58 protein-coding genes and 1 riboswitch (2 of these 59 only partly in view) are annotated in these 54,832 nt (G+C 74.6%); of the genes, 19 read left to right on the forward strand and 39 right to left on the reverse strand.

Annotated elements, in window-relative coordinates; genetic code table 11:
* Positions 1 to 1,218 carry the 3' portion of a glutamate-1-semialdehyde 2,1-aminomutase gene (hemL, locus tag KKR89_RS17040; RefSeq protein ID WP_208196509.1) on the forward strand. 153 nt of this gene lie to the left of the window's left edge, so 1,218 of the gene's 1,371 nt are visible here — the last part of the coding sequence; its start codon lies beyond the left edge, outside the window; its stop codon occupies positions 1,216 to 1,218.
* Between the two features lie 109 nt (positions 1,219 to 1,327).
* Here hemL and KKR89_RS17045 read toward each other — a convergent pair whose 3' ends face one another.
* Both KKR89_RS17045 and KKR89_RS17050 read right to left on the reverse strand, forming a co-directional pair.
* Entirely contained in the window at positions 1,328 to 2,308 is a 981-nt protein-coding gene (locus KKR89_RS17045; RefSeq protein ID WP_208196510.1) for a sulfite exporter TauE/SafE family protein, read from the reverse strand.
* A 178-nt stretch (positions 2,309 to 2,486) separates the two neighbouring features.
* Complete coding sequence (locus KKR89_RS17050; protein ID WP_208196511.1) at positions 2,487 to 2,945, reverse strand: RrF2 family transcriptional regulator; 459 nt, start codon at positions 2,943 to 2,945, stop codon at positions 2,487 to 2,489.
* 95 nt (positions 2,946 to 3,040) lie between these two features.
* On the opposite strand from KKR89_RS17050, the gene KKR89_RS17055 reads away from it, so the two are divergent.
* The 5 genes from KKR89_RS17055 to KKR89_RS17075 all read left to right on the forward strand — a co-directional run bounded on the left by KKR89_RS17055 (position 3,041) and on the right by KKR89_RS17075 (position 7,594).
* Positions 3,041 to 3,400: a metal-sensitive transcriptional regulator gene (locus KKR89_RS17055; protein ID WP_372438577.1), complete on the forward strand. Its 360-nt coding sequence runs from the start codon at positions 3,041 to 3,043 to the stop codon at positions 3,398 to 3,400.
* A 123-nt stretch (positions 3,401 to 3,523) separates the two neighbouring features.
* The gene (locus tag KKR89_RS17060) at positions 3,524 to 3,754 is read left to right on the forward strand and encodes a heavy-metal-associated domain-containing protein (RefSeq protein WP_208196512.1); all 231 of its coding nucleotides are present in this window, start codon (positions 3,524 to 3,526) and stop codon (positions 3,752 to 3,754) included.
* Complete coding sequence (locus KKR89_RS17065) at positions 3,751 to 6,297, forward strand: heavy metal translocating P-type ATPase (RefSeq protein WP_256443221.1); 2,547 nt, start codon at positions 3,751 to 3,753, stop codon at positions 6,295 to 6,297. Before KKR89_RS17060 ends, KKR89_RS17065 begins: the two co-directional genes overlap by 4 nt.
* An 83-nt stretch (positions 6,298 to 6,380) precedes the next feature.
* Positions 6,381 to 7,340 (forward strand): SPFH domain-containing protein, encoded by a 960-nt coding sequence (locus tag KKR89_RS17070; protein WP_208196513.1) that lies wholly within the window; start codon positions 6,381 to 6,383, stop codon positions 7,338 to 7,340.
* Complete coding sequence (locus tag KKR89_RS17075; RefSeq protein ID WP_243883225.1) at positions 7,337 to 7,594, forward strand: hypothetical protein; 258 nt, start codon at positions 7,337 to 7,339, stop codon at positions 7,592 to 7,594. Before KKR89_RS17070 ends, KKR89_RS17075 begins: the two co-directional genes overlap by 4 nt.
* A gap of 85 nt (positions 7,595 to 7,679) precedes the next feature.
* On the opposite strand, the gene KKR89_RS17080 is transcribed toward KKR89_RS17075, so the two are convergent.
* The 4 genes from KKR89_RS17080 to KKR89_RS17095 are packed head-to-tail and all read right to left on the reverse strand — an operon-like array spanning position 7,680 to position 10,418.
* Complete coding sequence (locus KKR89_RS17080; protein ID WP_208196514.1) at positions 7,680 to 8,477, reverse strand: ABC transporter permease; 798 nt, start codon at positions 8,475 to 8,477, stop codon at positions 7,680 to 7,682.
* A complete protein-coding gene (locus KKR89_RS17085; protein WP_208196515.1) occupies positions 8,474 to 9,454 on the reverse strand; it encodes an ABC transporter ATP-binding protein in 981 nt (326 codons plus the stop codon). The genes KKR89_RS17080 and KKR89_RS17085 overlap by 4 nt, the downstream gene beginning before the upstream one ends.
* Positions 9,451 to 9,756, reverse strand: coding sequence for a transcriptional regulator (locus KKR89_RS17090; protein WP_191781539.1), 306 nt, complete (start codon positions 9,754 to 9,756; stop codon positions 9,451 to 9,453). Before KKR89_RS17090 ends, KKR89_RS17085 begins: the two co-directional genes overlap by 4 nt.
* On the reverse strand, positions 9,753 to 10,418 hold the full coding sequence (locus KKR89_RS17095; protein ID WP_208196516.1) for a hypothetical protein: 666 nt from the start codon (positions 10,416 to 10,418) through the stop codon (positions 9,753 to 9,755). Before KKR89_RS17095 ends, KKR89_RS17090 begins: the two co-directional genes overlap by 4 nt.
* Before the next feature lie 124 nt (positions 10,419 to 10,542).
* Here KKR89_RS17095 and KKR89_RS17100 point away from each other — a divergent pair, with 124 nt between their 5' ends.
* Positions 10,543 to 11,385 carry a CPBP family intramembrane glutamic endopeptidase gene (locus KKR89_RS17100; protein ID WP_208196517.1) on the forward strand — a complete coding sequence of 281 codons (843 nt, stop codon included), beginning with the start codon at positions 10,543 to 10,545 and terminating at the stop codon, positions 11,383 to 11,385.
* 6 nt (positions 11,386 to 11,391) lie between these two features.
* Here KKR89_RS17100 and KKR89_RS17105 read toward each other — a convergent pair whose 3' ends face one another.
* Both KKR89_RS17105 and KKR89_RS17110 read right to left on the reverse strand, forming a co-directional pair.
* Positions 11,392 to 11,976 (reverse strand): HdeD family acid-resistance protein, encoded by a 585-nt coding sequence (locus tag KKR89_RS17105; protein WP_243882961.1) that lies wholly within the window; start codon positions 11,974 to 11,976, stop codon positions 11,392 to 11,394.
* A 174-nt stretch (positions 11,977 to 12,150) separates the two neighbouring features.
* Positions 12,151 to 12,384: a hypothetical protein gene (locus KKR89_RS17110; RefSeq protein ID WP_243882962.1), complete on the reverse strand. Its 234-nt coding sequence runs from the start codon at positions 12,382 to 12,384 to the stop codon at positions 12,151 to 12,153.
* Positions 12,385 to 12,538: 154 nt separating this feature from the next.
* On the opposite strand from KKR89_RS17110, the gene KKR89_RS17115 reads away from it, so the two are divergent.
* Entirely contained in the window at positions 12,539 to 15,115 is a 2,577-nt protein-coding gene (locus KKR89_RS17115) for a lysylphosphatidylglycerol synthase domain-containing protein (RefSeq protein WP_208196518.1), read from the forward strand.
* A 144-nt stretch (positions 15,116 to 15,259) separates the two neighbouring features.
* On the opposite strand, the gene KKR89_RS17120 is transcribed toward KKR89_RS17115, so the two are convergent.
* The 6 genes from KKR89_RS17120 to KKR89_RS17145 all read right to left on the reverse strand — a co-directional run bounded on the left by KKR89_RS17120 (position 15,260) and on the right by KKR89_RS17145 (position 21,973).
* Positions 15,260 to 15,397 carry a hypothetical protein gene (locus tag KKR89_RS17120; protein ID WP_191781529.1) on the reverse strand — a complete coding sequence of 46 codons (138 nt, stop codon included), beginning with the start codon at positions 15,395 to 15,397 and terminating at the stop codon, positions 15,260 to 15,262.
* Positions 15,398 to 15,411: 14 nt separating this feature from the next.
* Positions 15,412 to 15,486: riboswitch (cyclic di-GMP riboswitch) on the reverse strand.
* Positions 15,487 to 15,739: 253 nt separating this feature from the next.
* Positions 15,740 to 15,910, reverse strand: coding sequence for a CsbD family protein (locus KKR89_RS17125; RefSeq protein ID WP_208196519.1), 171 nt, complete (start codon positions 15,908 to 15,910; stop codon positions 15,740 to 15,742).
* Between the two features lie 32 nt (positions 15,911 to 15,942).
* On the reverse strand, positions 15,943 to 16,542 hold the full coding sequence (locus KKR89_RS17130) for a 1-acyl-sn-glycerol-3-phosphate acyltransferase (protein WP_208196520.1): 600 nt from the start codon (positions 16,540 to 16,542) through the stop codon (positions 15,943 to 15,945).
* Positions 16,539 to 18,860: a SpoIIE family protein phosphatase gene (locus KKR89_RS17135; RefSeq protein ID WP_208196521.1), complete on the reverse strand. Its 2,322-nt coding sequence runs from the start codon at positions 18,858 to 18,860 to the stop codon at positions 16,539 to 16,541. The genes KKR89_RS17130 and KKR89_RS17135 overlap by 4 nt, the downstream gene beginning before the upstream one ends.
* Positions 18,861 to 18,963: 103 nt before the next feature.
* Complete coding sequence (locus tag KKR89_RS17140) at positions 18,964 to 19,941, reverse strand: aldo/keto reductase (protein ID WP_208196522.1); 978 nt, start codon at positions 19,939 to 19,941, stop codon at positions 18,964 to 18,966.
* A 43-nt stretch (positions 19,942 to 19,984) separates the two neighbouring features.
* Positions 19,985 to 21,973, reverse strand: a complete 1,989-nt coding sequence (locus tag KKR89_RS17145; protein ID WP_251140937.1) for a penicillin-binding transpeptidase domain-containing protein — start codon at positions 21,971 to 21,973, stop codon at positions 19,985 to 19,987.
* A gap of 257 nt (positions 21,974 to 22,230) precedes the next feature.
* On the opposite strand from KKR89_RS17145, the gene KKR89_RS17150 reads away from it, so the two are divergent.
* Positions 22,231 to 22,893: a GNAT family N-acetyltransferase gene (locus tag KKR89_RS17150; protein ID WP_208196524.1), complete on the forward strand. Its 663-nt coding sequence runs from the start codon at positions 22,231 to 22,233 to the stop codon at positions 22,891 to 22,893.
* Positions 22,894 to 22,928: 35 nt separating this feature from the next.
* Here the strand turns inward: KKR89_RS17150 and KKR89_RS17155 are convergent, their stop codons facing one another.
* Complete coding sequence (locus KKR89_RS17155) at positions 22,929 to 23,774, reverse strand: LLM class flavin-dependent oxidoreductase (protein WP_208196525.1); 846 nt, start codon at positions 23,772 to 23,774, stop codon at positions 22,929 to 22,931.
* Positions 23,775 to 24,071: 297 nt separating this feature from the next.
* On the opposite strand from KKR89_RS17155, the gene KKR89_RS17160 reads away from it, so the two are divergent.
* Positions 24,072 to 24,629: an ATP-binding protein gene (locus tag KKR89_RS17160; protein ID WP_208196526.1), complete on the forward strand. Its 558-nt coding sequence runs from the start codon at positions 24,072 to 24,074 to the stop codon at positions 24,627 to 24,629.
* A 59-nt stretch (positions 24,630 to 24,688) separates the two neighbouring features.
* Positions 24,689 to 25,489 carry a type I 3-dehydroquinate dehydratase gene (aroD, locus tag KKR89_RS17165; RefSeq protein ID WP_208196527.1) on the forward strand — a complete coding sequence of 267 codons (801 nt, stop codon included), beginning with the start codon at positions 24,689 to 24,691 and terminating at the stop codon, positions 25,487 to 25,489.
* Between the two features lie 18 nt (positions 25,490 to 25,507).
* Here aroD and KKR89_RS17170 read toward each other — a convergent pair whose 3' ends face one another.
* The 10 genes from KKR89_RS17170 to KKR89_RS17215 form a co-directional block, all read right to left on the reverse strand.
* Positions 25,508 to 26,221 carry a PadR family transcriptional regulator gene (locus tag KKR89_RS17170; protein WP_208196528.1) on the reverse strand — a complete coding sequence of 238 codons (714 nt, stop codon included), beginning with the start codon at positions 26,219 to 26,221 and terminating at the stop codon, positions 25,508 to 25,510.
* A gap of 104 nt (positions 26,222 to 26,325) precedes the next feature.
* On the reverse strand, positions 26,326 to 26,943 hold the full coding sequence (locus tag KKR89_RS17175; protein ID WP_208196529.1) for a winged helix-turn-helix domain-containing protein: 618 nt from the start codon (positions 26,941 to 26,943) through the stop codon (positions 26,326 to 26,328).
* A 22-nt stretch (positions 26,944 to 26,965) separates the two neighbouring features.
* Positions 26,966 to 27,106 (reverse strand): hypothetical protein, encoded by a 141-nt coding sequence (locus KKR89_RS17180; protein WP_208196530.1) that lies wholly within the window; start codon positions 27,104 to 27,106, stop codon positions 26,966 to 26,968.
* 96 nt (positions 27,107 to 27,202) lie between these two features.
* The gene (locus KKR89_RS17185; protein ID WP_251140938.1) at positions 27,203 to 28,513 is read right to left on the reverse strand and encodes an AI-2E family transporter; all 1,311 of its coding nucleotides are present in this window, start codon (positions 28,511 to 28,513) and stop codon (positions 27,203 to 27,205) included.
* Positions 28,514 to 28,621: 108 nt separating this feature from the next.
* A complete protein-coding gene (gene narI / locus KKR89_RS17190) occupies positions 28,622 to 29,380 on the reverse strand; it encodes a respiratory nitrate reductase subunit gamma (protein WP_372438578.1) in 759 nt (252 codons plus the stop codon).
* Positions 29,377 to 30,054, reverse strand: coding sequence for a nitrate reductase molybdenum cofactor assembly chaperone (narJ, locus tag KKR89_RS17195; RefSeq protein WP_251140939.1), 678 nt, complete (start codon positions 30,052 to 30,054; stop codon positions 29,377 to 29,379). The genes narI and narJ overlap by 4 nt, the downstream gene beginning before the upstream one ends.
* The gene (gene narH / locus KKR89_RS17200) at positions 30,051 to 31,895 is read right to left on the reverse strand and encodes a nitrate reductase subunit beta (protein WP_208287274.1); all 1,845 of its coding nucleotides are present in this window, start codon (positions 31,893 to 31,895) and stop codon (positions 30,051 to 30,053) included. The genes narJ and narH overlap by 4 nt, the downstream gene beginning before the upstream one ends.
* Before the next feature lie 52 nt (positions 31,896 to 31,947).
* A complete protein-coding gene (locus tag KKR89_RS17205; RefSeq protein WP_251140940.1) occupies positions 31,948 to 35,691 on the reverse strand; it encodes a nitrate reductase subunit alpha in 3,744 nt (1,247 codons plus the stop codon).
* Between the two features lie 51 nt (positions 35,692 to 35,742).
* Positions 35,743 to 37,008, reverse strand: a complete 1,266-nt coding sequence (locus KKR89_RS17210) for an MFS transporter (protein WP_208196531.1) — start codon at positions 37,006 to 37,008, stop codon at positions 35,743 to 35,745.
* Positions 37,009 to 37,221: 213 nt separating this feature from the next.
* Positions 37,222 to 38,184 (reverse strand): DMT family transporter, encoded by a 963-nt coding sequence (locus KKR89_RS17215; RefSeq protein ID WP_208196532.1) that lies wholly within the window; start codon positions 38,182 to 38,184, stop codon positions 37,222 to 37,224.
* A gap of 73 nt (positions 38,185 to 38,257) precedes the next feature.
* On the opposite strand from KKR89_RS17215, the gene KKR89_RS17220 reads away from it, so the two are divergent.
* Entirely contained in the window at positions 38,258 to 39,319 is a 1,062-nt protein-coding gene (locus KKR89_RS17220; RefSeq protein ID WP_208196533.1) for a serine hydrolase domain-containing protein, read from the forward strand.
* 9 nt (positions 39,320 to 39,328) lie between these two features.
* Positions 39,329 to 39,829, forward strand: a complete 501-nt coding sequence (locus tag KKR89_RS17225; protein ID WP_208196534.1) for a DUF3995 domain-containing protein — start codon at positions 39,329 to 39,331, stop codon at positions 39,827 to 39,829.
* 7 nt (positions 39,830 to 39,836) lie between these two features.
* Here the strand turns inward: KKR89_RS17225 and KKR89_RS17230 are convergent, their stop codons facing one another.
* Together KKR89_RS17230 and KKR89_RS17235 are read right to left on the reverse strand one after the other, a co-directional pair.
* On the reverse strand, positions 39,837 to 40,241 hold the full coding sequence (locus KKR89_RS17230; protein ID WP_208196535.1) for an ArsR/SmtB family transcription factor: 405 nt from the start codon (positions 40,239 to 40,241) through the stop codon (positions 39,837 to 39,839).
* Positions 40,238 to 40,885 carry an SRPBCC family protein gene (locus KKR89_RS17235; protein ID WP_208196536.1) on the reverse strand — a complete coding sequence of 216 codons (648 nt, stop codon included), beginning with the start codon at positions 40,883 to 40,885 and terminating at the stop codon, positions 40,238 to 40,240. Before KKR89_RS17235 ends, KKR89_RS17230 begins: the two co-directional genes overlap by 4 nt.
* 107 nt (positions 40,886 to 40,992) lie before the next feature.
* Here KKR89_RS17235 and KKR89_RS17240 point away from each other — a divergent pair, with 107 nt between their 5' ends.
* Positions 40,993 to 41,652 (forward strand): hypothetical protein, encoded by a 660-nt coding sequence (locus KKR89_RS17240; RefSeq protein WP_208196537.1) that lies wholly within the window; start codon positions 40,993 to 40,995, stop codon positions 41,650 to 41,652.
* Positions 41,653 to 41,760: 108 nt separating this feature from the next.
* Here the strand turns inward: KKR89_RS17240 and KKR89_RS17245 are convergent, their stop codons facing one another.
* A complete protein-coding gene (locus tag KKR89_RS17245; RefSeq protein ID WP_208196538.1) occupies positions 41,761 to 42,243 on the reverse strand; it encodes a GNAT family N-acetyltransferase in 483 nt (160 codons plus the stop codon).
* A gap of 32 nt (positions 42,244 to 42,275) precedes the next feature.
* Here KKR89_RS17245 and KKR89_RS17250 point away from each other — a divergent pair, with 32 nt between their 5' ends.
* From KKR89_RS17250 to KKR89_RS17265, 4 genes are all read left to right on the forward strand, one after another.
* On the forward strand, positions 42,276 to 42,611 hold the full coding sequence (locus tag KKR89_RS17250; protein WP_208196539.1) for a YnfA family protein: 336 nt from the start codon (positions 42,276 to 42,278) through the stop codon (positions 42,609 to 42,611).
* Positions 42,612 to 42,736: 125 nt separating this feature from the next.
* On the forward strand, positions 42,737 to 43,873 hold the full coding sequence (locus tag KKR89_RS17255) for a 6-phosphofructokinase (protein ID WP_208196540.1): 1,137 nt from the start codon (positions 42,737 to 42,739) through the stop codon (positions 43,871 to 43,873).
* Between the two features lie 107 nt (positions 43,874 to 43,980).
* Positions 43,981 to 44,811, forward strand: a complete 831-nt coding sequence (locus tag KKR89_RS17260; RefSeq protein WP_208196541.1) for a class II glutamine amidotransferase — start codon at positions 43,981 to 43,983, stop codon at positions 44,809 to 44,811.
* Between the two features lie 64 nt (positions 44,812 to 44,875).
* Complete coding sequence (locus tag KKR89_RS17265) at positions 44,876 to 46,117, forward strand: alpha-amylase family protein (protein ID WP_208196542.1); 1,242 nt, start codon at positions 44,876 to 44,878, stop codon at positions 46,115 to 46,117.
* Here the strand turns inward: KKR89_RS17265 and KKR89_RS17270 are convergent.
* The 9 genes from KKR89_RS17270 to KKR89_RS17310 all read right to left on the reverse strand — a co-directional run bounded on the left by KKR89_RS17270 (position 46,107) and on the right by KKR89_RS17310 (position 52,159).
* Positions 46,107 to 46,343, reverse strand: coding sequence for a helix-turn-helix domain-containing protein (locus KKR89_RS17270; RefSeq protein WP_208196543.1), 237 nt, complete (start codon positions 46,341 to 46,343; stop codon positions 46,107 to 46,109). The genes KKR89_RS17265 and KKR89_RS17270 overlap by 11 nt on opposite strands.
* Entirely contained in the window at positions 46,343 to 46,837 is a 495-nt protein-coding gene (locus KKR89_RS17275) for a DUF2975 domain-containing protein (protein ID WP_208196544.1), read from the reverse strand. The genes KKR89_RS17270 and KKR89_RS17275 overlap by 1 nt, the downstream gene beginning before the upstream one ends.
* Positions 46,838 to 46,927: 90 nt before the next feature.
* Positions 46,928 to 47,851: an NADP-dependent oxidoreductase gene (locus tag KKR89_RS17280; RefSeq protein WP_208196545.1), complete on the reverse strand. Its 924-nt coding sequence runs from the start codon at positions 47,849 to 47,851 to the stop codon at positions 46,928 to 46,930.
* Positions 47,852 to 47,904: 53 nt separating this feature from the next.
* Positions 47,905 to 48,117 (reverse strand): VOC family protein, encoded by a 213-nt coding sequence (locus KKR89_RS17285; RefSeq protein ID WP_243882963.1) that lies wholly within the window; start codon positions 48,115 to 48,117, stop codon positions 47,905 to 47,907.
* Between the two features lie 62 nt (positions 48,118 to 48,179).
* Positions 48,180 to 48,491 carry a hypothetical protein gene (locus KKR89_RS17290; RefSeq protein ID WP_208196546.1) on the reverse strand — a complete coding sequence of 104 codons (312 nt, stop codon included), beginning with the start codon at positions 48,489 to 48,491 and terminating at the stop codon, positions 48,180 to 48,182.
* 528 nt (positions 48,492 to 49,019) lie between these two features.
* A complete protein-coding gene (locus tag KKR89_RS17295) occupies positions 49,020 to 49,607 on the reverse strand; it encodes a TetR/AcrR family transcriptional regulator (protein ID WP_208196547.1) in 588 nt (195 codons plus the stop codon).
* 15 nt (positions 49,608 to 49,622) lie between these two features.
* Positions 49,623 to 50,306, reverse strand: a complete 684-nt coding sequence (locus KKR89_RS17300) for an ABC transporter ATP-binding protein (RefSeq protein ID WP_208196548.1) — start codon at positions 50,304 to 50,306, stop codon at positions 49,623 to 49,625.
* Positions 50,303 to 51,433: an FtsX-like permease family protein gene (locus tag KKR89_RS17305; protein WP_208196549.1), complete on the reverse strand. Its 1,131-nt coding sequence runs from the start codon at positions 51,431 to 51,433 to the stop codon at positions 50,303 to 50,305. Before KKR89_RS17305 ends, KKR89_RS17300 begins: the two co-directional genes overlap by 4 nt.
* Before the next feature lie 81 nt (positions 51,434 to 51,514).
* The gene (locus KKR89_RS17310) at positions 51,515 to 52,159 is read right to left on the reverse strand and encodes a LysE/ArgO family amino acid transporter (RefSeq protein ID WP_208196550.1); all 645 of its coding nucleotides are present in this window, start codon (positions 52,157 to 52,159) and stop codon (positions 51,515 to 51,517) included.
* Between the two features lie 70 nt (positions 52,160 to 52,229).
* On the opposite strand from KKR89_RS17310, the gene KKR89_RS17315 reads away from it, so the two are divergent.
* Positions 52,230 to 53,129: a LysR family transcriptional regulator ArgP gene (locus tag KKR89_RS17315; protein ID WP_208196551.1), complete on the forward strand. Its 900-nt coding sequence runs from the start codon at positions 52,230 to 52,232 to the stop codon at positions 53,127 to 53,129.
* Here the strand turns inward: KKR89_RS17315 and KKR89_RS17320 are convergent.
* Entirely contained in the window at positions 53,117 to 54,694 is a 1,578-nt protein-coding gene (locus tag KKR89_RS17320) for a DUF4153 domain-containing protein (RefSeq protein ID WP_208196552.1), read from the reverse strand. The two genes, KKR89_RS17315 and KKR89_RS17320, sit on opposite strands and share 13 nt — an antisense overlap.
* 101 nt (positions 54,695 to 54,795) lie before the next feature.
* Positions 54,796 to 54,832 carry the final stretch of a helix-turn-helix transcriptional regulator gene (locus tag KKR89_RS17325; protein WP_243882964.1) on the reverse strand. 1,160 nt of this gene lie beyond the right edge of the window, so the window shows 37 of its 1,197 coding nt (coding positions 1,161-1,197); its start codon lies off the right edge, out of view — the gene reads right to left on this strand; the stop codon is at positions 54,796 to 54,798.

Raw genomic sequence — 54,832 nt, forward strand, 5'->3', positions numbered from 1 at the left:
TTCCTCGCCTCCGCGCTCGGTGCGTACGTCCGCGACGTCGAGGGCCGCGACTACGTCGACCTCGTCGGGTCGTGGGGTCCGGCGCTGGTCGGGCACGCGCACCCGCAGGTCGTCGAGGCGGTGCAGCAGGCGGCCGCACGCGGGCTGGGCTTCGGCGCGCCGACGACGACCGAGGTCGAGCTCGTCGACGAGATCCGCGACCGTGTGCCCGTCGCCGAGCGCGTGCGCCTGGTCTCGACGGGCACCGAGGCCGTGATGACCGCGCTGCGGCTGGCCCGCGCGTGGACCGGTCGCGACAAGATCGTGAAGTTCGCCGGCTGCTACCACGGGCACGTCGACTCCCTGCTGGCGCAGGCGGGGTCGGGCGTCGCGACGCTCGCCCTGCCCGGGTCGGCCGGGGTCACCGCGGCCGTCGCCGCCGAGACCATCGTCGTGCCGTACAACGACGTCGAGGCGCTGCAGGCCGCGTTCGACGAGCACGGCTCGACCATCGCCGCCGTCATCACCGAGGCGGCGCCCGCCAACATGGGCGTCGTGCCGCCGCTGCCGGGCTTCAACCGCGAGCTGCGTCGCATCACGCAGCACCACGACGCCGTGCTCATCCAGGACGAGGTGCTCACGGGCTTCCGCGTCGGCCGCGCCGGCTGGTGGGGCCTGGAGGGCGCGTCGGAGCAGTGGGCCCCCGACCTGCTGACGTTCGGCAAGGTCATCGGCGGCGGGCTGCCCGTGGCCGCGGTCGCGGGGCGCGCGGACATCATGGAGCAGCTCGCACCGCTGGGGCCCGTCTACCAGGCGGGCACGCTGTCGGGGAACCCGGTGGCCACGGCCGCGGGCCTGGCGACGCTGCGGCTCGCGGACGCCGAGGCCTACGCGCGGGTGGACGCCGCGGCGATGCACCTGCGACGCGCGGTGAGCGGTGCGCTCGCGGACGCGGGCGTGCCGCACGCGGTGCAGTGGGCGGGGAGCCTGTTCAGCGTCATGTTCGGCGAGCACGCGGCGTCGGAGGGGGCGCGGGACTACGCGGCCGTGCAGGCCTCGGAGCACTGGCGGTACGCGCCGTTCTTCCACGCGCTGCTCGACGCGGGGGTGCTCGCGCCGCCGTCGCCGTTCGAGGCCTGGTTCGTCTCCGCCGCGCACGACGAGGCCGTGCTCGACCGCGTCATCGAGGCACTGCCGGCCGCGGCCCAGGCCGCAGCACAGGCCCGCCCCCCGGAGTGACCCGCGGCTGACCGCACGAGACCGGGCCGGGTCGTCGTCCCACGGTGGGACGACGACCCGGCCCGGTCTCGATGTGCGTCCGTCCAGGGGACGGACGGATGGCGGTGCGTCAGCGGGTCGGCGGGACCGGGGTCACGTCGGCCAGCGCCGCGGCGTCGTCGGACGTCCCGGCGGGCTCGGCCGGGCCGTGCCCCACGGCGGCGACGTCACCGCGGCCGGCGGCCAGGTCGTTGCGGTAGGCGCGGACGGACCACGTGATCGCGGCGATCCAGACGAGGGCGATGGCACCCAGGACGAGGCCCTCGGTGGGCGTGTCGCCGACGCCGACCCAGTCGGAGCGCAGGATCGTGCGGGCGTTGGTCAGGACGATGACGCCGCCGACGGCCGAGCCGAGCACGCGGCCCGGGACCTTGCGGACGAGCCACGCGGCGAGAGGGGCTGCGATGAGGCCACCGATCAGCAGGGCGAGCACCCAGGTGAAGTCGATGCCCTGCGACCCGATCGCGAACAGGAAGCCGAGGCTCGCGGCGATCGCGACGAGGAACTCGGAGGTGTCGATCGACCCGACGACCTTGCGCGGCTCGAGCCGGCCGCTCGCGAGCAGCGCGGGCGTGCCCACGGGGCCCCAGCCGCCGCCGCCGGTCGCGTCGACGAAGCCGGCGACCAGGCCGAGGGGCGTGAGGAACCGCTTGCGCAGCGGCAGGCCCTGCCGGTCGGTGCGCAGGCCCTTGAGCGTGAAGCGGATCAGCAGGTAGAGGCCGAGCGCCAGCAGGATCAGCGACATGACGGGCTTGGCCGCGTCGGTCGACAGGTTCGACAGGAACGTCGCACCGGCGAACGCGCCGATGGCCCCCGGGACGCCGACCCGCAGGACGACCTTCCAGTCGACGTTGCCGAACTTCCAGTGCGAGACGCCCGACGCGAGCGTCGTGCCGATCTCGGCGAGGTGGACGGTGGCGGACGCGGCAGCCGGGTTGGTGCCGATCGCCAGCAGCAGCGTCGACGAGGTCACGCCGTAGGCCATGCCCAGGCTTCCGTCGACGAGCTGGGCGGCGAGCCCGACGAGGGCGAGCAGGACGATCGTGGGCACGTGGACCACCTCGGGAGGGCCCGGCACGGGGCCGGGGGTCGGATGTCGAGCGCGCACGGACGGATATCCGTACCACGCTGATAATTCCGATCCGAGTGCTCGGGTTACAAGACCTTCCCGCATCGTGAGACGCCGTCTCGCACGTCGAGAGGCTGCTGGAGCGTCGACCCCGCCCCGGTCACGGGTTCTCCCACGCGTCCTCCCGCGCGGCCAGCACGTGCACCGACTCGGGGAGGTCCCGGGCCACGACGTCGGCGAGCGTCACGACGTCGAGCACGTCGCGCACCGCCGTCCGCAGCGCGACCCACACCTCGAGCAGGGCGGTCGCCGAGCCCTCGTACGTCAGGCCCGGCGGGCGCACGTCCCGCACGGTCACCAGCGGCCCGTCGACCGCGCGGATCACGTCGGCGAGCGTGATCTCGTCCGCCCCACGGGCCAGGAGGTAGCCGCCGGAGCGGCCGCGCACGCTGGTCACGACGCCGCCGCGCCGCAGGTCGCCCATGATCCGCTCGAGGAAGCTGGTCGGGATGCCCTGGCCGGCGGCCAGCACGTCGCTCGGGACGGACTCACCGCCCGGCCTGCTCGCCAGCTCGGCGCACGCCCGCACCGCATAGTCCGCTTTCGCCGAGACACGCATGGTCCTGATTCTCCCCTGCGCCGCGTGCTGCCACGTGCAGGCGGGGGACGCCGGACGGGTGAGGTCGGAATACCCCGGGGGGGTACCCTGTTCACATGAGCGTGATGCCTGCAGCCCCGCAGCCCGCCACCGACGTCCACGCGCACGCGACGGGCGCGGCACCCGACGCCGCCGCGCCCGGCTACTCCACCGCCAAGGACGAGTACCTGCGCCGGCTGCGTCGCGTCGAGGGCCAGGTCCGCGGCATCGCCCGCATGGTCGACGAGGACGTCTACTGCATCGACGTCCTCACCCAGATCGCGGCCGTGACCAAGGCCCTGCAGGCCGTCGGCATCGGCCTCGTGGAGGAGCACCTCGGGCACTGCGTCGTCGACGCGGCCCGGCAGTCCCCCGAGGCCGGCGCCGAGAAGGTCCGCGAGGCGTCCGCCGCGATCGCGCGACTCGTCCGGAGCTGACCCCGGGCGGCTCCCACCCCCACGAGGAGAGCCGCCCCCACCCCTCCCGGCCGCACCGGCCGCCCGCCGCGCACCGCGGGGGCCCCCGCCGCACCGGACCACCGAGAACCCGAGGAGCACCCCATGAGCACCACCACCTTCCGTGTCGACGGCATGACCTGCGGCCACTGCGTCCAGGCGGTCACCGAGGAGCTGTCCGCGCTGCCCGGCGTGTCCCACGTCGCCGTCGAGCTCGTCGCCGGTGGGTCGTCACCCGTGACCGTGACCTCCGACGCCCCGCTCGACGCGGCCGCCGTCGGTGCAGCCGTCACCGAGGCGGGGTACGCGGTGACCCCGGGAAGGTCGCTCCTGTGAGCGCCGACGCCGCCCGTCGAGCCCCCGACGGCGTGACCGCCGCGGGCATCGACCTGGCCATCGAGGGCATGACCTGCGCGTCGTGCGTCGCGCGCGTCGAGAAGCGGCTCAACCGCGTCCCGGGCGCCCGGGCGACCGTGAACCTCGCGCTCGAGACCGCGCACGTCGACGTCACCGCGACGGACGACGCGCCCGCGCCCACCGCCGAGGCGCTGGTCGCCGCCGTGCAGGCCGCGGGGTACGACGCCCACCCGCTCACGCGTCCCGGTGCCCACGCGCCGGCGGCGCACGACCCCCACGCGCACCCGGGCACGGACGGCCACGCCGGCGAGCACGGTGCGGACCACGGCGGGCACGACGACCTCGCGCACGCGCTGTCCGGCATGCAGCACGCCGGCATGGAGCACGACCCCGAGGACGACACGTCGGCACCCGACGACACGCGCGGCACCGACCTGCGTCGGCGCCTGCGCGTCGCCGCCGTGCTGACCGTGCCGGTGCTCGTGCTCAGCATGGTCCCGGCGACGCAGTTCCGCGGCTGGCAGTGGCTGGTCGCGGCTCTCGCCCTGCCCGTCGCGACGTGGGCCGCGTGGCCCTTCCACCGTGCCGCCTACCGCGCGGCACGGCACGGCGCGTCGACCATGGACACGCTCGTCTCGATCGGCGTCGTCGCGGCGACCGCCTGGTCGCTGTGGGCGCTGCTGCTGGGCGGTGCGGGCGAGCTCGGCATGCGCATGACGCCGACGCTCTTCCCCGCCGCGGGCGCCGGCCACGGCACGGCCATGCCGGAGCTGTACTTCGAGGTCGCGGCCGTCGTGACGACGTTCCTGCTGGCCGGCCGGTACGCCGAGCACCGCTCGCGCCGCCGCGCCGGTGACGCCCTGCGCGCGCTGCTCGACCTGGGCGCCAAGGACGTCGCGCTGCTCGTGACCGGCCCCGACGGGCGCCGCGTCGAGCGGCGCGTGCCGGTGGGCCGGCTCGCGGTGGGCGACGAGTTCGCCGTGCGGCCGGGCGAGAAGATCGCCACCGACGGGGTCGTGGTGTCCGGCACGAGCGCCGTCGACACCTCGCTGCTGACCGGTGAGCCGGTCCCCGTGGACGTCGGGCCCGGGGACGAGGTCACGGGAGCGACGCTCAACACGGGCGGCCATCTCGTCGTGCGCGCGTCGCGCGTCGGCGAGGAGACGCGCCTGGCGCAGATCGGCCGGCTCGTCGCCCGCGCGCAGACCGGCAAGGCGCCCGTGCAGCGGCTCGCCGACCGGATCTCCGCGGTCTTCGTGCCCGTCGTGCTGGTGATCGCGCTCGGCACGCTCGTCGTGTGGCTCGCCACGGGCGGCGGCGTGCAGGCGGCGTTCACGGCGGCCGTCGCGGTGCTGATCATCGCGTGCCCCTGCGCGCTGGGCCTGGCCACGCCGACCGCGCTGCTCGTCGGCACGGGACGCGGCGCCCAGCTCGGCATCCTCATCAAGGGTCCCGAGATCCTGGAGCAGACGCGGCGCGTCGACACCGTCGTGCTCGACAAGACCGGGACGGTCACGGCCGGGCGCATGGCGCTCGTCGACGTCGTCCCCGCCGCCGGTGAGGACGCGCACGAGGTGCACCGCCTCGCCGCGGCCGTCGAGCAGCTCTCGGAGCACCCGGTCGCCCGCGCCATCGCGGCCACCCCCACCCCCCCGACGTCCGCGAGAGCGCAATCCAGTTCGCGCGCTGGGGAGGCTGCGGTCACGTCCGACGTGGCCGTCGGCGCCGACGGCGTCGCGATCGGGGCCGACGAGGTGCGGGAGTTCCGTGCCGACGCCGGCCGCGGGGTCAGCGGCGTGGTCCGCACCGCGCACAGCGGGCTCGCGCTCGCGCGCCGCGTGCTCGTCGGGCGGCTCGGCTGGCTCGACGAGCAGGGTGTGCGGACCGACGACGTCGCCGACGCTGTCGCCGCGGCGGAGGCGGACGGTGCGACGGCCGTCGTCGCCGCGTGGGACGGCCGCGCGCGCGGCGTCCTCGTGCTGCGGGACCCGGTGAAGCCGACGTCGACCGGGGCGATCGCCGAGCTGCGCGCGCTCGGGCTGCGGCCGGTGCTGCTCACGGGCGACAACCGGGGCGCCGCGCTCGCGACGGCCCGCACGGTGGGCATCGCGGAGGAGGACGTGGTCGCGCAGGTCATGCCGGACGAGAAGGTCGCGGTCGTCGAGCGGCTGCAGGCCGGCGGCGCGCGCGTCGCGATGGTCGGTGACGGCGTCAACGACGCCGCGGCGCTCGCGACCGCGGACCTGGGCCTGGCGATGGGCACGGGCACGGACGTCGCGATCGAGGCGGCGGACCTGACCCTCGTCCGTGGCGACCTCGCGTCGGCGCCGCAGGCGATCCGGCTGTCGGGACGCACGCTGCGGATCATCCGGCAGAACCTGTTCTGGGCGTTCGCGTACAACGTCGCGGCCATCCCGCTGGCGGCCCTGGGCCTGCTGAACCCGATGATCGCGGGTGCGGCGATGGCGTTCTCGTCGGTCCTGGTGGTGACCAACAGCCTGCGCCTGCGCCGCTTCACCTGACCGCCACGCGCTCGGCGACGGGGACGGTGGTAATGTGCTATCACATTGATAGCGCGCGAGCGCTCGACCACCGGAGGCTCACCATGCCCGACACCGTCCCACCGCAGGAGTCCGTCGGCGGCGACCCGAGCGGACGTCCCGTCGGGCACGCCGGCGCGCGCGTCGACGTCGCCGAGCGCGACGCCTGGGCCGTCGGCGCCGGGCCGGGCCTCGTCGTCCTGCTCCTCGCGCTGGGGGCGCTGGGCAGTGCGATCCCGCTGTTCATCCACGCCGACGCCACCGGCGCCGACGCGTGGGGCGTCCTCGGCGTGGGCCTGATCGTGCTGGGCATCGTGCTGTTCACCGGGATCGCCGTCATCAGCCCCGGCCAGACGCGCGTCGTGCAGTTCTTCGGCCGCTACATCGGCACCATCCGCCGCACCGGCCTGGTCCTGACGGTCCCGCTCACCACGCGCAAGAACGTCTCGGTGCGCGTGCGCAACTTCGAGACCAGCGAGCTCAAGGTCAACGACGCCGACGGCAACCCCGTCAACATCGCGTCGATCATCGTGTGGCAGGTCGCGGACACCGCCATGGCCACGTTCGCGGTCGAGGACTACGCCGACTTCGTGCGCGTGCAGTCCGAGTCGGCGCTGCGGCACGTCGCGATGTCGCACCCCTACGACCACGCCGACGCGGGCGAGAACTCGCTGCGCGGCGCCACCGACGTCGTGTCGGGGGAGATCGCGGCCGAGGTCGCCGCACGCGTCGTCATCGCCGGCATCGAGGTCATCGAGGCCCGCATCTCCAACCTCGCGTACGCACCCGAGATCGCCCAGGCGATGCTGCAGCGCCAGCAGGCGGGCGCGATCATCGCGGCCCGCGAGCTGATCGTCGAAGGTGCGGTGTCGATGGTCGAGAGCGCGCTGGGCCGGCTCGAGGCCGACGGCGTCGTCACGCTGGACGACGAGCGTCGCGCCGCGATGGTGTCGAACCTGCTCGTCGTGCTCTGCGGGGAGTCCCGCGCGACACCCGTCATCAACACGGGCAGCCTGTACGCGTGAACGAGGACGGGCCCGTGGGGGGTGCGGGTGCGGCGTCGGGTGACGCCGCACCCGCGCGGCGCGAGCGGCGGCAGGTGCTGCTGCGGCTCGACCCCGCGGTGCACGACGCGCTCGCCCGGTGGGCGGCCGACGACCTGCGCAGCGTCAACGCCCAGATCGACCTGCTGCTGCGCCGCGCGCTCAAGGACGCGGGCCGCATGCCGTCGACGGCGGCCGCCCCACCCCCCCGCGGCCGCCCCCGCTCCACCCCCTGACCCCTCCCCACGCCGCCGCGCCCGGGGAGAGGGGCGGTGCGGCGGGCGGGGGTGGCAGGCCGGGGTGGCGGGGTGGGACGAGGGGTCAGCGGAAGCGGCGACCCTCGTCGCGGCGGACGGCGGCGACCGCCAGTGCCGCGAGGACGGCGGTCCACGCGAGCAGGACCGGCAGGGCGAACGCGCTGCCCTCGACGCCCGTCGTCACCTGGACGACGAGGTCGCGCGCGGCCCGCGACGGCAGGCCCTGCGAGATCGCGTCGAGCCAGCCGGGGAAGACCTCGGGGGGCATGAACAGCCCGCCCGCGAACGCGAGCGGGAACAGCACGCACTGCACGACCGCGAGCGCCGCCTTGGTCGACATCGAGTAGCCGATGGTCAGGCCGAGCAGCGTGAACGGCACGGCGACCGCGACGACCATGGCGGCGGCGCCCAGCGCACGCAGCGGCGACAGCGTCGCGGCGGTCAGCAGGGCGCCGATGACCACGAGCGGGACCAGCGCGATGTACGACCACAGCAGGCCATTGAGGACGCGGCCGGCGAGCCGCGGGCCGGGCCGCGCGGGCAGCGTGCGGACGAACGCGTCGAACGGCTGGGCACGGTCCTCGGCGACGCCCGCACCGTGCGTGAACAGGCACGCCGACATGATGGCGAACGTGCCGAGCTGCGCGATCGCGGCCGTCGAGGCCAGCGGGTGCGACGTGATCGCGTCCTGCGGGATGACGAAGAACACCAGCGCGAGACCGGGGAACAGCAGGTTGCCGATGACGGCGATCGGGACGCGCACGGTCTCGAGGAACTGGTAGCGCGTGTGCAGCCGGGCGAGCGACGCCCAGGGACGCAGCGTCGCGCGGGGCGTGGCGCGGGGGGCGGCGGTGGCGGTCATCGGGTCACCTCGGGTGCGGGCTGGGTGGTGCGGGCGGACGGCTCGGCGGGCTCGGTGCCGGCGTCCTCGACGTGCGACGTGAGCGACAGGAACGCCTCCTCGAGCGAGGCCCCGCGCACCTCCAGGTCGGCGAACGGCACGGACCGCTCGACGAGCGCGCGGACGAGCACGTCGGCGTCGGACGCGACCAGGGTGACCCGCGTTCCGCCGGGCACGGCGGTGCCGTCGGTGACGTCCTGCAGCCCCGGCAGGCCCGCCAGGTCGCCGCCGCCCCCGGACGCGAGCGTGAGCGAGACGCGGCGCACGGCGACGAGGTCGAGCACGCGCGCGAGGCTGTCGTCGGCCAGGACGCGCCCCTCGCCGACCACGACGACGCGCTCGGCGAGCGCCTCGATCTCCTCGAGGTAGTGGCTGGTCACGATGACCGTGGCGCCGTCCGCGTGGTAGTCGCGCAGCGCCTGCCACAGCACGTGCCGCGCCTCGACGTCGAGGCCGGTGGTCGGCTCGTCGAGCAGCACGAGCCGCGGACGCCCGACCAGGGACAGCGCGACCGCGAGGCGGCGCTTCTGCCCGCCGGACAGGGCTCCGGTCTGCCGCTCGGCCATGTCGGTCAGGCCGAACCGCGCGAGCACCTCGCCCCGCGGCATGGGGTCGGCGTAGTGCCCGGCGACGAAGTCGACGACCTCGCGCACCTTGAGGGTGTCCGGCAGGCCGGTCTCCTGCGGTGTCGTGCCGAGCGACGTGCGCGACGCGGGGTCGCGGGGGTCGCCGCCGAAGACCCGGACGGTGCCCGCGTCGGGCGTGCGCAGGCCGGTGACCAGCGACAGCAGGGTCGTCTTGCCGGCCCCGTTGGGGCCGAGGAGGCCGACGATCTCGCCCGCGTCGACACGCAGGCTGACGTCGTCGAGAGCCGTGACGGCGCCGAAGCGGCGCGTGACGTGCTCGACGAGCACGGGAGGTGCGGTCGCGGTGGTCATTCCTGCGCTCCCTTGAGCAGCTGGGTCAGCGTGTGGGTGTAGCGCTCGAACGCGAGGCGCCCGGCGGTGCTGAGCTCGACGTACGTCGCGGGCGTGCGCCCGACGTGCGTCTTGGTCTGCGTGACGTACCCGGCCTCCTCGAGGCGACGCAGGTGCGTGGACAGGTTGCCGGCCGTCATGTCGAGCAGCTTCTGCAACCGGGGGAAGGAGACGCGGTCGCCGCGCTCGAGGGCGGCGAGGGTGGCGACGACCCGCAGCCGGGACGCCGAGTGGATGACCGGGTCGAGGTCGACCTCGCTCACGCGCGCCGCCGGTGCAGCGCGGCGAGCACGGCGGCGACGAGCATGCCGCCGCCTCCCGCGAGGGACATGACGAGGTACCCGGTGGGCATCGCGACGAGGCTCGCGGCCGCGGCGGTCGCGATCATCCACGCGCCGATGAGGTACAGCGACAGCTGCTGCCAGAGCGCGCCCCCGGCCATGTACAGCAGGCCGACCACGAGGCAGGCGGCGCCGTTGGCGACGATCGCGATGACCTCGGGGTTCGCGCCGGCGTCGACGACCCCGGCGACGAGCAGGCCCTGGCCGACGAACCCGATGCTCCACGCCCAGCCGTACATCATGCCGACCTGCTTGCTGGTGCCGGCGACGCCGTGCGTGGCGCGCCCGACGTGCACGAGGGTGACCACGAGCGCGATCACCGCGACGGCGGCGAACACGAGCCCGCCCTGGCCGGTGGCCGTCCGCGTGGGTGACGTGGTGGCGGTCCACCACTGCGCGGCGTACCCGACGAGCCAGGCGACGCCCCACACGCCGAACAGGATGCGGTCGTCGACGTCGGAGTCGCGGACCCGTCGGCGCTGGGCGGCGACGATCGCGAGCCCGGAGAGGGGATCGGGCGGGGCGTCGTCGACGTCGGCGGGGTACGCCGGTTCGTCGGGGTCGTGCGGCTCGCGCCGGTCCATGGTGTCCTCCGGGTGCTGGACTTTGCTGTGCAAACCACTTTGCACTGCTGCGGGCCGCCCGTCAAGAGCTCCACGCCGACCGCCCCTCGGGCACGGTCGGGGCGCGCCGACGTAGCCTGCGGGAATGGGACGGACGGTGGACGAGCGCGCCGACGACGCAGGACCACCGGCCGGCGGCCGGCCGTCGGCGGCGCCCGCGCCCGGTGAGCGCGCGGTCGCGCGGCGTCTGACCGCGGAGGTCTGGATCGTCCTGGGACTGTCGCTCGGGCAGTCCGCCGTCTACGCGGTGGTCTCCCTGGTCGCGAGGCTCACGGCCGGCCCGCCGCTCGCGGAGCAGACGACGACGCTCAACGCGAGCCAGTCGCCGCGCCCCTACCTGGACCTCACGTACCAGCTGCTGTCCATCGGGTTCGCGCTGCTGCCCGTCGCGCTGGCGCTGTACCTGCTGTCGGGCAACGGCCGGTCCGCCGTGCGGCGGCTGGGGCTGGACCGCACACGGCCGTGGCGCGACCTCGGTGTCGGCGTGGGGCTGGCCGCCCTCATCGGGATCCCCGGCCTCGGCCTGTACGTGGCGGGGCGCGCGCTCGGGATCACGGTCGAGGTGCAGGCCTCGGCCCTCAACGAGGCCTGGTGGACCGTGCCCGTCCTGATCCTGGCGGCGCTGCAGAACGCGCTGCTCGAGGAGGTCGTCGCCGTCGGGTACCTCATGGAGCGGCTGCGCGAGCTGCGGTGGAGCACCCCGGCGATCATCGCGGCCAGCGCGCTGCTGCGCGGCTCCTACCACCTGTACCAGGGATGGGGGCCGTTCGTCGGCAACGTCGTCATGGGCATCGTGTTCGCGGAGTACTACCGCCGACGACGGCGCGTCATGCCGCTCGTCGTCGCGCACACCGTGCTCGACGTCGTCGCGTTCGTCGGCTACGCCGCCCTGCCCGAGGAGTGGCTGGAGAGCCTCGGCGTCACGTGACGCGGATCAGGCGCGCGGGTCGCTCGCCAGGTCCCGCGCGACCTGCCGCACCGCGAAGCCGCTGACGACGTTGAGCGCCCCGCCGACGAACGCGAACAGCCCCAGCAGCACGCCGAACACCGCGAGCACCGTCTGCGGGCGCGCGATCAGCAGCAGCGCGAACAGCGTGCACACGAGCCCGAACGCGAGCGGCCAGTGCCACCCCGCGCTGCGCGACCGCGACTGCGCGACGGCACCGAGGATCGACACGACGCCGAGGACCAGCAGCCACGCGGCCAGCAGGAAGAACAGCACCCGGACGGTCGGCTGCGGCCACAGCACGACCGCGGCCCCGACGGCGATCCCGGCCAGCCCTTCGACGACCCACCACGTCCACCCCGGGGCGCCGCGGTCGACCAGCCCGAGCGCGACCGACACGACGCCGTCGACGACCGCGAAGATGCCGAACAGCCACACGATCGCCTGCACGGAGGCCGCCGGCTGCGCCATGAGCAGGAGCCCGAGGACGAGCAGCAGCAGACCGCGCAGCACGGGCAGCCACCACACCCTGTTCAGCGTCCGTGCCATGGCGGTGGTGACGTCGTCGGCCATCGTGATCTCCTCGCCGAGCCGTGGGCTCTGGGGTGAGCCGGCGTCGCAGGGTCGCGCGCCGACATCCCTGAGGTGAACGTAGCGCGCGGGGTCGCACGCGGCGCGGCAAGCGCGCCGACGGGGTGACCGGATCGCTCTCTCGCGGACGGGGGTGGGGTGAGTGGGGTGGGCGGGTCAGGCGTCGCGGCGGCGGCCGCCGTACTTGCGGTGCACGGCCTGCTTGCTGACGCCCAGCATGGTGGCGATCGCGGCCCACGGGACGCCGGCGGCGCGGGCGCGACGGACGGCGACGGCCTCGCGGCGGTCGACCTCGGTGCGCAGCCGGTGCAGCGCGAGCAGCGCACCCAGCGGGTCGTCGTCCTCGGCACGGGCGACCAGTGCGGTCATGTCGGCCTCCTCGTGGGTCATCGGTGCTCCTCGTCGTGCTGCATGACGTCAACCTATGTTGACGTCGGCGTGCAGTTCTGTCAACACATGTTGACCCCCGAGGATGAGGCGGCGCGCGCACGACCCTCCGTGAGGAGGACGAGCCGCGCGCACCTCGCTGCCTAGACTCGGCCTCATGGCCTTCCTGTCCCCACCGGTGCCCGACGGTGCCGGTGGCGACCCCGGGACCGGCGCGGCACCCGCGCCGGGGACCGGGACGGGGACGGTCACCGGGACCGTCCGCGCCGTGCGCTCGCGCGTCGACGTGCAGGACGTCCGCCCGTCACGCGTGCACCGCCCCAGCGACCTGCTGGGCCTGACCCTCACGGCGGTGCTCGCGGTCCTCGTCGTCATCCTCGCGACGTACGCGCAGAACACCACCACGGGCGTCGCCGAGGACGTGCAGGGGTTCGCGACCCTGCTGCGACGCATCCTGTTCGTGCCCGTCAACGTGCTGGTCGGCATCACCACCGTGGTCGTGCCCATCGCCGTGCTCACCGAGCTCGCGCTGCGACGCCTCGGGCGCCAGCTCCTGCAGGCCGTCGCCGCCGCTGTCGTCGCGATGCTGCTGGTCGCCGCGCTGTTCTGGGTCTTCCTCACCTTCGGCTCCGACGAGCTCGTGCAGGGGCTGTCGGTGCGCCTCGCCGGTCAGTGGACCCTGACGATCCCCGAGTACACGGCCATGCTGACGGCCCTGCTCACGGTCGCCGGGCCGCGCAGCCGGCGACGCAGCGTCGCGTGGTCGTGGAACCTGCTGTGGCTCACGACGGGCGTCGTCGTCATCACCGCGGCCGTCTCGCTGGCGGGCCTCGGCCTGGCGCTGCTCGTGGGCCGGGCCGCCGGGCTCGGCGTCCGGTACCTGGGAGGCGTCGACCCCGAGCGCGCGTACGGGAGCGCGCTGCTGGCCGGGATCCGGCGCGCGGGCGTGGAGCCCGCGACGGTCGTGCGCGTGCCCGACCCCGTGATCGAGGCGGACCGCACGCCCGCGACCGTCGACGCCCTCGCCATGCTGCCGGCCCCCACGCCCGCGCAGTGTGCGCTCGTGGAGGCGTCGGGCGACCGGGTGTACGACGTCGCCACCGACGACGGCCGCCACCTCGACCTCATCGTCTTCGACGGCGACCGGCAGGTCGTCGGCATGCTCACCCGCCTGTGGCGCAGCCTGCGGTTGCGCGGGCTCGAGGGCCGCTCGGCGCTCTCGCTGCGCCGGGCCACCGAGCGCGCCGCCCTGCTGTCCTACGCCGCGCGCGCCGCCGGCGTCCGCACGCCGCGGCTGCTGAGCATCGCCGAGGCCGAGGACTCGATGCTCCTGCTGCAGGAGAGCACCGACGCCGCGGTGCCGCTGTCCGACGTCCCCACGCAGGACATCGGCAACGACGTCCTGCACGCGATCTGGGAGCAGCTGAACCTCGCGCACGCGGCCGGCATCGCGCACCGCTCCCTGACGTCGGACGTCATCCTCGTCGAGCGGCGGCCCGGCGCACCGCGCGTGTGGATCACCGCGTGGGAGCAGGGCGACGTCGCGTCGTCCGACCTGGCGCGGCGCATGGACACCATGCAGCTCATCGCGCTGCTCGGCCTGCGCGTGGGCGCGGCACGCGCGGTCACGTCCGCCGCCGAGATGCTGCCGGCGGCCGACATCCAGGCGATCGGCCCGCTGCTGCAGACCGTCGCGCTCCCCCGGCGCACGCGCGAGGAGATGCGCGCCCACAAGGAGGTCCTCGCCGAGCTGCGCTCCGCGCTCGTCGCCCGCCTGCCGGAGGCCGACGTGCAGCCCGAGCAGCTCGTGCGGTTCGGCGCCCGCACGCTGCTGACCATCGTGCTCACGATCGTCGCCGTCTTCGCGGTGCTGGCGTCCGTCAACGTCTCGCAGATCGGGCCGGTGCTCGCGGCGAGCGACTGGCGGTACTCGGCCCTCGCGTTCGTGCTGGGCCTCGTCACGCTGCTGGGTGCCGCCCTGGCCTTCGTCGCGTTCTCCCCCGTGCGGCTGCCCGTCTGGCGCGCGACGCTCGTGCAGACCGCCGCGACGTTCGTGGCGCTCGCCGCACCGGCCGGGATCGGTCCGGCCGCGCTCAACCTGCGCATGCTGACGCGACGCGGCGTCAGCGCGTCGCTCGCCGGGGCCACCGTGGCGCTGGTCCAGGTCAGCCAGTTCGTCACGACGCTGCTGCTGCTGCTCGTGCTGACCGTGACGTCGGGCGTGCAGTCGTCCACGTCGTTCTCGGTCCCGCCCGCCGCGCTGATCGTCCTCGCGGTGGTCGCCGCGGGCGTCGGCATCGCCCTGCTCTTCCCCGGCGTGCGGACGTGGACGCAGCGCAGGATCGGACCCACCGTCCGTCAGACGCTGCCGCGGCTCATCGAGGTCGTCGGGCAGCCGTGGCGGCTCGCGCTCGCCCTCGGCGGCAACGTGCTCATGACGATGGGCTACGTGCTCGCGTTCGACGCGACGCTGGCGGCGCTCGGCCAGAAGGCGTCGCTCGTGCAGGTGGCCCTGGTGTTCCTCACGGGCAACACGGCGGGGTCCGTCATCCCGACGCCGGGCGGCATCGGGACCGTCGAGGGCGCGCTCGCGCTCGGCCTGTCGACCATCGCCGGCGTCAACCCCGGTGTCGCGGGCACCGTCGCGCTGCTCTTCCGCCTGCTGACGTTCTGGCTGCGGATCCCGTTCGGCTGGCTCGCGATGCGCTACCTGACGCGGGCCGGCGAGCTCTGAGCGGAGCGCCCGACCTGCGAGCCCGCACGCACCACGGCCCCCGTCACCGGGGGTGACGGGGGCCGTGCGGAGCGTCGGTGCCACCCGGCCGGCCGGCGCGACATAGCGACGGACCGGCGGGGACGCGCCGGGAGAGCGGGTGGTTCAGGCGGCGAGCGCGTCGCGCTGCGCGGGGACCATCACCGAGGCCTCCAGGCGGGCGGCGATCGCTGCCCAACGGCCGAGCGGGATGACCTGAGGACGAACCTCGTGCGGCTCCGCCGCCGAGTTGCGCTGGTCCATGACGAACCCCTTCGTTCGGTAGCCCGGCTGACCTCGTGGGTCCCGTGGCTTTGCGTCCCCCCCTTGCGGAGGGTTTGCCGTTTCGCTGACAAGTCAGACATTAGACGGCTCTCACCTGGAACGGAAGTGATCTGGGTCACGTGTCCTGGACAGGAGCCCAATTCACCCGGTCGGCGGGCACGCAGAACCCTCCCGGCGGGCGTGTCGGCCGTCGCCACGCGCTGTGCCGCACCCGTTCGGGTGATCGTGAGCACCCCGCGCAGCAGGACGCCCCCGCACCGTCGTCGGTGCGGGGGCGTCCCGAGGTGCCGTCGGCACCCCTGCGCTGTGCGGCAGGACAGGTCAGCGGAAGGCGTCCTTGACGTTCTCGCCGGCCTGCTTGAGGTTGGCGGAGGACTGGTCGGCCTTGCCCTCCGCCTCACGCTCCTCGTCGCCCGTGGCCTTGCCGAGGGCTTCCTTGGCCTTGCCGCCGGTCTCCTGCGCGGAGTTCTTGATCTTGTCGTCCAGACCCATGGGAGTTCCCTTCGTCGGTGACAGGGAAGAGGCTAGGCCGGGTCCCCGGGGTCCGCATCCGCAACGGCCTCGTCCCGCAGCCGCGGCTCGGTGCGCCGCGCGGGCACGAAGCCGGACTTGTCGGCGTAGAACGCGCGCACCACGTCCATGTCCGCGCGCACGTCGCCGGTGAGCGTGAGCGTCGGGCCCAGACCCGCCGTCATCGTCGTGCGGTCCACGTAGCCGAGCGTCACCGTCAGGCCCGCCGCCCGCGCGATGCGGTAGAAGCCCGACTTCCACCCCGAGCCCGAGCGCGAGCCCTCCGGGGTCACGACGAGGTAGAAGCGCTCACCCGCGGCCATGCGCCCCACGATGTCGTCGACGAGGCCTGCCGGGTCGCGGCGATCCACCGGGATGCCGCCCAGGGCGCGCATCAGCGGCCCCGCCGGCCCCTGGAAGAGCGTGTGCTTGCCGAGCCACCGGAACGGCAGCTCCGCCTCCCACGCGATCGCGAGCATGAGGACGAAGTCCCAGTTGGACGTGTGCGGGGCACCGATGATGATGCCCGTACCGTCGCGCGGCACCCGCTCGGTGCGCAGCGTCCACCTGCTGACCCGCCAGAACGCGCGGGCCGCGGTGCGCCGCAGGCTCACGGCCGGGCCCCCGCGGGCAGGTCGACGTCCCGGCACAGCAGCAGCAGCGTCATGTCGTCCTTCGAGTCCGGGTCGGAGCAGTCCGCGACGACCTCGTCGATGTCCACCGGCACGGTCGGGTCCGGGCGGTCGAAGTGCTGCATCAACCGCTCGATGCCGGCCGCGAGCGCCGTCGTCCGCGAGTCCACCAGGCCGTCGCTGTACAGCACGATCCCACCGCCGGGCTCCAGGTGCAGGTCGACGACCTGCGGGTCGCCCGACCCCACGCCCACCGGCCGGTCCACGCGCAGCGGCAGGAGCGTGGCGTCCCCGTCGGCTCGGAGCAGCAGCGGACGGGGGTGCCCCGCCGCGCCGACGGTGGCGTCGCCCGTCAGGGGGTCGACGACGAGCACGACCACGGTTGCCATGTCCTCGGGCATCGTGCGACGCGCGAGCTCGTCGAGGTCCACCAGCGCCTCACGCACGTCCCCGCACCGCATGAGGTACGCGCGCAGGGCGTTGCGCAGCTGCCCCATGGCGGCCGCCGCACCCAGTCCGTGCCCGGCGACGTCGCCGACCGCGACCACGAACCGCCCGTCGGGCAGCTCGAGCGCGTCGTACCAGTCACCGCCGACCCGCCCGCCGGCCGCCGGCACGTACCGCGCCTGCAGCGCCCAGCCCGGGACCGTCGGCAGCTCACGCGGCAGCAGCGAGAGCTGCACGGCGTGCGCCGCGGCCATCTGCCAGCGGTTGCGCACGATGATGACCTCGAGCAGGCGGCTGCGCAGGTCCTCGACGGCGCGCACGTGCTCGGGCGCCCAGGGCTCGCACCGCCCGCGCACCTCCTCACGCCACCGGTCGAAGGACCTGCGCGGGCTGAGCCGCACGTCGTCGCCCTCCCCACGGGCGATCGCCTTGTTGTGCGGGTCACCACCCCAGTAGATGTCGCGCACGTGCTCGTGGCGCAGCCAGACGACCAGCTGGTCGTCGGGCAGCCGGACCGCCAGCAGACCCGCGACGTCGGGCAGGGCGGCCGCCAGCGCCGGGTCACTCACGCCCAGCGCCGTGCGGACGCTCACGGGCTCGGGCTGCTCCAGCACCCAGGCGCGCAGCGCGTCGACGTCGAGGTCGACCGGCACGTCACCCGTCGTCACCGTCCGGCCGTCGGCCACGACGACCAGGCCGTGCGCCGGGACGACCGCCAGCAGGCTCGGGTCGTCCCCCGCGAGAGCCTCCGCGAGGCCGCGGTCGGGATCGCGCGCGACCGGCAGGACGCGCGCGATCTCCGCCTGCGCGGCGAGCTCGCGCTCCAGCTCGCGGTCCTGGGCCCGCGCGACGAGCCGCAGCGAGAGCGCCGACCCGAGGAACTCCGCCGCCGCGCGCACCCCGTACGGCACCGGGTGGGGACCCGAGTAGTGGTGGCACGCGATGAGGCCCCACAGCCGGCCGTCGCGCAGCAGCGAGATCGACATCGACGCGCGCACACCCATGTTGCCGAGGTACTCCAGGTGCACGGGCGAGACGCTGCGCAGGACCGCGTGCGTCAGGTCCAGCGGCTGACCGGACAGCTCGTCGACCACCGGGACCAGGGGCGCCGGGGTGTAGGCGACGTCGGCGATGAGCCGCACCCAGTTGGTCTCGTACAGCGCGCGCGCCTGCGCCGGGATGTCCGAGGCCGGGTAGTGCAGCCCCAGGAACCCGTTGAGGTCCGCGCGGCGGGCCTCGGCGACGACCTCACCGTTGTGATCGGCGTCGAACCGGTAGACCATCACGCGGTCGAAGCCCGTCAGGGTGCGGACCTCCTGCGCGGCGACGTCGTAGAGCTGCTCGAGCGGGCCGGCGCGGTTGAGCCGCTCGAGCGCGCCGCGCACCGCCTGGTACGTGTTGGGGAACGAGAACGGGCGCGGGCCGTCCGCCGCCTCGAGCTCGACGACCAACAGGGGCCGCCCGCCGGTGGCGACCCGGTGCAGGATCGCGTCCGCGACCACGGGGTGGTCACGCCCGGGGAGCTCGACGGACACGGGGTTGCGGGCGCGCAGGTCGCCGAACGTGCGCACGTGCGCGCGCAGAGCCTGGGCCGCGGCGGCGCCGACGACGTCGGCCAGGGGCGCACCGATGGCGTCCGGCACCGCGACACCCGTCAGGTCGGCGAGGTTGGCCGACACCTGACGCACCACGAGGTCCGGCTCCGAGACCGCGAGCAGCACCCCGTGCGGCTGCACGGAGCCGGGGACCCGGATCGGCTCGTCCGCGCACGTGTCGAGGTCGACGGTCACCGGCGCGACGGCAGGGGTCGCCGGACCCGGCCCGGCGGTCGCCCCGCTGCCCCCGTCGGTCATGCCGTGCTCCGTCCCCGACGCGCGGTGCGCGCGTCCACGTCGTCGGTGAGGGTAGTCGACACCCGGCCGGCCCCCGCCACGGTGGCGTGCACGTGACGCACGCTCAGGTGTCGAACGGCGCGTCGAGCCAGGTGTCGGACGGCGGCACGAGGGTCTCGAGCTCGTCGAACAGCTCGTCGGGCAGGACCGCGGCGGCCGCCGCGAGCGTCTCGCTGACGCGCTCGGGGCGTGACATCCCGACGATCGTCGACGCCAGCTGCTCGTCGCGCAGCGAGAACTGCAGTGCGGCGGTCGCCAGGTCCGTGCCGTGCGCCGCGCAGACGCGACGCATCGCCTCCACCGCCTCGAGGAGCTGCGGCGGCGCCGGGCGGTACCCGTAGGTCGCGGGCGCGCCCGGCCCGCGCGCCAGGATCCCGCCGCCGTACACCGCGGCGTTGAGCACGCCCATGCCCTGCGCACGGGCCTCGGTGATGAGCGCGCCGGCGGACCGGTCGACGAGGGTCCAGCGGTTGTGCACGAGGAGCACGTCGAACACGCCGAGCGCGAGGTAGCGCGCCATCTCCTGCACGCGCCCGCCCGCGAGCCCGATGGCACCGATCGCGCCGGACTCGCGCAGCTCGACCAGGGCCTCGACCGCACCGTCGGGGCCGGTGATGTCGTCGAACTCGTGGAACTCCGGGTCGTGCAGGTGCACGAGCGGCAGGTGGTCGAGGCCCAGGCGGGCGCGCGACTCGAGGACCGAGCGACGCACGCGCTCGCCCGAGTAGTCGGAGCCCTCCGGGTCGACCTTGGTGGCGATCAGGTAGCCCGGCGGGACGCCGCCCACCGCCGTGAGGGCCGCACCGATGCGGCGCTCGCTCTCACCGCCCGAGTAGCCGTTGGACGTGTCGACGAACCGGATGTCGCTGCCGAGCGCCTCCCGCACGGTGTCGATGCCGCGCTCGGGCGACACGTCGTGCCCGTAGTTCTCCGGCATGCTGCCGAGCGGGCTGCCGCCGAGCGCGAGCGCGCTCACGGTCAGGCCCGTCCCGGGCAACGGGCGCATCCAGCCCGACCCTCCCGGCACGTGACGTGCGGTCATGCGTCGCTCCTGACGTCGGCGTCCTGGGGTCGCGGTCCCTCGCTCAACCGACCAGGAACGCCTCGAGCAGCGGACCGGCCGTCGTCGAACCGTAGTCCCCCTCGCCGACGAACAGCGCCACCGCCAGGTCGCCGTGCACGGCGATCATCCAGGCGTGGTTGCGCAGGTCCGCGTCCTGGCCGAACTGCGCGGTGCCGGTCTTGGCGAGCACGGGCTCGCCCGGCACGTCGGACAGGAAGCCGGCCCCGCCCTCCGTGACGACGGCCCGCATCATCGCCTGCAGGGCCGCGGCCTCCTCGGCCGTGAGCGGCGACGCGGGCGGCAGGTCCTCGGCGTCCGTCGCCTCGTCCGTCGCCTCGTCCGTCGCCGCGGCGTCGTCCGTGCCCGCCCCGGCCGCCGGCGTCACCAGGTACGGGACGACCGTGCGCGAGGCCCCGACCGACGCGGCGACCGTCGCCATGCCGAGCGGCGAGGCGAGCACCTCGCCCTGCCCGATGACCGACGCCGCGTGCGCCGTGGACGTGGCGTCGTCCGGCACGGTCCCGAGGAAGGCCGGGAACCCGAGGTCGACCGCCGGCTCGAGGCCGAGCGAGCGCGCCGCGCCGAGCAGCGCGCCGTCGCCCGCGAGTTCCCGGGCGCCGATGAAGGCCGTGTTGCAGGAGTTGGCGAACGCCGTCCGGAACGGCACGTCACCGAGGGCCGCGGCCGGGTAGCCGGGGAAGTTCTGGAACGTGCGCCCGTCGACCGTGATCGACGGCAGGCAGCTCACCGCGGCGTCGGGCGTCAGCCCGCCGCGCAGGTACGCGAGCGCGCTGACCACCTTGAACGTCGACCCCGGGGCGTACTGCCCGACGGTCGCGGTGGACAGGCCCTCGCTGCCCGGCCCGCTCGCGGCGGCGAGCACCTCACCCGTCGACGGCCGCAGCGCGACGACCGCGGACGCCGGCGCGACGCCCGCGAGCACCTGCTCGGCGCGCTGCTGCAGCGTCGGGTCGAGGGTCGTGCGCAGCGGCTCGCCCGCGACCGGCGGGACGTCGAGCAGGACGCGCTCGGCACCCGTCTCCTGCGCCTCGGCCGACACGACGACGCCCGGGGTGCCGCGCAGCTGGGCGTCGTACTGCCGTTGCAGGCCCGACAGGCCGGCCTTGTCCCCCGCCGCGACGGCGCCCTGCGAGGCCTCGACGATCTCCGCCGTCGCGTCGCCGACGGTGCCGAGGATCGCGCGCGCGAACGTGCGGGTCAGCGCGAGCGGCAGCTCGTCCGGGACGACACCGACGCCGGGCAGGGCGTCCAGCGCCGCCACGTCGTACCCGGCGTCGCCCGAGCGCACGACGATGGCCTCGACGAACGCCTGGGGACCTGCGGCCGCGACCTTCTGCGCGTACGCCTCGGGGTCCGTGCCGAGGGCACCCGCGAGGGCCCGTGCCGCGGCGTCGGTGTCGACCTGCGCGTCGGCGGCCTGCTGCTTGTCGACGCCGATGCGGGACACGGGGCGCTCCTCGACGAGCGGGACGTCGCCCTGGCCGAGCACGGCACCGCGCTCGGCGGTGCGCCGGGAGACGGTCAGGTGCTCACCCGCGGTGAGGTCGGGTGCGAGCAGCGGCAGCGCCCAGCGCGCGCGCCACGGCTGCTCGTCGTCCTCCTCGTCGCGCACCAGCTGCGCGGTCGCCGTGTACGTCCAGTCCTCGTCCGTCCACGGCACGTCCCACGTCACGGTCAGGGGCGCGGTCGCGCTCAGCTCGTCGTCGGCGAGCGTCACGTCCCCGACCTCGACGCTCGCGGTGGCCTCGCCCAGGCCGTCGACGACGTCCGCCCGGGTCGCGCTCAGCTCCTGCGCGGGCGGCGCGTCGGCCGCGAGCGGCACGGCGGTGAAGTCGCCGGTCACGAGTGCGGTGCCCAGCGCCTCGGCGGCCGGGCGCGCGTCGGGGGTGCCGGGGCTGCAGGCGGTCGGGACCACCGCGACCAGCGCGGCCAGCACACCGGCCGTCGCCCACCGTCGGGCGCCCGCCCGTGCCGTCGTTCGCGTACCCACCGTCGTGTCCTCCAGTCCTGTCCCCCCGCGTCCCCGTCGACCGGGACGCTGCGGGCGCGCACGACGTCGTGGCGCCACGAGGTGGGGACGAGCAGAGCCTGTCATCCTGGCCGGCTCCGGTGGAGGACTTCCGTCGCGATCTTCACCCGTCCTCCCCACTCGTGCACGCTCACCCGTGGCGGGTGGTCCGCACCGGGACCGGGCGATTCCGTCACTACCGGTTGCATTTGGACGCACGTCCGGGTGAACATGCCCCCATGGACGCTGGGGGACGGCCGCCGGGGACGCCACGCGTCGACCCGCCCGACACGGTCGGATGGCTCGACCCACACGACCGCGTGCAGGCCGCCGCGGTGCTCGCCGCGGCCCTCGCGGACGACCCGGGCTACGCGCATCTCTTCCCCGTGGCGGCGCGCCGTGAGCGCGAGCTCAGCGAGGTCTACCGGATGACCCTCGCCGACGGCCTGCGCCACGGCCGGGTCCTGGCCACCAAGCTCGGCGACGAGATCACGGGGGTCCTGGCGATGTACCCCCCGGGCACCTACCCCATGACGCTGCGGCGCTGGCTGCGGCAGACCGGGCGGCTCGCCCGCATCGCCGCCTGCACGCGGGAGCACAGCCGCGGCATCATCCGGTTCGGAGAGCTGACGTCGCGCGGCGTGCCGGCGGACAGCTGGTACGTCGAGGCCTTCGGCGTCCGGCCGGACCTGCAGCGCGCGGGGCGGGGCAGCGTGCTGCTGCGCCAGTTCCTCGCCCCCCTCGACCGGCTGGGCGCGCCGTCGTACCTCGAGACGACCAACGAGACCAACGTCGGTTACTACCAGCGTCGCGGCTACACCGAGGCTCACGACGTGGTCCCGCTGACACCGTCGGGTCCGCTCATCTACCCGATGTCCCGCCCCGCACGCCCCGCCGGCTGAGGTCGCGGGGCCGCTCGACGCGACCGCGCGGCGGCTCACGCAGGGGGTCCCTGCCGCACCCGCGCGCGCAGCGCCTCGGGGGTCGCGGTGGCGGGGTCCCACAGCGCGTCGATGAACCACGTCGCGCCGGCCTCGGCGAGCGCGGCGACACGCTCGCGGGCGGCACCGCGGTCGGCGGGCAGGGCGCCGTGCAGCACGACGTCGAAGGGGCCGGCGTCCGCGGGCCGGTGCTCCCGCACCCAGGCGACGAGCGCGGCGACGTCCCCCGGGTCGAACGGGTCCTCCGCGCGGTCGCCCCGGTGCTGCGGGACGACGCCGTCGTAGCGGACCGCACGACCCATCGAGCGCTCGGAGGGAAACGAGCCGACGACCCACAGGGGGATGCGCGTGCGCCCGTCGGGCCGCGTGACGGGCACCGGCCGCAGCTGGAGGCCGTCGACGCGCAGGTGGGTGCCCTCGACGTCGAACCGCTCGCCGCTGAAGGAGCGGTCGAGGACCGCCAGCGCGTCGTCGAGCCGCTCGGCCCGCTCCCGGAGCGTGGCCGCCTCGCCGCTGACGCCCGCGACCGCACGGTCCATGGGGACGCCGAGGCCCACGGGCAGCACGAGCCGACCCCCGGAGAGGTGGTCCACCGTCACCGCCTGCTTGGCGAACACCCACGGGCGCCTGCGCGGCAGCGCGAACACCAGCGCGCCCAGCGTGACGCGCTCGGTGCGCACGGCCGCGGCGGCGAGCACCGCCCACGGGTCCCACGCGTCCATGCCCTCGAGGTCCACGCCGTCCCACGTGAAGAACCCGTCCCAGCCGTGCTGCTCGGCGTCGACCGCCAGGTCGACCACCTCGCGCACCGTGCCGAAGCTGCCGACGAACCCGAGCCTCATCGCCGTCTCCCCTCGCGCGAACGCGACCCGGGACCGCACCGGTGCGTCGGTCGGACGCTACCGACGACCACCGACAACGGGTACCCTCTGGCCGGTCTGACGGCCCGCGGAGCAGCCGCGCGTCGTGCGTCGTGCCCCCCGACGCCGCTGGACGTCCGTCCGTGTGGTCCGCCGTGGGGGCGCGCCCTCGGTGGTGGGATCGCCCACGGACGCCTACCGTGGCGGGGATGCCGGGAACTGGACGCACGCCGCGAACGTGGTGAGCGTCGGCGCAGAGGGTGGAGAGGGGGCCGGGACATGACAGACGAGCACGAGTTCACGGCTCCCGGCAGCCACGACCGGGGCAGCTCCCCGGGCGGGCACGCACCGCTGTCGCCCGCGACGCTCCCCCCTGACGACGCGCTCACGCACGCGACGACCGACCGGGCGCTGCCCGCGACCCGACCCTCGGCCGCGTACGTCCCGGTGCGCCGCTGGGTGCTCGAGGAGGCCCACCAGCTGCGCGGGCTGCGCAGCGACCTGCGCGAGCAGCTGGCCGCCTCGGTCGTACCGTCCTCCGGCGGCGAGAGCTCGCGGGACGACGTCGTGCTCGTCACCTCGGAGCTGGCGACCAACGCCCTGGCGCACGGCCGCGCACCGGCCCAGGTCCAGCTGCTCCTCGACGGGCAGGACGTGCTCGTCGTGGTGTCGGACGGCGACGCGACGCACGCACCGTCCCTCGCGGCGGACCGCGAGCCGGGCGAGGGCGGGTTCGGCCTGCAGATCGCGCGCCGCCTGTCGTCCGACGTGGGCTGGTGGGCGGACGCCTCCGGCAAGCACGTGTGGGCGACGTTCGCCGCCCAGCCGGCCACCTGAGCGACGGCGCTACCCGGACGCACGGCGCGCGCACGACGCGATGCGGCGACAATCGGCGGATGACGACGAGCGACGGCGTGCTGCGGCTGCGCGGGACGACCCTGGGGGCGGGGCTGCCGCAGGTGTGCGTCCCGGTCCTGGCGCCGACCCCCCAGGCCGCGGCCGACGCCGCGCGCGCCCTGGCGGCCGGCGCCGCGGACGTCGTCGAGCTGCGCCTGGACCACCTGACGGGCTCGGCCCGCGACCCGGCGCTGGTGCGTGCCGCGGTCGCGGCCGTCCGCGCCGCGCTGCCCACGGACGTCCCGCTGCTCGCCACGTTCCGCTCCGCCCGCGAAGGGGGTGCGCAGCCCGCCGACGACGCCGCGTACGGCGCGGTCGTCGACGCGGTGACGGCCGGGGCCGCGGGCCCGGACGGCGCCGACGCCGTCGACGTCGAGCTCGCGATGCCGGGCGTGGCGGGCCTCGTGGCGCGCGCGCAGTCCGCGGGGCTCGCCGTCGTGGTGTCCCACCACGACTTCGCGGCCACGCCGTCGGCGGACGCGATCGTCGCGCTCCTGCGCCGTCAGCGTGACGTCGGGGCCGACGTCTGCAAGGTCGCGGTCATGCCGCGGGACCCCGACGACGTCCTCGCCCTGCTGACCGCGACGCGCGCGTTCACGCGGGACGCGGACCGGCCCGTCGTCACCGTCGCGATGGGTGCGCTCGGGGTGGTCACGCGCCTCGCGGGCGGGGTGTTCGGCTCCGCGATGACGTTCGGGAGCGTCGGGGCCGCGAGCGCGCCCGGCCAGGTGGACGCCGTGCGCCTGCGCGAGGTGCTCGCGCTGCTGCACGACGCCCCCCTGCCGCACGACGCCCCCTGACCGGCCGGGCGGGTCGGCTCACTCGCCGAGCATGCGGTAGAGCTCGCGGCGCAGCTCGTCGAGCTTCTCGACGGTCCGCTCGCGCTGCGCGGGCGTGCCCTCGGCACCGACCTGCCGCAGCACGCCGAAGAGCTTGCCGGCGGACCCGATGAGGTCGCCGTGCTCCTCCCAGCGCTGGGCGGCGGGCCCCCACGCGGCGGACAGCTCGTCCGGGTGGCTCTCGACGTACGCGCGTCCCTCGTCGGTGAGCGTGTACTCGGTGCGGGCGCTGCCCGCGTCGGTGGGGACGACGAGGCCCTCGTCCGTGAGCTGCTGGAGCGTCGGGTACACCGAGCCCGGGCTGGGGCGCCACAGGCCGCCGGTCTTCTCGCCGATGGCCTTGATGAGCCCGTAGCCGTTGGACGGCGCCTCGGCCAGGAGCTGCAGGATCGCGGCGCGGACGTCGCCCCGGCGGGCACGACCGCGGGCGCGGGCGCCGAAGGGGCCGCCGAACGGGCCACCGGGACCGGAGCCGCCAGGGCCGCCGAAGGGGCCTCCCGGGCCGAAGGGGCTGCCCGGGCCGCCGAAGCCGCGGCCGGGTCCGCGTCGTCCTCGGCCGTGGCCGCCGGGCTCGTCGTGCCACGGTCCACCGCGGGGGTCGCGGCCCTCGGTGGCGTCGTCACCGGGCCGGGCGCCGGGGCGGGGGCGGCGCCACTCGCGGTCGGGTCGTGAGATGGGGTCGAAGCTGCGCATGCGTTCCTCCAAGATCGTCAGCGATATATCGGAACGGTACGCCGACACATCGATGACGACAAGAGGGAGACGCCGTCCGGCGCCGGGCGGCGCGGACCACCCGGTCAGGACGGGGTGGTTGCGCCGGCGCCCGAGGCTGCGGCCTCGCCGCCGATCTCGGGGTGCAGGACGCCGAAGAACCGCGCGGGAACCGCACCCTGCGGCCGCAGCGACGGGTCCTCGTCGCGGCCCGCGAACGCGTCGGTCAGGGCGGCGAGGCGCGCGGCCAGGTCCTCGAGCTCGTCGGGCGTGGCCCAGAGCCGCTGCGTGGTGAGCACGGTCGTCCGGACACGGGCGGGGTCGGTGGCCCGCGGGTCGGCGAAGTGGTCGACGGCGCGCGCAGCCTCACGCTGGATCACCAGGGTCGCGACCGGCACGACGTCGTCGACGGACGTCGTGTCGGCCGGGTCCGGCTCGAGCCGCCGCGACCGGCGGGCCGCGCGCCAGGGCTTCTCGCGCCCGCGCGGCTCGGCGCGCTCGACGTAGCCGGCCTTCGCGAGGCTGCGCAGGTGGAACGAGCAGTTGGCGACCGTCTGGCCCGTGCGCTCGGCGACCTGGCTGGCCGTGGCCTCGCGCAGGTCGTCGAGCAGGTCGAGGATCTCGACCCGCAGCGGGTGCGCGAGCGCGCGCAGCACGGCGGGGTCGGAGGTCCGCAGCTCGGTGGTGGGCGTGGGGCCGGTCATGCGGATCTCCTGACGACGGCGGTCAGAGCACGCGGGCGCGCAGCTGGGCCTCGGCCAGGAGCCGGTCGCGGCGCAGCCGCTCGAGCTCGGCGGTGCGGTCCCACGGGGGGGTCCGGCGGGGCTCGCGGGTGGTACGGACAGGTCCTCGGGTGGTGCGGTGCATGGTGTCCTCCTCGGTCGGCACGCACAACACCGGACCCGCAACAACTATTTCGCAACGGTCATTGCGCAATGGCTGTCGCGGGTCCGACCGAGCGGATCAGGCCTCCGCGTCCCGCCGCCGGTCGACCTCGCGCGCCGCCGCGCGTGCCTTGTCCACGTCGCCGCGGCCCCCGGGGTCGCCTCGTCCGGGGTCGCTGTCGTCCTCGCGCGGGTCCGCCTCCCCCGGGTCGTGCAGCATGTGCGAGCGCACCAGCTCGTGCCGCTGGACGTAGGTGTTCGCCACCGCCTGGATCGTCGCCGCGATCGGCAGCGCCAGGAACGCCCCCAGTGCGCCGAACACCGCCCCGAACGCCAGCACGACGACGAACGACACGGCCGCGTTCATCTCCAGGGCGCGCGCCGAGACCTTGGGCGCGAGCCACAGGTTCTCGATCTGCTGGTACCCGAGGATGAACGCGAGGACCCCGAGCGCCTGCGGCGGGCCCTGCGACGTCAGCGCGACCGCGATGGGCAGCGCGCCGCCGATGTACGTGCCGATCGTCGGGACGAACTGCGAGACGACGCCCGTGAACAGGGCGAGCGGCAGCGAGTAGGGCGTCCCGAGGATCGCGAGGAAGGCGAACGTCGCGGCCGTCGCGATGGCCGCGAGCACGATGCGCGTGTTGATGAAGTCGGAGACCTTGACCTGCGTGACCTCCCACAGCCGCAGCACCTCCTGCTGCCGGCCCGGCGTCAGCCACCGGCAGATCGACGCGCGGAAGCGCGGGCCCGCGGCGAGCAGGTAGTAGGTGACGAGCAGGATCGTCAGGGCCGCGAAGACCCCGCCGAGGATCGTCGTGCCCACGAGCAGCGCGCCCGACGCGACCTCCGAGCCCCACTGCTCGGCACCCTGGCGCACCAGGTCGTCCACGGCCGGCACCTCGACCGCGAAGCGCTCCTCGACCATCTCCTGCGCGGACGTGTAGAGGTCCGGCACGTTCTTGACCAGCTGCACGAGCTGCTGGACGAACAGGTTCCCGAACAGCGCGAACACCACGATCGTGAGCAGCAGCCCGCCGAGCAGCGCCACGGCCGCCGCACCACCGCGCTTCCACCCGTGCCGCACGAGCCACACGACGATCGGCTCGAGGGCGAGCGCGATGAAGAACGCGATGAGCAGGTTGACGAGCAGCCCCTGCAGCGCCCCGAGCGCGTCCCACGCGAAGAGCCCGACGAAGACCGCGAGCACCGCCATGGCCAGGCCCTTGCCCCACCAGCGCGGCGGGCGGCGGGCGTCGTGCTGCACCGCGCGCGTGCCCTCGTCGCCGGGGGCGGCCGGTGCACCGAAGATCGGTGTCGCGCCGGACGACGCCTCGCCCTGCGGCGGCGTGGAGCGCGTGGTGGGAGCGGGCGTGCTGTCGGTCGTCACGGGCGTGTCCTCCGCGGTGGGCGTGCGTGGCGCGGGCGCGCGCGGTCACACCTTAGGGGTGACGGCCGCCGCGCGAGCCGCGCGCGCCGTCCGTCACCCGACCGGGGTTCAGCGCCGCGACGGCTCCTGCGGCTCGACGCGGTCCCAGCCGCGCCGCGGCGGACGGGTGCCGAGCCGCTCGGGCCGTGAGCGGTACACGACGTACGGCCGCCACAGGTACCCGACGGGCGCCGAGAACACGTGCACGAGCCGGGTGAACGGCCACAGCGCGAACAGCAGCATCGCGGCCATCCCGTGCAGCTGGAACCCGATCGGCGCGTCCGCCATGAGCTCCGGGTGCAGCTGCAGCAGGAAGATCCCGCGGAACCACACCGACACGCCCTCGCGGTAGTCGTAGTCGCCGCCCAGGTTGAGCACCGAGCCCGCGACGGTGTTCCACATGCCGAGGAAGATGACGACGGCCAGCACGAGGTACATGACCTTGTCCATGCGGGTCGTCGCCCGGAAGACGGGCCCCACCGTGCGGCGGCGGTAGATGAGCAGCACGAGGCCGACGACGGTGCAGAAGCCCGCGACCGACCCGATGGACACCGCGAGGACGTGGTACGCCTCGTCGCTCATGCCGATCGCGTCCGTCCAGGACTCCGGGATGCCCAGGCCCATGACGTGCCCGAGGAACACCGCGAGGATCCCGAAGTGGAACAGCGGGCTCGCCCAGCGCAGCAGCCGCCGCTCGTACAGCTGCGACGAGCGCGTCGTCCACCCGAACTTGTCGTACCGGTACCGCCACACGTGCCCCAGCACGAAGATCGCGAGGCACACGTACGGCACGACCACCCACAGCAGGACGTCCAGGGTCGTGGTCATCGGCGGGCTCCCGGGTCGGTGGTGGACGACGGCGGCGCGAACGGCTCGAGGCCGACCTCCTCGCCGGGTGGCCCCTCCGCGGCGAGGCGCGCGACGGCCTCGCGGTCGTCGCCGTCCAGCGGCGGGAGCGTCGCGCACACGGCCACGAGCGCGCCCGCCCACGGCGAGCCCGCGTCGAGCAGCGCGAGGCGCAGCAGCTCCAGGCCCGCACGGTGCGCGAGCAGCAGGCGCAGCCCGGACTCCTGGGCCGCGGCGTCCCCCGTGGACGCGAACTCCAGGACGACGGCGACGTGGTCGGGCAGCTCGTCGGACACGAGCTCGAAGCCCGCCGCGCGGTACGCCTGCTTGTACTCGACGAGCGCGACGCCCCGCTTGCGGGTGTCGCCGTAGGAGTAGTAGCTCAGGTACGGCGAGCGGCGCCGCGCGAGGTCGAACGTCGCGACGTACTCGGCCGCGAGGGCGCCGGCGGGCTGCGCGGCGAGGTGGTCGACGACCTGCGCGAGCGGCTCGCGCAGCCGGTCCGGCAGCGTCGCGAGCGCGGTGCGCAGCTCCGGCAGCATCGCGAGCAGCTCGGGGCTCGGGTAGTCGAGGACCATCGCGGCGATGCGGTGCGTCAGGGCGGTCTCGCGGGTCGCGGCGTGACGCGCGGCGGTCCGGCGTGCGAGGCGTCTCACGGCCGGCCCCCGTCGGGCGTCCCGGGCTCCGACGCCCCGTCGTCGGACCCACCGGGTGCCGGCGGCCCGTCGCCGCCCCGCGGTGCCGTCCCGGTGCCCGCCGGCCCCGACACGCTGCCGCCCGCCGGCAGCGGCTGGACCACGGCCGCCGCGTCGTCCTCCTCGGGCTCGCGCAGGTTCGCGCCGTCGGGGCCGGCCTTGGGCGGGAACATCCCCGCGGGGGCGCTCTTGCCGTCCCAGTTGAGCAGGTTCACGCGCGCCTTGCGGCTCTCGGGCTCGGCGACGGTGTCGGTCGTCTGGCGCTGCTGCAGCATGTGGAAGTTCTCGACGGCGATGGGGTCCTGCCCGCCCGAGCCCTCCCCGAACGGCCCGGAGCCACCCATGCCCGGCCCGCCGTCGTAGTCGAGGCTGCACTCGGTGGCGAGCTCCTCGAGCCCGTGGGCCTGCTCGGCGTGCGCCGCGGGGACGACGTACCGCTCGTCGTACTTCGCGAGCGCGAGCAGGCGGTACATCTCGTACATCGTCGCCTCGTCCATGCCGACCGACGCCGGGATGGCCGGGTCGCCGGAGCGGCCCATGTTGAGGTCGCGCATGTACGAGCGCATGGCCGCGAGGCGCTTGAGCACGGCCGTGACCGGCGCGGTGTCGCCCGCCGTGAACAGCTCGGCGAGGTACTCGACCGGGATCCGCAGCGTGTCGATCGCGGCGAACAGGTTCGAGGTGTCCTCGGAGTCGACGCCGGTCTCCTGGACCACGTCGACGACGGGCGACAGCGGCGGGATGTACCAGACCATCGGCATCGTGCGGTACTCGGGGTGCAGCGGCAGGGCGACCTCGTAGGTGCTGATGAGCGCCCGGATCGGCGAGCGCTGCGCAGCCTGCACCCAGTCGTGCGGGATCCCGGCGCGCTCGGCCTCGCGCTGGACCTGCGGGTCGTCGGGGTCGAGGAACACCTCGCGCTGCGCGGCGAGCAGGTCGTGCTCGTCGGTGACGGACGCCGCGGCGAGCACCTTGTCGGCGTCGTACAGGACGAGCCCGATGTAGCGCAGCCGCCCGACGCACGTCTCGGAGCAGACCGTCGGCAGGCCGACCTCGATGCGCGGGAAGCAGAACGTGCACTTCTCGGCCTTGCCGGTCTTGTGGTTGAAGTAGACCTTCTTGTACGGGCAGCCGGTCACGCACTTGCGCCAGCCGCGGCACGCGTCCTGGTCGACGAGCACGATGCCGTCCTCGGCGCGCTTGTAGATCGCGCCCGACGGGCACGACGCGGCGCACGACGGGTTGAGGCAGTGCTCGCAGATCCGCGGCAGGTAGAACATGAAGGTCTGCTCGAACTCGAGCCTCACCTTGTCCGAGACCTTCTGGAGCACGGGGTCCGCGGTCGTCAGCTCGGGTGCGCCGCCCAGGTCGTCGTCCCAGTTGGCGCTCCACCCGACCTGCACGTCCTTGCCGCTGAGCAGCGACCGCGGTCGTGCGACGGGCGTGTGCTCCTGCAGCGGCGCGTTGGTCAGGCTCTCGTAGTCGTACGTCCACGGTTCGTAGTACTCGTCGATGGACGGCTGCTTGGGGCTCGCGAAGATCGTCAGCAGGTTCCGCAGCCGGCCGCCGGCCTTGAGCTGCAGGCGGCCGCGCCTGTTCAGGGCCCAGCCGCCCTCCCACTTCTCCTGGTCCTCGTAGGTCCGCGGGTAGCCCTGGCCGGGGCGCGTCTCGACGTTGTTGAACCACACGTACTCGGTGCCCGTGCGGTTGGTCCACGCCTGCTTGCAGGTCACCGAGCACGTGTGGCACCCGATGCACTTGTCGAGGTTCATGACCATCGCCATCTGGGCCATCACCCTCATGTGGTCACGCTCCGCACCGCGCTCGTCCCGCGCTCCGTACGTCGCCGTTCCTTCATCCGTACTCCACCTCCTGCGACCGGCGACGGATCACCGTGACCTCGTCGCGCTGGTTGCCCGTGGGGCCCAGGTAGTTGAAGGCGTACGCGAGCTGCGCGTAGCCACCGATGAGGTGGCTGGGCTTGATGAGCAGCCTGGTCAGCGAGTTGTGGATGCCGCCGCGGCGCCCGGTCCGCTCGCTGAGCGGCACGTCGATCAGCCGGTCCTGCGCGTGGTACATGTACACGGTCCCCTCCGGCATGCGGTGGGAGACGATCGCGCGGGCGACCACCACGCCGTTGCGGTTGACGGCCTCGACCCAGTCGTTGTCGCGGATGCCGACCTTGGCCGCGTCGCGGTCGCTCATCCAGATGCCGGGGCCCCCGCGCGAGAGCGACAGCATGAACAGGTTGTCCTGGTACTCGGAGTGGATGGACCACTTGTTGTGCGGCGTCAGGTAGCGGACGGTCACGCCGAGCGCCCCGACGTCGCCCACGGCGTTCTCGTCGAACAGGGCCTGCATGTTCAGCGGCGGCCGGAAGACCGGCAGCCCCTCCCCCAGCTCCGTGATCCAGTCGTGGTCGAGGTAGAACTGCTGGCGACCCGTCAGGGTGTGCCAGGGCTTGAGGCGCTCGACGTTGACGGTGAACGGGGAGTACCGCCGCCCGCCGTGCTCGGTGCCGGACCACTCGGGCGACGTGATGACGGTCGTCGGGGCGGCCTGCGTGTCCGCGAACGTGACCTGCTTGCCCTCGTGCTCGGCCGCCAGGTCCGCCATCCGCGTGCCCGTGCGCTTCTCGAGCGTGTGGAAGCCCTGCACCGCGAGCCGCCCGTTGGTCGTCCCGGACAGCGCGAGGATCGCCTCGCACGCGTGCACGTCGCGCGACAGCAGCGGGCGGCCGTCCGCGACGGCGCCCGGCGCGCCGGCGGGGATGCGCGCGACGCCGTTCTTGCGGCGCAGGTACTCGACCTCCTCGCCGACGTCGAACGTCACGCCCTTGGTCGTCAGGCCCTGGGTGTCGGGGATCGGTCCGAGGGTCGCGAGCTTCGCGGCCACGGCCGGGTAGTCACGCTCGACGACGACGAGCTTCGGCATGGTGCGCCCGGGGACGGGGTCGCACTCCCCGGCCTTCCAGTCCTGCACGCGCCCGTGCGGGTTGGCCATGGCGTCGGGGGTGTCGTGCGTCAGCGGCACCGCGACGACGTCCTGCCGGACCCCCAGGTGCGCGACCGACTGCCGCGAGAACTCCCGCGCCAGCGTGTGGAAGATCTCGAAGTCCGTGCGCGTCTGCCACGGCGGTGCGATGGCCGGGCTGAACGAGTTCACGAACGGGTGCATGTCCGTGGTGTTGATGTCGTGCTTCTCGTACCAGGTCGCCGCGGGCAGCACGACGTCGGAGTAGACGGTGGTGCTCGTCATGCGGAAGTCGAGCGAGAGCAGCAGGTCGAGCTTGCCGGTGGGCGCCTCGTCGTGCCAGACGACGTCGCGCGGGCGGGCCTCCGGCGGCGCTTGCGTCGCGAGCAGGTTCGAGTCCGTGCCGAGCAGGTGGTGCAGGAAGTACTCGTTGCCCTTGCCGGACGACCCGAGCAGGTTGGCGCGCCAGACGGTCAGCACGCGCGGGAAGCTCTCCGGGGCGTCCGGGTCCTCGGCGGCGAACCGCAGGCGGCCCTCGGTCAGCTCGCGCGGCACGTACTCGCCCACGGGCAGCCCCGCCGCCGCGGCGTCGTCCGCGAGGTCCAGGGGGCTGCGGTCGAACGTCGGGTACGAGGGCATCCACCCCATGCGCGCGGACTTCGCGATGACGTCGGCCGTGGTCAGGCCGGCGAACGCGCCGCCCGTGCCCGGCGTGGCCGCGGTCAGCGTGTCGGCGCTGAACGGGTCGTAGCGGAACTGGTCGGTGTGCAGGTACCAGTACGCGGTCTGGATCATCGTGCGCGGCGGGCGCGCCCAGTCGTTCGCGGTCGAGTACATCTGCTGACCGGTGGACGGGCGCACCTTCTCCTGGCCGACGTAGTGCGCCCAGCCGCCGCCGTTGACGCCCTGGCAGCCCGTGAGCGTCGTCAGGGTGAGGAACGTGCGGTAGATGGTGTCGGAGTGGAACCAGTGGTTGGTGCCCGCGCCCATGATGATCATCGACCGGCCGCGGGACTCCTCGGCGTTCGCGGCGAACTCGCGGCCGATCCGCTCGGCCTTGGCCGCCGGGACGCCCGTGAACTGCTCCTGCCAGGCCGGGGTCCCCGGCTGCGACGCGTCGTCGTACCCCGTCGGCCACTGGCCCGGCAGCCCGTCACGGCCCACGCCGTACTGCGCGAGCAGCAGGTCGAGCACCGTCGTCACCAGGTGCTCGCCCACGTGCCGCACGGGCACGCCGCGCCGCGAGACGGCCGCCGTGCCGTCGAGCGTGTCGAAGCGCGGCAGGTCGACCAGCACCGACTCGCCCCGCCCCGCCTCACCGACCACCGGCCCGCCGGCGCTGAGCTGCGGCTCGACGTCCCCCAGGTCGAGGTTCCACCGCCCGACACCCTCCTCGCCGAACCGGTGGCCGAGCGTCCCGCCGGGCACGACGGGCAGGCCCGTGCGCGCGTCGAGCAGGACGGTCTTGAACGCGGCGTTCTCGCTGCGCGCCTCGGCGCCCGGCAGGTCCTCCGCCGTGAGGAACTTGCCCGGGACGTACCGGCCGTCGCGCTCCTCGACCCGCACGAGGAACGGCAGGTCCGTGAACCGCTGCACGTAGTGCGAGAAGTACGGCACCTGCCGGTCGACGAAGAACTCCCGGAGCGTCACGTGCCCCATCGCCATCGCGAGGGCGCCGTCCGTGCCGGGCGCGACCGCGAGCCACTCGTCCGCGAACTTCACGTTGTCCGCGTAGTCGGGGCTGACCGCGACGACCTTCTGCCCCCGGTAGCGCGCCTCGGCCATCCAGTGCGCGTCGGGGGTGCGGGTCACCGGCAGGTTCGAGCCCCACATGATCAGGTACCCCGCGTCCCACCAGTCACCCGACTCCGGGACGTCCGTCTGGTCCCCGAACACCTGCGGCGAGGCCACCGGCAGGTCCGCGTACCAGTCGTAGAACGACAGCATCGGCGCGCCGATGAGCGCGTGGTACCGGGCGCCCGCGCCGTGCGACACCATCGACATGGCGGGGATGGGCGAGAACCCCGCGACGCGGTCCGGCCCGTACGTCCTGATCGTGTGCACCTGGGCGGCGGCGACCATCTCGATCGCCTCGTCCCACGTCGCGCGCACCAGGCCGCCCTTGCCGCGGGCGCGCTTGTAGCGCCGCGCCCGGACCGGGTCGTCGACGACGTCCGCCCACGCGAGCACCGGGTCCCCCAGGCGCGCCCGCGCCTCGCGGTACATCTCGAGCAGCACGCCGCGCACGTACGGGTAGCGCACGCGCGTGGGCGAGTACGTGTACCAGCTGAACGCGGCGCCGCGCGGGCAGCCCCGCGGCTCGTACTCCGGGGAGTCGGGGCCGACCGTCGGGTAGTCGGTCTGCTGCGACTCCCACGTGATGATGCCGTCCTTGACGTACACCTTCCACGAGCACGAGCCCGTGCAGTTGACGCCGTGCGTCGAGCGCACGACCTTGTCGTGGCTCCACCGGTCCCGGTAGAACGTGTCGGCGTCGCGCCCGCCGATCTCGTGCAGCGTCCGCAGGTCCGGCGAGACCTCGGACCTGTGGAAGAACCGGCGCGTGCGCAGCAGGGCCTCCGTCACGTCACCGTCGAGCCGGGGCGGGTCGTTCTGCAGGGTCACGGTGCGAGGTCCTTCCGGGTGGACGGGTCCTGCGGGGCGTGCCGGCGCAGGTCAGGCCGGGGCGCGCCCCGCCCGTGCGGAGCGGCGGACGGGACCGCGCGTGAACCACGCGGTGAGCAGGCCGACGACGGCCAGCAGCCCCAGGCCGATGGTGTAGTCGCCGGTCCTGTCGTAGACCGCGCCCATGATCAGCGGCGGCACGAACCCGCCCAGGCCACCGGCGGCGCCGACGAGCCCGGTCACGGCACCGACCTTCTCGGCCGGTGCGAGGAGCGCCACGAGCCCGAACACCGCCCCCGAGGACGCGCCGAGCAGCGCCGCGAGACCGAGGAACGCGATCGTGCCGATCGGGACGAGCGGCAGCTCGACCGCCGCGACGGCCGCGAGCACGGCGATTCCCAGGAAGCAGACGACGAGCACCCGCGTCGCGTCGTACCGGTCCGTCAGCCCGCCGCCGACGGGCCGCATCAGCACCGCCAGGACCACGAACCCGGCGGTGCGCAGCGCCGCGTCCTCCTGCGCGAGGTCGTACGCGTTGGTGAGGTAGGTCGGCAGGTACACGCTGAACGCGACGAACCCGCCGAAGCCCACGGCGTACAGCACCGAGAGCTGACCCGTCGCGGGCAGCTTCGCGGTCGCCCACGTCCGGGCGATGAACGAGCCCTGTGCCTGCGGCCGCCCCGGGGCGTCGCGCACCAGCAGCGCCGCCAGCACCGCGTACACCGCCAGGACGCACGCGACGATGACGAAGGGCGCCTCGGGGCCCACGGTGTTGGTCAGCCGCACGGTCGTGAACGACGAGACCGCCGTGCCGCCCATGCCGAGGCCGAAGACGCCCAGCGCGATGCCGCGCCGCGCCGGCGGGTACCAGGCGTTGACCAGCGGGACGCCGATCGCGAAGGCCGTGCCGCCCAGCCCCAGGAAGAACCCGCCGACGATCATCGCCACGAAGCTCTCGGCGACGAACCCGACGTACAGCACCGGCAGGACCGTCAGGATGCTGACCACGGGGAACATGACGCGCGCCCCGACGCGGTCCGTGAGCGCCCCCACCGGGATGCGCCCGAGCGACCCCACGATGACCGGTACCGCGACGAGCGCCGACTGCTGGAACGCCGTCAGGTCGAGCCGGTCGCGGTACGCCGAGCCCAGCGGGCTGATGAGCGCCCACGCCCAGAAGTTGATGAAGAAGCCGACGGTCGCGAGGACCAGGTTGCGGGTCGAGCCCGTCGGCGTCGGGGCGGGCGCGGGCGTCGGGCCGGGTGGTGGCGCGGTGGATCGTCCTGCGCCGTCGCGTGCGTCGTCGGGTCGTACCACCGGTGCCCCCTGCTCAGACCGCTACGTCTGGATCCTTCCGGTTCGTCCGAACGTAGCAGCGCGCCGGGGCGGGGACACCCGGTGAGCCCCGACGAGTCGACCCGCCCCGCCACCCGCCCACCGCCATCCGGCACAAACCGCCCCATCCCGCCCGTGCTGCGCGCGAGCATCGACGGGTGTGAGGCGTTGCTGCCGGATTCCGGCAACGACGCCTCACGCTCTCGGCGTGACGCGCCCGACAGGACGACTGCGGCGGGCGCCCGCACCGAGCACCACCAGGCCGCAGGCCAGGACGACGAGGCCGAGCACGGCGCCGCCGGACAGCCGCTCGCCCAGCACCGCCAGCCCCAGGACGGTCGCCGTCAGCGGCTCCGCGAGCGTGAGGGTCGCGACCGTCGCGGCACCGAGCCGCGCGAGGCCGTACCCGAACAGCACGTACGCGAGGGTGGTCGTGACGAGGCCCAGCCACAGCACGGTCGCGAGGCCCGCGGGCGACGTCAGGCCACCGGTCCCGACGACCGCCAGCACGCCCAGGCTCAGCACCCCCGCGACCCCGAACATCGCGCCCATGCTCGTCGTCGAGGTCCAGCCGCCGTCGATGAGAGCCGCGCCCGCGAGCGTGTACAGCGCGTACGCGGCCCCCGCGCCGAGGGACGCGAGCACGCCGACCACGTCGACACCCCCGCCCGTCGACGCGTGGCCCGGTGCGAGCCCGAGGACGGCCACGCCGGCTGTCGCCAGCGCGGTGGCGGCCAGCCAGGTCCGGCCCGGGCGCTCGCGGCCCGTCGCCCACGCCACGATGCCCGTCAGGACCGGTGCCGAGCCCAGCGCGACGACCGTCCCCACCGCGACGCCGTTGCGGGCCGTGCCGAGGAAGAACGCGGGCTGGTAGGCCAGGACGCCCAGCGCACCGAGCGCGACGGCGAGGGACGTGCGGGTGGCGCTCGCGCGGGCGGTCACGGAGGAGCCGGGGGCCGGGCGGCCGCCGACGGGATCCGGGGGCGCCGTCCCGCGCCGTCGTGCGACGAAGGCCGCGACGGCCGCGAGCGCGATGCCCCCGACCGCGATGCGTGCGGCACCGAGCGCGACCGGGTCGCTCGCCGGTCCCAGCGCCTGCGCGGTGCCCGTGGTGCCGAAGCACACGGCCGCGAGCAGGACGGCGAGGATCGCGGGCACGCCAGATCGTCGCACGCACCCCCGGCGGGTGTGCGCTGGGCCTCGGCGGCGCGTCATGGGTACTGTCGCCGACATGGGTGACGACGTTGTGCTCCTGCAGGTCGCGGACGAGGCGGTCGGGGAGGTCGCGCGCGACGCCGACGAGCACGTGGGCCTCGTCGCACGGGTCGTGCGGGGGACGCCCGGCGCGCTGCCCGGTGACGGCGCCCCCGAGGTGCTCCTCGACGCCGCGTGGGGGCTGGCCGACCGACGTCACGGGCTGCCGATGACGCCGCGGCACCGGTTCGGCACCGCGAGCGGCTGCAAGGGCTTCACGGCGCTGGCGGTGCTCGCGCTCGTCGCCGACGGCAGGCTGGACCTGACCACGACGGCCCGCTCGCTGCTGCGCGACGACCTGCCGCTCATCGCCGACGACGTCACGGTCGAGCAGCTGCTGAGCCACCGCTCGGGGATCGGCGAGTACTTCGACGACGACGCCGACGTCAGCGACTACCTGCTCCCCGTGCCCGTGCACACGCTGGTCGACCCCGAGGACTACCTGCCGATCCTCGACGGCCACCCGCAGGTGTTCGCTCCGGGGACCGACTTCGCGTACTGCAACGGCGGGTTCGTCGTGCTGTCGATCCTCGCGCAGCGGGCGTCCGGCGTGCCGTTCCACGAGCTCGTGCGCACGCGCGTGCTCGAGCCGGCCGGCATGTCGTCGACCGGCTACCCGCGCTCCGACGCGCTGCCGGACGACGCGGCCATCGGGTACGTGCACGTCGACGGGCAGTGGCGCAGCAACGTGCACCACCTGCCGGTCGTCGGCGGCGGGGACGGCGGCGCGTACACGACGACCCTCGACATGGAGCGGTTCTGGGGCGCGCTGCTGGGCGGGCGGATCGTCCCGGACGAGCTGGTCGCGCGCATGCGCCGCGCCCCCGGCGGCGACGGCGGCCCGGCCGACGGCGAGACGTACGGCCTGGGGCTGTGGCTGCGCGACAGCGGCAGCGTCACGCTGGAGGGTGAGGACTCGGGCGTGTCGTTCTGGTCGACGCACGAGCCCGCGACCGGGCTGACGTGGACGGTCGCGGGCTCGACGTCCGCCGCCGCGTGGCCCGTGGTGCGGGCGCTGCGGGACGCCCTGGCGGGGTAAGGTGATGCGGTGCCCGGACGACGCGGGACGCAGGCCTGGGTGCCACCGGCCTGGGTGGCGTGGGGTGCCGTCGTGGTCGCGTTCGCGTTCGCGGCGGTGAGCCTGGTCTGGGCGACGGGCAGCACCGCCGGCCTGGACACCCTGGGCGGGTCGGTCGAGCGGCTGGGATGGGAACGCGACCCGTCGCTGCTCGCGGCGAACGCGGTCGCGCTCGTGCTGAAGGTCCTCGGCGGGGTGCTGGCCCTCGCGCTGGTGCAGCCGTGGGGTGAGCGGCTGCCGCGCCGTCCTCTGCTGGCGCTCGCGTGGTCCGCGGCAGCGCTGCTGGTGCTCTACGGCGCGCTGCAGGTGACGACGCTCGCCCTCGTCGCCGCGGACGTCGTCGTCCCCGACGAGGTGCTGTCGGACCGGGCGCTGCGGTGGCGCCTGCTGCTGTGGGAGCCCTGGTTCCTGGTGTGGGGGCTGCTGCTGGCCGGGGCGACGCTGCGCAGTCAGCGCCTGCGCCCGGCCTGACGAGGACTCACGACGCCGACTTCTCGGGCACCTGCCCGGCGGACGGGTCCCGGCGCCGCACCTCCCGCCGGCCCCGCGCCAGCTCCGTCTCCAGCGCGTCGAGCGGCTGTGCGAACGGGTCGAGGAACCCGGTGAGCCAGTCCTCGACGACGCTCAGTGCCTGGGGCTCGACCCGGTAGAGCCGCCGCGGCCCGTCGGCGCGCACCGTGACCACCCCGGCCCCGCGCAGGACCCGCAGGTGCTGGGACGTCGCGGGCTGCGAGATGCCGAACTCGTCGCCGGCGGCGGCGACCAGCTCACCCGCTGTGCGCTCGTCGTCGCCGAGGTGCTCCAGCAGCCGCCGCCGCACGGGCTCGGCGAGCGCCGCCAGGACGGTGTCGACCCGGGCGGCGCCCGCTCGGACCGTGCTCATCCCTCGGGTACGGCCGTGCCGGTGTAGAAGCCGAAGGTCCGTTGCCCCGCCGCCTCCGCCGACGTGGTCTCGCGTCCGTCGGCGGCGTCGGCCCGCGCCCACCCGGCGGTGGCGCGCTCGACGAACGCCTGCCCCTCGGGCGTCGTCGGCCACTCCTCGCCCACGTCCTTCGCGATCGCCTCGCCCGTCGCGAGGTGGGCTGCCAGGCCCCACAGCGCGAGGTCCCACCCGACGCCCACGGCCCCGGGGCCGAACTGCTCCCAGAACTCCGGGTCCACGTGGGCCTCGTGCCGCAGCGTCAGCTCGGTGCCGCCGTCGGCGGGGGTGAGCAGCACCTCGACCCAGCTGACCTGGCCGCCGAACTCCCAGGTCACGGCGAACCGCTCGGGCTCCCGGCACGACTCGACGACACCCCCCGCGTTGCCCTCCACCTGGTACCGGCCGCCCTCGCGCAGGTCGCCGGTGACCGGTGCGAACCAGCGCGGCAGGCGCTCGGGGTCGGTCAGCGCGTCCCAGACGTCGTCCGGGGTGGACCGGTACGTGCGGCGCGCCACCACGATCTTGGTCGGCGCACCCGCCCGCTCCCCTCGGTGCAGCTCCCGCGCCACCAGGCCCACCTGCTCCAGCGCGTCGATGCCTGCCATCGCGTCCTCCTCCGAACGGTCGGGTCTCGTCGTCCACAGCGTGGCATAAGTCCGCACTTATACGCCACCCCTCGACGGGACTCCGTGCCGACCGGCACCCTGGGCAGGTGCTGCTGCCCCCGAAGGTCGCCGCCGCTGTCGCCGACGGCACCGTCACGCTCGCGTTCCGCCGCTGGCAGCGCCCCGACGTGCATCCCGGCACCCGGTTCCGCACGCCCGCCGGCGTCGTCGAGGTCACGTCCGTCGACGTCGTCGACCCGGCGACCCTCACGGACGCCGACGCGCACGCCGCCGGCCTGCCGGACGTCGCCGCACTGCTGCGCCTGCTCGATCCCGACGCCGTGGCGAAGCGGCGCCGCACCGCGCGCTACGGCCGCTCGCCCGTCGCCGCGGACGCTCCCGCACCGGACACGACCGCCTGGCCCGTCCACCGCGTCGGCCTCGCGTGGGCCGGGCCGGACCCGCGCGAGGCGCTGCGCGGGGACGCCGACCTCACCGACGCCGACGTCGCCGCGATCGACGCCCGCCTCGACCGGCTCGACCGCGCCAGCACGCACGGCCCGTGGACGGTCGCGACGCTCGACGTCATCCGCCGGCGCCCGCACGTGCGCGCCCCGGACCTGGCCGCCGAGCTGGGCCGCGAGCGCGACCCGTTCAAGATCGACGTCCGCAAGCTCAAGGGCCTGGGGCTGACGCAGAGCTTCGACGTCGGGTACGCCCTGAGCCCGCGCGGTGAGGCGTACCTGGCCCGCACCCGGCGGTCCTGATCCGGCAGACCCTGCCCGGGTCGCCGCTGGCCGCTGGAGGCCGTCGCGTCCGAGGGCGCGGCCACGCCACGTGGGCACACAGCTGACCACGTCCCGGTGCAGGCGTGGTCAGACGTCGACGGGGAGGTCGCGCTCGTACCGACGCAGCACCGGGTACGGCGGGAAGGTCGTCCGCGAGGTCGTACCCGTGGCGCGCCAGCCACGGCGCTCGTAGAAACGGACGGCACGCCTGTTGTCGTCGAAGACGCGGAGCCAGGCCGCGCGGTGGCCCTGCCCGCGCAGATGTGCGAGCACCTCGTCGTGGGCCGCGCCCGCCAGGCCGGTCCCCCACGTCCGCACGGCTGTGCCGAAGTGCAGGAGCTCGTCCCCGCGCGTGGCCGCGAAGCCGGCGAGCCGCCCGTCGAGGACGACCGCGAAGCAGTCGGTCCCCGGGTCGTCGATCTCCGCCTCCCACCGGGCACGGACCCGTGCGACCGGGAACGGGTGCTCGTCCTGGGGGAAGATGTGGCCGAGCCCGACCTCGCCGCCCTCTCGCTGCACCTGCAGGAGGACCTCGAGGTCGTCGTGGGCCAGTGGTCGCAGGACCGCCATGTCGTGACGCTACAAGGCACCGAGAGGATCCCATGACCGCCCTGCGCTCGATCCTGCTGTTCGTCGCGGCCGCGGGCCTGGAGATCGGCGGCGCGTGGCTGGTCTGGCAGGGCATCCGCGAGCACCGCGGCTGGGTCTGGGTCGGGTTCGGCGTCATCGCGCTGGGCCTGTACGGCGCGGTGGCGACGCTGCAGCCCGACGCGAGCTTCGGGCGGATCCTGGCCGCCTACGGCGGGGTGTTCGTCGCCGGGTCGCTGCTGTGGGGCATGGTCGTCGACGGGTTCCGGCCGGACCGCTGGGACGTGACCGGTGCGCTCGTGTGCCTCGTCGGCGTCGCGCTCATCATGTACGCGCCGCGCGCCGCCTGACGCGCCGCGACGCCGCGACGCCGCGACCTGCAGGATCACCGGGCGTCCCCGTTGTGCGCCAGCCCCGCGGCCCACGACACTGTCGGCACACGGTCGGCCCCCGCCGGCCCGGCACCGGAGGCGGCATGACGCGGACCAGGGCGAAGCGGGTCGGGATCCTCACGGCGGGCGGTGACAGCCCCGGGCTCAACGCGGCGATCCGCGGGTTCGGCAAGACCGCGATCGGGCACCACGGCATGGAGCTGTTCGGGTTCCGCGACGGTGTGACGGGCCTCGTCGAGAACCGCTACGTCGAGCTGGACGGCAAGGCGCTGTCCGGGATCCTCACGGTCGGCGGGACGATCCTGGGGACGAGCCGCGACAAGGTCCACCGCTACTCCGTGGACGGCGGCGAACCGCAGGACATGGTGCCGACGGTCGTCGAGAACTACCGCGAGCTGGGCCTGGACGCGCTCATCATGCTGGGCGGCGGCGGGACGGCGAAGAACGCGATGCGGCTGGTCGACGCCGGGCTGAACGTCATCCACCTGCCCAAGACGATCGACAACGACATCGCCGCGACCGACACGTCGTTCGGGTTCGCGACGGCCACCGAGATCGCCACCGAGGCCGTGGACCGCGTGCACTCGACGGCGCACAGCCACCACCGGATCATCCTCACCGAGATCATGGGGCACCGGGCCGGCTGGCTGACGCTCGCGTCGGGGATCGCCGGCGGCGCCGACATCATCCTCATCCCGGAGATCCCGTACACGATCGACGCGGTCGCGGAGACGATCCGTCGGCGCATGTCCCGCGGCTCGTCGTTCTCGGTCGTCGCCGTCGCCGAGGGCGCGCGGGACGTCGAGGACACCGCGGACTACGAGGCCGCGCAGCTGCTCGTGAAGTCCGCGAAGACCCCCGAGTCGCGGCGTGCCGCCAAGAAGCACCTGGCCCACGTCGAGGACGCGCAGCGCGAGCACACGTTCAAGCTCGCGCGCGAGCTCGAGGCCGCGACGCGCCTCGAGACGCGCGTGACGATCCTGGGGTACGTCCAGCGCGGCGGCACGCCGTGCGCCGCGGACCGGCTGCTCGCGACGCGCCTGGGTGCGGCCGCGGCGAACCTGGTGGACCGCGGCGAGTTCGGGGTCATGGTCGCGGCCCGCGGGGACGAGGCTGTGCCCGTGCCGCTCTCCGAGGTCGCGGGCAAGGTCAAGCTCGTCCCGCCGGACCACGCGTGGATCCAGGCGGCGCGGCAGGTGGGCACCGGGCTGGGCGACTGACGCGCGCGGCTCACCGCTCCGGGGCGTGCCACGTCTGGCGCGCCCCGGCGCCCCGGCGCAAGGTGGACGCAGGACCGCGACGCGGTCCGGCAGCGAAGGGGGCCCGCATGTGCCGATGGCTGGCGTACTCCGGGGCACCGGTGACGCTCGACGACCTGCTCTACAAGCCGGCGAACTCGCTCGTGCTGCAGAGCCTGCACAGCCGGATGGGTGCGGAGCCGACCAACGGCGACGGGTTCGGCATCGGCTGGTACGACGGCCACGCCCCGGAGCCGGGCATCTTCCGGAGCACCGAGCCGGCCTGGAGCGACCCGAACCTGCGGGAGCTGGCGCGTCACGTCCGCTCCGGCACGGTCTTCGCGCACGTGCGGGCCACCAGCGGCTCGGCGGTCCAGGTGACGAACTGCCACCCGTTCCGGCACGACGGCTGGCTGTTCATGCACAACGGGGCCGTCGACCGGTTCCCGGAGCTCAAGCGCGACCTGCAGCTCGAGGTCGACCCGCCGCTGTTCGCGGACATCGCCGGCACGACCGACTCCGAGACGGTCTTCCACCTGGCCCTGACGTTCGGCCTCACCGACGACCCGCCCGCCGCGCTCGCCGCCGCCATCGGCCTGGTCGAGAGGACGGGCCGCGGGCACGGCGTCGACTTCCCGTTCCAGGGGACGGTCGCCGTGACCGACGGGCAGCGGATGTGGGCCCTCCGGTACTCCTCCGAGGGACGCAGCCGCACGCTGTTCCGCAACGCCGACGTCTCCGTGCTGCGCGAGCACTACCCGGACCACCCGGCGCTGCGCAGCCTGTCCGACGACACCCGGCTGATCGTCTCCGAACCGCTCGGCGAGCTGCGCGGCGCGTGGCTCGAGGTGCCCGAGGCGTCGTGCCTCGTGGTCGACGGGGGCGCGGAGCAGATCCTGCCGTTCGTGCCGCGCACGTGACGGTCGGCGGCCGCCGCGCGGTCCTCTAGCCTCGGACGTCGGAGTCGATCACCGGGGAGGCGTCATGGGCTGGACCGAGCACGCGATCTGGTGGCACGTGTACCCGCTCGGTGCGGTCGGCGCGCCGATCCGCACGCCCGACGACGCGGTCGAGCCGCACCGCCTGCAGCGGCTGCTGCCCTGGCTGGACCACGTGCAGCGCCTGGGCACCAACGGCGTCCTGCTCGGCCCGGTGTTCGCGTCGTCGGCCCACGGCTACGACACCACGGACCACCTGCGCATCGACCCCCGCCTGGGCACGGACGAGGACTTCGACGCGCTCGTCGCCGCGGCCCACGAGCGCGGCCTGCGCGTGCTGCTCGACGGCGTGTTCAACCACGTCGGCGCCGAGCACCCGCTGGTCGCCCAGGTGCTCGCGGAGGGTCGCGACGGCCCGCGCGCCGGCTTCCTGCGCGTCGACTGGGACCACCCCGACGGCCCACGCACGGCCGACTTCGAGGGGCACCGCGCGCTCGTCGCGCTGAACCACGACGACCCGGCGGTGGCGGCGTACGTCGTCGACGTCATGGCGCACTGGCTCGCGCGCGGCGCCGACGGCTGGCGCCTGGACGCCGCGTACACCGTGCCGCCGGAGTTCTGGGCGCGCGTGCTGCCGCAGGTGCGCGAGCGCCACCCGGACGCGTGGATCGTCGGCGAGGTCATCCACGGCGACTACGCGGGCGTCGTCGCGGCGTCCGGCATGGACTCGGTGACGCAGTACGAGCTGTGGAAGGCGACCTGGAGCAGCCTGCTCGACCGCAACTTCTGGGAGCTCGACCACGCGCTGGCGCGGCACGCTGCGCTGCTCGACACGTTCGTGCCGCAGACGTTCGTCGGCAACCACGACGTCACGCGCATCGCGACGCGCGTCGGCCCGCAGGCGGCCGTGCTCGCGCACGTCGTGCTCATGACGGTGGGCGGCGTGCCGTCGGTGTACTACGGCGACGAGCTGGGCTGGACGGGCCTCAAGGAGGACCGCGAGGGCGGTGACGACGCGGTGCGGCCCGCCCTTCCCGCGTCGCCCGACGACCTCGGTGACGACGAGCGGCACGTGCTGGGCCTGCACCAGGGCCTCGTCGCGCTGCGGCGGCAGCACCCGTGGCTGCACACCGCCCGCACCTCCGCCGACGAGCTGACGAACACGCGCTACCGGTACACCTCGACGTCCGCGGACGGCGCGCACCGGCTGCACGTCGAGCTCGACGTGACGGACGCGCCGCGGGCCGTCGTGCGGGACGCCGGCGGGCAGGTGCTGTTCACGGTGTGACGTCCGCGGCTCCGTCGTCCCCGTCCGGCTCCCACCGCAGCAGGTCGCCCGGCTGGCACTCGAGCACCTCGCACAGCGCGGCCAGCGTCGTGAACCGCACGGCCTTGGCGCGCCCGTTCTTGAGCACCGCGAGGTTGGCGGGCGTGATGCCCACGCGCTCGGCCAGCGTCCCGACGGACATCTTGCGGCGCGCGAGCATGACGTCCACGTCCACGACGATGGGCATCAGATCACCTCGTCGAGCTCGTCGCGCAGGCGCCGGGCCTCGCGGTCGCGGTCGACGGCCTGCGCGAGCAGCATCCGCAGCAGCAGGACGATGAGCGCGATGCCGCCCAGGACGAGCGCCGCCCCGCAGATCAGCAGCACGATTCCGGGGGCGACCTGCTCTCCCGGTGCGAGCACGACCGCGAGCGCGAACACCAGGACGGCGGCCGCGGCGATCGCCCCGATGATGACGTCGACCCAGCGGAACGCGGCGGGCGTGAAGACCTCCTCGCGCCGCACCATCGTCAGCAGGCGCCACACGCAGACCGCGCACACCTGCAGCGTCACGAGGCCCAGCACGAAGATGACGACGAACGGCACCCGGACGCCCGGTGGCGCGTCGGCCTCGACCAGGTCGATCCACAGCAGCGGCGCCATGACGCACTGGACGAACAGGGACCCGGCGAGCGCGAGCGCGATGACGACGCGCAGCGCGAGGACGGTGAGGTTGCGCATGACAGGCTCCTCGATCGGACGACGAGAGGAATCTATCGAGTAACGATCGATTCCTCAAGCCATTCGATCGAGGATCGGTCTCCGCGTCGGTCAGACGCGCACGACGACCTTGCCCCGCACGTGCCCCTCGGCCACGAGGTCGTGCGCCGCGGCCGCGTCCGCGAGGTCGAAGACCTGCGCCACGTCGACCTTCACCGCGCCGTCGTCGATCAGCCGCGTCAGCGCGTCGAGGTCCGCCGTGCTCGGCCGCACCCACACGTAGTGCCCGCCGAGCTCGTCGCGCGCAGCGGTGTCGACGATCGACGCGACCGTGCCGCCGTCGGCCAGGACCGCGCGCGTCGTCGGCACCAGGTCGTCCGAGCCGTAGTCGAGGACGACGTCGACGCCCTGCGGCGCCAGCGCGCGCACGCGCTCGACCAGGCCGTCGCCGTACTCGACCGGCTCGGCACCCAGGCCGCGCAGGTGCTCGTGGTTGCGCGCCGACGCGGTCCCGATGACGCGCGCCCCGCGGGCCCGCAGGATCTGCACGGCGAACTGCCCGACGCCCCCTGCCGCGGCGTGCACGAGCACCGTCTGCCCGTCGCGCACCCCGACGCGCACGATGGTCTGGTACGCCGTGAGCCCCGCGAGCGGCACCGCCGCGGCCTCCTCGAAGCTCAGCGACGCGGGCTTGCGCGCCAGCGTCCGCACGGGCGCGGAGACCAGCTCGGCGAACGTCCCGCCGTGCAGCCAGTCCTTGCGGACGTACCCGTAGACCTCGTCGCCGGCCGCCAGCTCCGGGGTGTCGAGGCCCGGCCGCTCGACGACGCCCGCCACGTCCCACCCCGGGATCGCGGGGAACTCGGTGTCGATGATCTGGTCGAGGTACCCGGCGCGGATCTTCCAGTCCACCGGGTTCACGGAGGCGGCACGTACCCGCACCAGGACGCTGTCGGAGCCGACCTTGGGCTCCGGCTGGTCGGTGAGCTGCAGGACGTCGCTGCCGCCGAAGCGGTCGTAGGTGATGGCTCGCATACCCCAGGGCAACCCCGTCGGGGGGCTCGCCTGTTCCCTCCCCGGTCGTCCGGTCACGTGCGGACGGGTGCGCTGCTGCGGCCGTGCCCGCGCCCCGACAGCTCGGCATCCCGGCCGCCGCGCTGGCCGAAGGCGCTGTCGTCGAGCTCGGTGACGACGGTCGCGCCGGCCGCCACCGCGCGCTCGAACGCGCGGTCCGCGTCGGGGACCCACACCCGCAGGAGGCTGGGCAGGACCGGCCAGTCGGGGCCCTTGGCGATCCTCACACCTGTGCCCGCCTTCAGGTGCGGCGATAGGGGAGGTCGGAAACGAGGCCGGTGTGTTGACCCTAGGGCGCCTGGCGACGTCGGGCCGCCTTCCGTACTGCGATGACGGTGACCGCGAGCAGGCCGGCCACCGCGCACACGGGCATCAGGAACACCAGGGCGAGCATGAGCATCCCGTTTGCGGGCTCGATGCTGATGCAGTTCATGGTCGAGTCCTGGCACGTGGGGGCGTCCGTGGTCAGCGACAGGACCACCCAGCCCACGAGTACAAGCACGGCGGGGAGTGCCCAGGTCAGTCCGAGAGCCCACAGGTACGGCTTCAGCCCGGTGCTGATCCGGATCCTCTCGGGCGGAACGGGGACGTCGAACTTCAAGGCCGTTCCCTTCAGGAGCGTCGTCGTGGTGCGTGACGTGTCGAGTGTGCCGTAGATCGGCACGACGGCCCGGGTTGGTTCTCGAGAGGGTCGACGGGGCATCTCCCCGGACGATGTCGGCGGACTCTGGAGCGAGCGGTCGTGACGCACCGGCCACGGAGATGTCCCTCATGCAACGAGCGGACCGCGCGGCGATGCTCCGTACTTCGACAGGCGGGTGCTCTGTGCACCCTGTTCTTCAAGGTAGCCCGCACAGGAGCCGTCGATCTGCGCCGCATCTCGACACCGTGGCCGATCGAGCCGTCCTCGACGGGCACGCGGGCGAGCTCCTCGCCGCCGAACACCGCCACGACGAAGTCCAGGAAGGCCCCGGTGTCGTCGGTCACCACCCAGGGGGCCACGGTCGTGCAGCCGCGGGGCGTCGTCCGCGTCATGGTGGAGCCTCCTCGTGTCCCCGGGTGCCGTGGGCGCCACGGTAGCGAGGGCAAGGGCCGAATCCTGTCCTCCTCTGCGGCGCCGTGGAGGAGCTCAACCCGCGCCGGGCGTCCCGACCGTCGAGGTCAGCAGCGTGCGCACCGCCCGCCGGACCGTCGGCACGTCCGCCCCGCCCTCGATCATCGCGCCGGCGCGCTGCACGACGGCGTTGACGAGCTGTGCGACGACCTCCGGGTCCGGGACCTGCGCGTCCCGCAGCACGCCGACGAGCGGCTCGACCAGCGCGGCGTGCATCTGCGCGATCCGCGGGTCGGCGAGCGCCCGCGGGTCGAACGACACGAGCGCCCGGATGACGGCGTGCTCGCCGTCCGCGACGAGCGTGAGGTTCGCGTCCGCGTAGGCGGCGATGCGGGCCGCGGGGTCCTCATGCGCGCCCGTGGCCGCCGCGATCGTCTCGCGCCAGCGCGGCAGGGCGTCCACGACGACGGCGCGGAAGAGCTCCTCCCGTGACGCGAAGTAGTGGTAGATGCTCGGACGTGCGAGCCCCGCCTTCGCGGCGACGTCCGCGAAGGTGGGCTCGACGTCGGGTGCGGCTGCGAGCAGCTCGCGGGTGGCGTCGAGGATCGCGCGCCGCTGGGCCTCGCGGTGCTCGGGCACCGTGCGCGCCGTGATGCGTGGCACGCGTCCTCCTGTTCGTCAGACGGCCGCGAGGCGTCCGTCCACCATCTCGAGCACGCGGTCGCAGTGCTCGAGCACGTCGTGGTCGTGCGTGACCATCACCGTAGCGACCCCGAAGTCGTGCGTCTGACGCGCGAGCAGCTCCACGATCTCGTGGCTGCGGCGCCGGTCGAGCGCCGCGGTGGGCTCGTCGACCAGCAGGACCGACGGGGAGGCGACCAGCGCGCGGGCGATCCCGACGCGCTGACGCTCACCGCCGGACAGCTTCCCGGGTCGGCGCTTCGCGTGGTCGGCCATGCCGACGGCGGCGAGCAGCTGCACGGGCGGCTTCACCGCGCGGCGCCCGGTGATCTTCTCGACCAGCCGCAGCTGGTCGATCGCCGTCAGCGCGGGCACGAGGTTGCCGGACTGGAAGACGAACCCGACGTTGTCGCGGCGGAAGCGCGCCAGGGCGGCACCCGACAGGCTGGTCAGGTCGGTCCCGCCGACGACGACGGAGCCGGAGGTCGGGCGCGTCAGACCGCCGGCGACCGCCAGCAGGCTGGACTTGCCGGCGCCCGACGGGCCGACGATCGCGACGATCTCCCCCGGGGTGACCGTCAGGTCGACGTGGTCGAGGGCGACGACCTGGCTGTCCCCGTCGCCGAAGGCGAGGGTGACGTCGCTCAGTGCGAGGCCGGTACGGGTGGTGGTGGCGGTCATCGGTTCTCTCCCAGCGCGGTCACGGGGTCGACACGGGCGATGCGGACGGTCGCGACGGCGGCGCCGAACAGGCCGAGGCCCAGCAGCAGCAGCGCACCGGTCGTGATGGGTCCGCTCTCCAGGGCGAACGGCATGCCCGTCCCGACGAGCAGCGACCCCAGGCCGAGGCCGACGGCCAGACCGACCCCGACGGACACGACCAGCAGGATCGCGGCCTGTGCCAGCCCGTCGCCGAGCAGGAAGCGCGTCGAGGCGCCCATGGCCCGCATGACGGCGAGCTCGCGGGTGCGCTGCACCGTCCACAGCGTGAAGAACGCACCGACGACGAGCGCGGAGATGGCGTAGAGGAAGCCCTGGATGAGCTGCATCGTCGTGATCTCGGCGGTGTAGCCGGGCGACGAGTCGTACGCCTCGGTGATCGTGCGGGCGGTCGTGCCGGCGGCGGCGTCACCGGCGGCGAGGTCCGGCAGCCTGCCGTCGACGCCGCGCAGCGCGACGACGCTCGCGGCGTCGTACGCCTCCGCGGTGGCCTGCTGGCCGGGCACGGTCGAGGAGTGGATCTCCTGCCAGGTGCGCAGGTGCAGGAAGCCGATGTCGACGTGGCCGAAGGTGCGCTGGTCGGTCGTGAAGCCGACGACCTCGAGCTCGGTGCCGACGCGGTCGATCGTCAGCACGTCACCGAGCTCGACGCCCTCGTCCTGGGCGGAGACGGACAGCACGACCTCGCGCTCGGCGGCGAGGGCACGGCCCTCGCCCGTGGCGGGCTCGACGAACCCGCCGGGCTCGACGCCGAACAGGGTGAGGTCGACCGGCGTCCCGTCGTCGTTCTTGGCGTTGACGATGGCGGTGCCGAGCAGCTCGGCGTCGGCGAAGTCGTCCCGGGCGGCCCAGGCGTCACGCTGGTCGGACGTCACGACGCTGCGGGTGAAAGCGGAGTCGGTCTTGGTGCCGACCTCGAACGCGACGGCGTCCAGCGGGCTGCGCTGCAGCCCCGAGACACCGTCGACCACGAGACCGGACGACAGACCGGAGAGCAGGACCATGAGGACGCTGATGAGTGCGACGACCGCACCCATCAGGCCGAACCGGGTGCGCGCGAAGGCGAGCTCGCGCAGTGCGAGGAACACGGGTGAGACCTCTCGGTGGACAGTTTGTTGACGCTATGTCCACATCTTATCGACGCCGCGTCGACAACTTGTCGCTCCCGGTCACGATGTGACGAGGTCCACAACCAGCCCCACCGCGATGGCGACCATGACGCACGCGATGACGACGTCGAGCACGCGCCACGCCACCGGCCGGGCGAACACGGGCCGCAGCAGCGCCGCGCCGTACCCGAGCGCCGTGAACCACACCACGCTCCCCACGGCGGCGCCGGCCGCGAACCACCACCGTGCGTCCCCGTGCCCCGCCGCGACCGAGCCCAGGAGCACCACGGTGTCGAGGTAGACGTGCGGGTTGAGCCAGGTCAGCGCGAGGGTCGCCGCCACCAGGCCTCCCACCCCGACCGCGCCCGCCGCAGGCGCGCGGGCCGGAGCCCGGTCGGCGGCGTCGACGACGAGGGCCGCGTCCCCGCGGACGGCGCGGCGCGCCGCGAGCGCGCCGTACGCGAGGAGCACCGCCGCCCCCGCGAGGGTCATGACGACCGTGAGCGTGCGGCTCGCCGCGATGACCGCGCCCACCCCGGCGGTCCCGGCGGCGATGAGCAGCACGTCGGAGACCGCGCAGATCGCGACGACGAGCCCCACGCGCTCGCGCCGCAACCCGTACCGCAGGACGTGCGCGTTCTGCGCACCGATGGCGACGATCAGACCCAGCCCGAGGCCGAGGCCCGCCCACGCAGAGCTCCACATGGGGACGACGGTAGGCCGCGCTGCGCCGTCAGCCCAGCGAAAGTTCTGCACGCAGCATTAGCGTGGCTGCATGAGCGACTGGGACCTGGGCCAGCTGCGCGCGCTGGCGGCCGCCGCCGACCTCGGCACGTTCGACGCCGCCGCGCGAGCCCTGCACGTCACGCCTTCGGCCGTCAGCCAGCGCATCAAGGCGCTCGAGCAGACCGCGGGCGCCGTCCTGCTGCGCCGCGACCGCCCCGTGCGCCCGACGGCGGCGGGCGAGCCGCTGGTCCGCCTGGCCCGCCAGCTCGACGCGCTCACCGCCGACGCCACCCGCCACCTGACCGGCGACGCCGCCGTCCCGCACGTGACCCTCGCGATCAACGGCGACTCCCTCACCACGTGGGTGCTGCCCGCGCTCGCCCCGCTCGCCGGCCGCGTCGCGCTGCACGTCGTCCGCGAGGACCAGGAGCGCTCGGCCGAGCTGCTGCGCGACGGCTCCGTGATGGGCGCGGTGACGTCGCAGGCGGTCGCGGTGCAGGGGTGCCGGGTCGAGCCGCTGGGCGTCATGCGCTACCGGCCGCTCGCGGCGCCCGCGTTCGCGGCCCGGTGGTTCGGGGACACCCGGGCGTCCGAGGGTGTGCGGGCCGCGGCGCTCGCCGCCGCCCCGGTCGTCACCTTCGACGCCGACGACCGGCTGCAGGACCGGTGGCTGCGCCGGCGGCGCGTCGACCCGGCACGTCCGCCCCGGCACCGCGTCCCCGCGTCGGCGGACTTCGCCGCGGCCGTGCGACTCGGCTTCGGGTGGGGCATGCTGCCGGGCGAGCAGGCCGACGACGACGAGCGCGCCGGCCGCCTGGTGCGGCTCGCCGACGACGCGGTCGACGTGCCCCTGTACTGGCAGCAGTGGTCACTGCGCACGGACGCGCTGGACGCCGTCGCCGACGCGCTGCGCACGGCCGCCGCGGACCTGCTCCCTCAGCGCGTGTGACCGTCCCACTGCGCGCACGTCTCGCTGTCGGTGACGTCGACCTCCTGGTCCTCGAACGCGAGGATCCGCGCCGCACGCCACCGTGACAGGTTGGCGTCGGCGATGCCGGTCGGCACCGCCACCTCGCGGAACGCGAGCGCGCACGTCCGCAGCGGCTCGTCCAGCGCGTCGAGCGCGGGGACCGCGTCCGCGGACAGCCCGCGCAGGTAGCTCAGGTCGAGCTGCTCGCGCGCCTCGGCGGTCGTGTTGTGCCGCACGATCTGCGCGTCCGGGTCCGCGAGCGCGAGCCCCAGCATCGCGACCGCGACGACCTGCACCACGGCGACCGGGAGCCACGTCCCCCGCCAGCGGATCCCGGCCACCATCACCAGCACGAGGATCGCCGCGAGCGCGACCTCGGCGACCAGCACGAGCAGCCGCAGCCGGGTCAGCCCGAACACCTCGACGTACAGGTCCATGCGCCGCAGCGCGGAGGCGACGACGCCGAGCGTCCCCACGCACAGCACCCCGAGCGCGACCCGGGACACGAGCCGGTCCCCCGGGGTCGCGCGCGGCGCACGGCGGGCGGCGACCCCGACCACGACCAGCGTGAGCGCGGTGACGACGACGAGCTGCGCGAAGCCCTGCCGCGCGTACTGCGCGTAGCTGAGCCCGAGGGTCTCGAGCACGTGCCGGTGACCGTCGACCAGGGCACCCACCTGGACGAGGACGAACGCCAGGACGAGGGCCGCGAGGGCGCCGACCGGCAGCAGCCACTCACCGCGGCGCGCGGGGCGCCCCTCGGGCAGCCGGTGGTCGGACCAGCCGGGCGGCGCGACCGCGAGGTGCGCGAGCGACGCCGTGAGGAGCGCGACGAGCACGCCGGCGACCACGCGCGCGGGGAGCATCCCGACGTCGAGGCTCGGCAGGTAGCTCGCGAAGACGCTGTCCGCGCTGGCGAACAGGGCGCCGAACACGAGCAGCAGCGCCACGGTGACGGCGACGCTGCGCAGGGCGACGAGCAGCTGCGCGCGCCGCGTCCCCAGGAGCGTGCCGACGCCGTTGCGGACCCACGGCACGGCCCGCAGGGCGCCGGAAGCCCAGGTCAGCGGGCTGAGGAGCACCGCGGGCGCGCTGCTCGCCGACGTCGCGGCCACCATGCCCGCGAGGACGGCGACGACGACGCACAGCGCGAGGACCCACCCGGCGTCGCGCACCGCGACCATGGCCACGAGGGCGACCGCGAGCGCGGCCGTCACGAGCGCGTTCCACGCCCGGCGCCGCACCAGGGCCGGCACCGCCGCACCCCACACCGCGAGGGCGACGAGGGACGTGCCGAGGCCCGGCAGGTCGGCGACGAGCAGCACGCCCCCGAGCACCCCGACGACCGCGCTGACCGCGAGCGCGGGGGCGGGTGCCGGCACGGTGCGCGCCGCCCAGAACGCGTCGCGCGCGAGCGTGAACCTCGTGGGCGGCGAGGGCGCAACGGCGGGCGCCCGCCAGGCCGGGTGCGGCGGCGCCGCGACGCCCGTCGGCCCGGCCGGTGGCGGATCGGTCGGGGCGGTGGGCTCACCGGCGTCGCTCATGGCGACACCGTAGGTTCCGGTCACGGCGGCCGTGCGCCGTTCCACGTGAGAGATCGCCGCGTGCGCGTGCAGGTTCTGTGACGACCCGGTGGACGCGGCGGTCAGGGCGTCGCGGGGCTCGAGAAGGAGCGCCGCAGC

Origin of the sequence: Cellulomonas dongxiuzhuiae (genome assembly GCF_018623035.1) — a bacterium.
Lineage (GTDB): Bacteria > Actinomycetota > Actinomycetes > Actinomycetales > Cellulomonadaceae > Cellulomonas > Cellulomonas dongxiuzhuiae.

Bases quoted from the DNA above. Each gene is read 5' to 3' on its own strand.
- KKR89_RS17050 (WP_208196511.1), bottom strand. From the start codon at position 2,945: ATGCGTGTCTCGGCGAAAGCGGACTATGCGGTGCGGGCGTGCGCCGAG.
- KKR89_RS17055 (WP_372438577.1), top strand. From the start codon at position 3,041: ATGAGCGTGATGCCTGCAGCCCCGCAGCCCGCCACCGACGTCCACGCG.
- KKR89_RS17060 (WP_208196512.1), top strand. From the start codon at position 3,524: ATGAGCACCACCACCTTCCGTGTCGACGGCATGACCTGCGGCCACTGC.
- KKR89_RS17070 (WP_208196513.1), top strand. From the start codon at position 6,381: ATGCCCGACACCGTCCCACCGCAGGAGTCCGTCGGCGGCGACCCGAGC.
- KKR89_RS17080 (WP_208196514.1), bottom strand. From the start codon at position 8,477: ATGACCGCCACCGCCGCCCCCCGCGCCACGCCCCGCGCGACGCTGCGT.
- KKR89_RS17085 (WP_208196515.1), bottom strand. From the start codon at position 9,454: ATGACCACCGCGACCGCACCTCCCGTGCTCGTCGAGCACGTCACGCGC.
- KKR89_RS17095 (WP_208196516.1), bottom strand. From the start codon at position 10,418: ATGGACCGGCGCGAGCCGCACGACCCCGACGAACCGGCGTACCCCGCC.
- KKR89_RS17100 (WP_208196517.1), top strand. From the start codon at position 10,543: ATGGGACGGACGGTGGACGAGCGCGCCGACGACGCAGGACCACCGGCC.
- KKR89_RS17105 (WP_243882961.1), bottom strand. From the start codon at position 11,976: ATGGCCGACGACGTCACCACCGCCATGGCACGGACGCTGAACAGGGTG.
- KKR89_RS17110 (WP_243882962.1), bottom strand. From the start codon at position 12,384: ATGACCCACGAGGAGGCCGACATGACCGCACTGGTCGCCCGTGCCGAG.
- KKR89_RS17115 (WP_208196518.1), top strand. From the start codon at position 12,539: ATGGCCTTCCTGTCCCCACCGGTGCCCGACGGTGCCGGTGGCGACCCC.
- KKR89_RS17120 (WP_191781529.1), bottom strand. From the start codon at position 15,397: ATGGACCAGCGCAACTCGGCGGCGGAGCCGCACGAGGTTCGTCCTCAG.
- KKR89_RS17125 (WP_208196519.1), bottom strand. From the start codon at position 15,910: ATGGGTCTGGACGACAAGATCAAGAACTCCGCGCAGGAGACCGGCGGC.
- KKR89_RS17135 (WP_208196521.1), bottom strand. From the start codon at position 18,860: ATGACCGACGGGGGCAGCGGGGCGACCGCCGGGCCGGGTCCGGCGACC.
- KKR89_RS17140 (WP_208196522.1), bottom strand. From the start codon at position 19,941: ATGACCGCACGTCACGTGCCGGGAGGGTCGGGCTGGATGCGCCCGTTG.
- KKR89_RS17150 (WP_208196524.1), top strand. From the start codon at position 22,231: ATGGACGCTGGGGGACGGCCGCCGGGGACGCCACGCGTCGACCCGCCC.
- KKR89_RS17155 (WP_208196525.1), bottom strand. From the start codon at position 23,774: ATGAGGCTCGGGTTCGTCGGCAGCTTCGGCACGGTGCGCGAGGTGGTC.
- KKR89_RS17160 (WP_208196526.1), top strand. From the start codon at position 24,072: ATGACAGACGAGCACGAGTTCACGGCTCCCGGCAGCCACGACCGGGGC.
- aroD (WP_208196527.1), top strand. From the start codon at position 24,689: ATGACGACGAGCGACGGCGTGCTGCGGCTGCGCGGGACGACCCTGGGG.
- KKR89_RS17170 (WP_208196528.1), bottom strand. From the start codon at position 26,221: ATGCGCAGCTTCGACCCCATCTCACGACCCGACCGCGAGTGGCGCCGC.
- KKR89_RS17175 (WP_208196529.1), bottom strand. From the start codon at position 26,943: ATGACCGGCCCCACGCCCACCACCGAGCTGCGGACCTCCGACCCCGCC.
- KKR89_RS17180 (WP_208196530.1), bottom strand. From the start codon at position 27,106: ATGCACCGCACCACCCGAGGACCTGTCCGTACCACCCGCGAGCCCCGC.
- narI (WP_372438578.1), bottom strand. From the start codon at position 29,380: ATGACCACGACCCTGGACGTCCTGCTGTGGGTGGTCGTGCCGTACGTG.
- narH (WP_208287274.1), bottom strand. From the start codon at position 31,895: ATGAGGGTGATGGCCCAGATGGCGATGGTCATGAACCTCGACAAGTGC.
- KKR89_RS17220 (WP_208196533.1), top strand. From the start codon at position 38,258: ATGGGTGACGACGTTGTGCTCCTGCAGGTCGCGGACGAGGCGGTCGGG.
- KKR89_RS17230 (WP_208196535.1), bottom strand. From the start codon at position 40,241: ATGAGCACGGTCCGAGCGGGCGCCGCCCGGGTCGACACCGTCCTGGCG.
- KKR89_RS17235 (WP_208196536.1), bottom strand. From the start codon at position 40,885: ATGGCAGGCATCGACGCGCTGGAGCAGGTGGGCCTGGTGGCGCGGGAG.
- KKR89_RS17245 (WP_208196538.1), bottom strand. From the start codon at position 42,243: ATGGCGGTCCTGCGACCACTGGCCCACGACGACCTCGAGGTCCTCCTG.
- KKR89_RS17250 (WP_208196539.1), top strand. From the start codon at position 42,276: ATGACCGCCCTGCGCTCGATCCTGCTGTTCGTCGCGGCCGCGGGCCTG.
- KKR89_RS17255 (WP_208196540.1), top strand. From the start codon at position 42,737: ATGACGCGGACCAGGGCGAAGCGGGTCGGGATCCTCACGGCGGGCGGT.
- KKR89_RS17260 (WP_208196541.1), top strand. From the start codon at position 43,981: ATGTGCCGATGGCTGGCGTACTCCGGGGCACCGGTGACGCTCGACGAC.
- KKR89_RS17265 (WP_208196542.1), top strand. From the start codon at position 44,876: ATGGGCTGGACCGAGCACGCGATCTGGTGGCACGTGTACCCGCTCGGT.
- KKR89_RS17270 (WP_208196543.1), bottom strand. From the start codon at position 46,343: ATGCCCATCGTCGTGGACGTGGACGTCATGCTCGCGCGCCGCAAGATG.
- KKR89_RS17275 (WP_208196544.1), bottom strand. From the start codon at position 46,837: ATGCGCAACCTCACCGTCCTCGCGCTGCGCGTCGTCATCGCGCTCGCG.
- KKR89_RS17280 (WP_208196545.1), bottom strand. From the start codon at position 47,851: ATGCGAGCCATCACCTACGACCGCTTCGGCGGCAGCGACGTCCTGCAG.
- KKR89_RS17300 (WP_208196548.1), bottom strand. From the start codon at position 50,306: ATGACCGCCACCACCACCCGTACCGGCCTCGCACTGAGCGACGTCACC.
- KKR89_RS17310 (WP_208196550.1), bottom strand. From the start codon at position 52,159: ATGTGGAGCTCTGCGTGGGCGGGCCTCGGCCTCGGGCTGGGTCTGATC.
- KKR89_RS17315 (WP_208196551.1), top strand. From the start codon at position 52,230: ATGAGCGACTGGGACCTGGGCCAGCTGCGCGCGCTGGCGGCCGCCGCC.
- KKR89_RS17320 (WP_208196552.1), bottom strand. From the start codon at position 54,694: ATGAGCGACGCCGGTGAGCCCACCGCCCCGACCGATCCGCCACCGGCC.